Genomic DNA, 57,671 nt, shown 5'->3' with positions numbered 1-57,671 from the left:
GTCATTGGTGTGGGCACCCGTGCTGAGATCTGGGATCAGGATTCCTGGACTGCCTACTTGGAGAGCAAGGAGCAGGGCTACGCCGATATCGCTGACGATGTTCTTCCGGCGGTGGATTGCTGATGGAGACCCTCATGGAAAATCGCAATCCACCCGACCAGGAAGCTGTGGACAGAGGCATGGTCCACCGTCCCGTTCTGCTGGAGCGTTGCCTTGCACTGGCCCGGCCTGCCTTGGAGCACCCGGGGGCGGTGGCTGTGGATTGCACGCTGGGTTTGGCTGGTCATGCCACCGCCTTCCTCAGGTCCTGCCCTGAGGCCCGTCTTATCGGCATTGACAGGGATCGTCAGGCTTTGGGTCTAGCCACTGGCCGGATGTGCGACGAGGGTCTTGCCGATCGCTTCACGCCGGTGCACGCCCCCTTTGACCAGCTGGACCAGCAGCTGGATGAGCTGGGAGTAGGCCAGGTGGATTTGGTCTTCATGGATCTGGGACTCTCCTCCCTGCAGATTGACCAGCGCGACAGGGGATTCACCTACCGGCAGGACGCTCCGCTGGACATGCGCATGGATACCAGCCAGGAGCTGACGGCCGCACAGGTTCTGGCTGAGTATGACCAGGAACACTTGGCCGACATCTTCTCCCGGTATGGGGAGGAGCGCTATGCAGGACGCATCGCACGGGCCATCATCGAGGCCAGGCAGGAACAGCCGCTGACCACCTCGGCCCAGCTGGACCGTCTGGTCGACAGGGTTGTGCCGCGTGGCCACCGTCCCCCGGGCAATCCGGCCAAGAGGGTTTTCCAGGCGCTGCGCATCGAGGTCAACGGGGAGCTGGACCGTCTGAGGCGCACCTTGCCCCAGGCCATTCTGCGACTGGCGCAGGGAGGTCGTTTGGTCGTGGAGTCCTATCACTCCCTGGAGGACCGCATGGTCAAGCGCTTCATGGCGCCCGGGCTGCATGTGGACCTGCCGGCAGGCATGCCGGTGGTGCCCGATCAGGCCCGCCCCTATCTGTCAGATCTGACTCATGGGGCCATCAAGGCCGATCCTGCCGAGCGGGAACGCAACCCCCGGTCCGCCTCAGTGCGCCTGCGGGCCGTGGAGATGATCGGATCCATTCCCGAGGAGCGTCGTCGTCGGCTTCAGGCCGAGGCCCGAGGTGAGGTTTCAGATGGTCGCCACCGCCATGTTGGCCATGGTTCGGAATCGAGGCGCCGGTCATGAGCATGCCAGCACGTTCAGTCCGTTCCAAGGCATCCCCGGACAAAGGGCATCCCCGCATCCAAGAGATGCCCACCAGGCCTGAGCTCAGTCTGATCAAGGGCACAGGCAAGGCAGGCAAGGCGCGCCAGCCGGAACGAGGTCCAGTGGCTGAGGGAGCCCGGCGTCTGATCGGCTGGACGCGAACCCGCGGCAATCCTCTGCTGCGCATCATGACCTCGGTGGTTTTTCTGGCGGCCTGCATGTTCGGTTCCCTGATGCTGCGCACCCAGATGGTCCAGGACTCCTTCGAGGCCACCCGGGTCCAGCATGAGATCAGTAATCTCAACCAGGATGTCCAGGATGACCAGAACAAGCTCGACCAGCTCCAGGCCTCCCTGCCGGACAAGGCCCAGGAGTTGGGCATGCAGCCCCAGCAGGGTCTGAACTCCATCGATCTGCAGGGCTACAAGCCCCCTCAGAACACCCAGGGCAAGGCAGGGCAACCATGAGCCGCAAGGGAACCAAGGGTTCTTGGCACATCTCCTTCTGCAAGCGTTCGTTGTCTGTAGGCCTGATCCTGATCGTGGTGGCTGCATTGGCCCTGGGCAAGCTGGCCTACATCCAGCTCTTCGATGGAAGGTCCATAGCCCAGGCCGCTGCGGCGAGTCGCACCGTGCCGCACACCATCAAGGCCCAGCGCGGCCGCATTCTGGATGTCAATGGCCGGGTGCTGGCCCAGAGCCTGGAGCGTTACAACATCATCGGTGACCCCGAGGCGGCGGCTTCCTTCATACCTATCAACTGCACCAAGCGCACAGGCAGCGACTGCCACAGCATCAAGGGTCATCCAGTGGGCGCCGACGGTGCTGCCGGCGTGGCCCGCCTCCTGGCGCCGGCCCTGGGGATGAACGCCATGGAGCTGGGTGGCAAGCTCAGCGTCCCTGGAAGGTATGTGGTCCTGGCCAAGCGGGTGACTCCCGAGGCCAAGCGCGCTATCGACAAGCTCGGGTTGCAGGGGATCATCACGGCCGAGCTGAGCAGTGAACGCACCTATCCGCATGCGGATCTGATGGGGGCCTTGATCGGGGGCATCGACGACAGCGGCAAGGGCGTGGCCGGGATCGAGCAGATGGAAAATCGGCGGCTGACCGGCACTGACGGCTATACGGTCTATCAGCAGGGAATGCTGGGCCAGGAGATCCCGGGAACCGTGACCCGTCAGCGCAATCCGGTCAACGGCAAGGACGTGACCCTGACCATTGATCAGGACGTGCTCTGGTACGTCCGTCAGGCCCTCAAGTCAGGATGCCAGCGCTACCATGCGGACTGGGGCCTGGCGGTGGTTCAGGACACCCGCACCAACGAGATCGTGGCCCTGGCCGACACCGATGATTACCAGGCGGGCAGCGACCAAGCCAAGGTCAACTCCTCACGGGCGGTTGCGGAGACCTTCGAGCCCGGCTCCATAGGCAAGACCATCTCTGCTGCAGGCATGCTTCAGGAGCAGCTCCACTCCATGGGCGACCGCTTCACCGTGCCCGACCACATCACCGTGGACAACCAGCAGTACAAGGACGCCTTCTACCATCCCGCTGAGCACTGGACTCTTGCCGGCATTCTGCAGAACTCCTCTAACGTGGGCATGATCATGGCCGCGGATCGCTATTCTGATCAGAAGCGTTACGACTATCTGACCCGTTTCGGCATCGGCCAGGCCTCGGCCCTGGGCCTGCCAGGGGAGTCCAAGGGCCTGCTGACCACGCCTCAGACCTGGGACCGCCGCACCCGTAACACGGTTCTGTTCGGCCAAGGCTATGCCACCAACGCCGTTCAGTTGACCAATGCTGTCGCCACCCTGGCCAACAAGGGGGTCCGGTCCGACCAGACCATCATCCGCGGGCAGGGCGAGGTCAAGGCCAATCAAGTCAGGGTCGTGGATGAGAAGGTTGCGGCTGCGGTCATGAACGGCATGGAGTCGGTGGCCGAGAAGTACGAGAACACAGCCAAGGTGGAAGGCTATCGGGTGGCTTCCAAGACCGGGACCGCCGAGGTGGCTGACAGCTCGGGTCACCTGGGCGGCATCATCAGCGACTGGGTGGGAATCCTGCCCGCCGACGACCCCCATTTTGTGGTCACTGTGGCGCTGAAGAACCCTCACAGCAGCGATGGGGTTTTCGGCAGCATGACCGCCGGACCCATCTTTGCCCAGATCGGTGAATTCCTTATGCAGAAATACCAGGTACCCGCGTCGCAGCCAAGGACCGATGCTATCCCGGTAACATGGTGATACCGGCAGGCATCATGGCGTTCCCGGACGAAGGAGAGATTGCAGCATGAGCGCGCTGAGTGAATCAATCTCCCGACGGTTGACCCTGGGGCAGCTTAAAGGGCGCTACGGGTTGACCCTGGTCCCTGACTTCGCTGAACCAGTCACGGTTACCTCATTGGTGGACGATCTGCCCTCAGTGCGCCCCGGCAGCCTGTACGTGCCTGCAGACCAGCAGGTGGACCAGGGCATGATCGAGGAGGCCGAGCGCCGTGGGGCCTATGCAGCCCTGCTGCCGACTTCGGCTCGCCAAGAGGTGGGACAAGCCCGCATACCCCTGCTCTTCGGCACCATGCACCCCTGGCAGATGGGCCAGCTACTGGCCAATGCCGCAGGGGATCCTTCGGGAGCCCTGGCTGTCTTCGCCTTGGTCGGTTCCCAGGTGCAGGACCAGGTGGATCTCCTGGCCGACTTCCTGCACGTGCTGGGCAATCCCGTCGGTATTCTCAGCGCCAAGGGCTCGTATTCGCTGGATCGTCGGTTGGACCTCGAATATCCCCTGAGCATGTTTGATGTGCAGCGCAGTCTGTCCATTACGCTGGAGGACGGGGCGGCCGCTGTAGTCATCTCCGTGGATGAACAGACCCTGGCCAAGGATGCCCTGCAGGCGGTGGACCTGGATGTGGTGGCCCTGGGCGCCCAGGAGGGCTCCACCCGCGATATGCGACATTTGCGGCTGATTTCCAAGGCCCGTCGATATGGGTTCAACCTGGGCGGGCACACCATCGTGGCCCGGCGCAACGAGGAATCAGACGGACTGGCTCGCCAGTCCCTGCCCGCAGATGCAGAAAGCGACGACCTGTCCCTGTGCATTGCCATGACCATGGCCGCCGGCGTCAAACGCAACAACATCAGGAGCGCCCTGCGCGTCTCCCGTGAAATGTCCTGAGAGGTGAGGATGAGTCAGTCTGTAGGGGCCGGGTCCATGCCCATGACCCTGGAAGAGGTCGTCGAATATGTGCACGGTCGGCTGGTCGAGGCCGGTCCTGGTCGCGAACCCGATCGCAGATCTGTGCGCATGCGGGTGGTGACGGACTCCCGGCAGGTGGAAGCCGATGGGCTCTTCATAGCCATCAAGGGCGAGCACGTGGACGGGCATGACTATGTTCCCGGACTGGGGGCCAAGGGCTGCCGCGCGGCCTTGGTCGATCACCTCGTTCTGGGCGCTGACCTGCCGCAGATTCTTGTGGACGATACGGTTGCTGCCCTGGGGCTGCTGGCACGGGCCAACATAGACCGTCGGCGCAAGGACTCAGGCCCCTTCACGGTCATCGGCATCACCGGTTCTGTCGGCAAGACCACGACCAAGGATCTGCTGGCTTCCCTGCTGGCCCTGTTGGGTTCTGTGGTGGCCCCGGTCGGGTCTTTCAACAATGAGATCGGTCTTCCTCTGACTGCCTTGGAGGTCGGGCCGGACACCCGCTACCTTGTGGCGGAGATGGGTGCCAGCCACGTGGGCGAGATAGCAAGCCTTACCAGGATTGTTCCTCCGGACATGGCCCTGGTTCTCAAGGTGGGGGTGGCCCACTTGGGCGAATTCGGCTCCGTGGAGCGCATCGCCCAAGCCAAGAGCGAGATCGTGCAAGGTTTGATGCCGGGTGGGACCGCCGTGCTCAATGCAGACGATTCCCGGGTGGCAGCCATGGCCGATCTGGCCCCTGGGCCTGTTCTACGATTTGGCTTGGCCACTGAGGACGGCGGGCAGGACCGCGACCTGGACGGTTCGGCTCGCTACTTGGACAGTGACAGCCTGGACAGGCCGGCCTTCGAGCTGCGCCTGCGTGGCCAGCAGCCAGTTCGGCTGCGTCTGGGCATCCCGGGACGGCACAATGTCATGAACGCCCTGGCTGCCGCCACGGTGGCCCATGCCCTGGATCTGGACGCAGAGCGCATCGCCGATGAGCTCGTTCGACAGCAGCGGATCAGCCCGCATCGGATGGCCGTGTCTTCGGTCCAGCTGCCGGGTGCCTCCTTCACTCTGATCGATGATTCCTTCAACGCCAATCCCGACTCCGTGCGGGCAGGTCTAGATGCCCTGGCTGCCTGGAGGGGATTCGATGGCCCGGTCTATCGGATAGCGGTCCTAGGGGTCATGCTTGAGCTCGGCGATCGAGGGGAGCAGCTGCACCAGGAGATCGGTGCCTACTGCCGTCGTCAGGACATTGATGCATTGGTCGCAGTGGGTTGCCGGAATCAGCAGATGGACGGTCTGGTCCAGGCCCTGGTCCGTGGTGCCGGCGGCCCATCTGATCCGAGCGATGATCAGCCAGGGGCCATGCGGGTACTCTTTGCTCAGGACGCTGACCAGGCTGACCAGATGGTCCGCCGTCTGTGCGCCAAGCATTCGGACCGGAAGAATCTTGTTCTGCTCAAGGGCTCGCACATGTCCGGCCTGTCCGCTCTGGCCGACCGGTGGCAGGGCTGAGCTATGAATCCACCGGTATCCCCGCAGCGGGGTCTAATGTTCAAGGACAGAATCCAAGAGTTGGAGTACACACTGTGATTGCCCTCATCATCGGAATCCTGGTCGCCCTAGTGGTGACGCTGGCGGGGACCCCCCTGCTGATACGACTGGTCCATCGACTGCACTACGGCCAGTACATCCGCCAGGACGGGCCCAAGTCCCACCTGGTCAAGCGTGGCACGCCGACCATGGGCGGGCTGGTCATCAACCTGGCCATCCTGCTGGGCTGGGCAGCCTCGGCGCTTTACCGCTACCTGTCACGGGGGGAATCCGTGTCCCTGTCGGCCATGCTGGTTCTGTTCGCCATGCTCTCCATGGGCTTACTGGGCTTCATTGACGACTTCGCCAAGGTGCGCAAGAAGCAGAACCTGGGCCTGTCGGTCAGGGCCAAGTTCACCGGCCAGTTTATTCTGGCCACCATATACGCGGTGCTGGCCCTGAAACTGCCCACCAAAAATGGCTACCCCAGCGCACAGGCGGGCATATCCTTCGTGGAGCAGCCCATCATCGACTTCCGAATGGCGGGCAGTGTCCTGTCCGTGGTGCTATTTATCATCTGGGTCAATCTGCTGATGACGGCCTGGAGCAATGCGGTCAACCTGACTGACGGCCTGGACGGGCTGGCGTCGGGCTCCTCCATGATCGCCTTCGTGGGTTACACGATCATCGCCTTCTGGGAGAGCTACCACTTGAAGGGCGGCGGCCATCCAGGCCATGCCTACGCTGTCTCGGACCCCCTGGACCTGGCCATCATCGCCTGCTGCGCGGCTGTGGCCTGCTTCGGCTTCCTCTGGTACAACACCAATCCGGCCTCCATCTTCATGGGAGACACGGGATCCCTGGCTCTGGGCGGGCTCTTCGCAGCCCTGTCCATCGCTACCCATACCGAACTGCTGGCGGTCATCCTGGGTGGGCTTTTTGTGGGAGAGGCCGCCTCCGATGTCATCCAGGTGGGCTACTTCAAACTCACCCACAAGCGGGTCTTCAAGATGGCGCCCATCCACCACCACTTCGAGCTGATGGGCTGGCAGGAGTCCAAGGTGGTTGTCCGGTTCTGGATGGTGGACCTGATCTTCGTACTGTTGGCCTTGGTCTGCTTCTATGCAGACTGGGTGGTCCGTTCCGGGCTGCCCATCTGAGTGCGTCCATTCACGGTACCGGACTTTCGGCAGCCGGTATCATGCCAAGCAGATGCCGGAGCTAGCGGAATGAGGTGTTCATGGATATGGACTTGAGCCAGAAGCGCGTACTGGTCGCCGGACTGGGCATTTCCGGACGGAGCGTAGCCGCAGCCCTGCGAGATCGGGCGGCCGGAGTGACCACTGTGGACCAGCGCGCCCCGCAGGCCGATCTTCGTGACTTTGACCAGGTGGACTGGAGTCGGGTGGATCTGGTCATGGCTTCGCCAGTCTTCAATCCGCGCACCCCATTTATCCTTGAGGCGCAGCGTCGGGGCATCCCCGTGGTTAGCGAGGTGGAGATGGCTTGGCTGCTACGGGTACCCTCAGCCCGGACAGGACAGCCGGCACCCTGGATCGGGATCACCGGCACCAACGGCAAGACCTCGACCACCAGGATGGTCTCCGCCATGATGCAGGCCAGCGGGTTCACGGCCCCTGCGGTGGGCAATATCGGCAAGGCCGTCTCCACAGCCGTCCTGGATCCCGACAATGACATGCTCTGCGTGGAGCTGAGCTCCTTCCAGCTGCATTTCACCTTCTCGCCGGCCCTGGAGTGCGCGGCCATCACCAATCTGGCCGACGACCACCTGGATTGGCACGGGGGCTTCGAGGCCTACGCGGCCGACAAGGCGCGCATCTACCGGGGCGTGCGCAAGGCCCTGGTCTACAACGTCGATGACTCCCGGGTCTCCAACCTGGCCAGACAGGCGCAGCCAGCCCCAGGTTGCCGACGGGTGGGCTTCACACTGGGCCGGCCTGAGTCTGGGCAACTGGGCGTGGAGGACGGCTGGGTCATGGACCGCAGCGGAATGACCGGTCAGGACCGTGATGAGGGCGTCAGGCTGGTCCGGGTGGCCGACCTTACGGATCTGTGTGAGCCTGACGGCACGGTCTACCCTCACCTGCTGGCCGACGCTCTCTGTGCCCTGGCTCTGGCACTGGGTGCTGGAGCCAAGGTCGATGCGGCGATCGAGGCCATGCGCGCTTTCACGCCCGGCGACCACAGGATCAGCACCGTGGCATCCCTGGGCCAGGGTGCGCAGGCCATCCGCTTTGTAGACGATTCCAAGGCCACTAACGCCCATGCAGCCGAGGCTTCCCTGGCCAGCTACCATGACGGCCAGGTGGTCTGGCTGGCCGGCGGACTGGCCAAGGGCGCCCGCTTCGACGATCTGGTCCGGTCCCGCAGGTCCAAGCTGGCCGCAGCCGTGGTCATCGGTCAGGACCAGCAGCCCATGGTCCAAGCCATCAAGGACCAGGCGCCCGATCTGCCGGTTACCCTGATCGATCCTGGTGCTGGAGATCAGGTCATGGCCCGGGCTGTTCGTGCGGCTGGCTCCTATGCTCAGCCCGGCCAGGTGGTTCTGCTGGCACCTGCCTGCGCCTCTATGGATCAGTTCGCCTCCTATGCTGACCGGGGCGACCAGTTTGCCCAACAGGCCAAACAGTGGGTCCACGAGCATGAAACGCGACACTGATCCGAGCAAGGCCCACTCACGAGGGTCTGGCGGCAAGGGAGACTACCGGGGCTGGCGGGCCATTCTCAACCCGCTCTGGTGCTACTACGGCTTTCTGGCCACAGTCGTCGCCACCACGGTCTTCGGCCTGATGATGGTATTCTCCTCTTCGGCTGTGGATCTGGTGGCCCAAGGCAGCTCACCCTGGAGTCAGGTCATTCGCCAGACCATATACGCAGTGTTGGGGCTCTTGCTGGCCCTTCTGGCCGTGAGGATCAGCATTGATCACTACCGGAACTGGAGCACCTGGTTTCTGATTGCCAGCCAGGGCATCCAGCTGTTGACTCGTACCCCGCTCGGGCGCTCCGCCAACGGCAACGAGGGATGGATCTCGATAGGGGGCATCTCCATGCAGCCGGCCGAGCTGCTCAAGCTGGCCCTGTGTCTGTGGCTGCCCCAGGCACTGATCGAAGCCCAGCGGCAAGTCGGCAAGGATTCCGATCTGAAGAGCCTGGCCAAGGCCTATGCCAAGCCGGCTTTCGGCTTTCTGATCAGCTTTATGTTCATCATGCTGGGCAAGGATCTGGGGACCGCCATGATCATCGTCATCATCGGCTTCGTGGCCTTCCTGGTCTCGGGCTTCCCCCTGCGATGGCTGCTCAGCCTGGCGGTTCTGGGGATGGCTGCGGTCATCGGCTTTTCGGTCTACGGCAACAGCAACCGAACCCAGCGGATCATGGCCGCCTATGGCAAGTGCTCGGCGGATGACATCCAGGGAGTCTGCTACCAGTCCATCCATGGGCTCTACGCCATGGCCTCGGGAGGATTGACCGGGGTCGGTCTGGGCAACTCCAGGGAGAAGTGGAACTACCTGCCCGAGGCGCACAATGACTTCATCTTCGCTGTCATTGGCGAGGAGCTGGGTTTTGTCGGGGCGGCTATGCTTATTCTGGTCTTCGTGGTCATGGGCTGGTGCATGCTGAGAATCGCCCTGACTACCAGGAACCGGTATGCGGGTATGGTGCTGATTTGCCTGGATGTGTGGCTGGTGGGCCAAGCCCTGATCAACATCTGTGTGGTTCTGGGCCTGCTGCCGGTCATTGGGCTACCCCTACCCTTCGTGTCGGCTGGAGGGACCGCTTTGATTTCCTGCCTGGCTTCGGCCGGGGTGGCTCTGAAGATGATTCGGACCCAACCAGACGTGATGGCGGCCACAGACGGGTCCTGAGATGCGGAATGGACATGGCGGAAAGGAAGCGGATTCGCGGATGACGACAGCGACGAGGACCGAGAAAGGGATGCCTGGGGATGCCCAGGAGCATTCCGGGAAAGGTGCTGGTCCCCATCTGGTGCTGGCCGGGGGAGGGACGGCAGGGCATGTCAACCCCCTACTCAGTGTGGCTGAGGCTATTAAGGGGCGCTGCCCGCAGGCTTTTGTCAGCGTAATTGGCACTGCTGTCGGGCTGGAGCACGACCTGGTGCCGGCCGCCGGACTTCCCCTTGACCTTATTGAGAAGGTGCCCTTCCCTCGTCGTCCTGGCAAGGCCGCACTGGACTTCCCCCGGCGTTGGCGGCGTGAGGTGCAGCGAGTCCGAGGGTATTTGCAGGATCGGTCAGCCGATCTGGTGGTCGGCTTTGGCGGTTATGCCTCGGCGCCGGCATACAGGGCCGCACGGAACCTGGGTCTGCCCATCGTCGTCCACGAGCAGAACGCCCGGGCGGGCATGGCCAACAAGCTGGGTGCCCGCTGGGCTGATTTCGTAGGTACGGCCTATGAGAATACAGGCATACGGGCCCGGTCCGGAGTACCAGTGCGCCGCGTGGGTCTGCCTTTGCGGCCGACCATCGCCCGACTGGCCAAGCAGATGGAGGTTGACCCTGCAGGAGCCCGCCGGGAGTCTGCGCATTCTCTGGGGTTGGATCCCGATAAGCCCATCTTGCTGGTGACTGGAGGATCCTTGGGAGCGCTCAGCCTGAACAAGGCGGTGGCTGGCGCAGCCCGGCAGCTGCTGGATCGAACACAGGTCATCCATCTGACGGGCCGTGGCAAGGCCGACCAGGTCAGGGAGCAGGTGACGGCTGACCTGGGCGATGCGGCTGTCAACGATCTGGACCCGGCTCACCGGGGCCAGGGGGACTACCACATGGCTGAATACCTGGAGCGGATCGATTTGGCCTTCGCCTGCGCTGATCTGGTGGTCTGCAGGGCTGGCGCAGGTTCTGTCAGCGAGCTGGCGGCCCTGGGCGTGCCTGCCGTCTACGTGCCCCTGCCCATCGGCAATGGTGAGCAGCGGTTCAATGCCCAGCCGGTCGTTGATGCCGGGGGAGGGCTCATGGTCGATGATGCGGCCTTGGATGCTAAATGGATAGCAGACCACGTTCCTGCCCTTATGGCCAACGGGGATAGGCTGGCTGACATGTGCCGCCGGGCCTGGCGGTACGGGATTCGCGATGCCGCTCAGGTGATGGCCGAGCAGATTCTGACCATGGCCGACCAACACCTTGCCCGCAAGGACTCTGGGAGGGACTAATCGGGCATAATGGAGGCAGAAGACGGGCGGCCGTCCTGAATGGTCCTGAACTGTTGGAGGAGATGCAACTACTGTGCCCAAGCATGAATTGAATACAGTGCCCGGTCGGCAGGACGGCGGTGACAGGTCCCTGCCGGTCCTGGATCCCTGCCTGCCTGCTCTTGCCCAGGCCGGAGTGTGCGACCCAAAGGATCTGGGGCCCACACACTTCATCGGCATCGGCGGGGCCGGAATGAGCGTGCTGGCCGAGATGCTCCACCAGGAGGGGGTGCAGGTCTCTGGATCCGACCGTGCTGAGGGGGACAAGACCCGACGCCTGCGTCAGCTAGGAATCCGGGTCGTCATCGGTCAACAAGCCAGCAATGTGGCCGGGGCCCGCACGGTGGTCTGGTCCAGTGCCATCAAACCTGACAATCCCGAGATTCTGGCAGCTCGTGACGCGGGCGCCCGGCTGGTCCATCGCAGCGACATTCTGGCCCTGCTCATGGCCTCTAGGATTTCGGTCACCGTGGCCGGAGCCCACGGCAAGACCACCACCAGCGCACTCTTGGCCCACCTGCTGACCAAAGGCGGCCGAGGGGATCTGGCTGATCCCAGCTACGCCATCGGGGGCAGCCTCCAGAGCAGCCAGGGGCCTATGGACGGCGGGCACGTGGGAGCCGGACGGGTTCTAGTGGCCGAAGCGGACGAGTCCGACGGCAGCTTTGGCAAGTACACTCCCGACATCGCCATCATCACCAACGTGGAGCCCGACCATCTGGACCACTACGGCACGGCTGATGCCTTCCACCAGGCCTTTGTGGAACATGCCCGGCATGCCCGACGTTTCCTGGTGGTTTGCGGGGACGACCAGGGGGCCCTGGAGGTGTTGCGGCGGCTGCAAGGGGATTGCCGCGCCAAGATCATCGTCTATGCATCAGATCCCCAGCTGAGCATTGACTCCCTGCCTGGGGTTCTGGGCTTGGTCCGCATCGGGTCCGAGTCCGAGAGCAGCGGCAGCGGCCGTGAACATTGCCGTCTGGCTCTCCCCGTGCAGATGCTTCAGGCGGCAGGGTTGGATGCCAGCAAGCCGCTCGATCTGCAGGTGGATTTGGCGATTCCCGGCATCCACAACGCCCGCAATGCAGCAGCAGCCGTCATCGCCGCCGTCCTGCTGGGGATGGATCCTGATACGGCCGCCGCTTCCGCCGCCGACTTCCGTGGTGCCTCTCGACGCTTCGAGGTCCGCGGATGCCAGCATGGGGTCACCGTAGTGGACGATTACGCCCATCATCCCACGGAGATCGCCGCCCTGCTTACCGCCGCCAGGCGACGCTATCCGGGCCGGACCATCAGGGTGCTCTTCCAGCCTCACCTGTATTCGCGCACCGCCATATTCGCCGACCGGTTCGCTGCCGCTCTGTCCCTGGCGGACGATGTGACGGTAACTGACATCTTCCCCGCCCGTGAGCTGGCCAGCGATTTTCCGGGCGTGGATGCCGGCACCATCCCTGCCGCCGCCCGCAAGGCATCGGACCACAAGCCCCAGAACTCAGGGCATAAGTCGACTGAGACCGTCTTCCGGGCCTGTTCGGACATGCGTCAGGCCGCTCTGGATCTGGCCGAACGAGCGGAGCCTGGGGATGTGATCCTGACCGTGGGCGCCGGCGATGTCACGGCCATGGGGCCGGTCATTCTCGACAAGCTGGCTGAACGGGTTGAGCAGTGAAGAACGGCAAGAGTCGCAGGGCCTCCAGTCGAGCCTCGTCCAGAACCAGGGCAGTCCGGGCCGCAAAGGCCGCACGGACTGCCCGGTCTGGGCGCACCAGGCCTTCGGAAGAGGAGCAGCGGACCGGTAGAACCGCCAGATCGGGCAAGCCGGCCGCCTCCGATGCTTCGGCACAGGCCAGCCGGTCCAAGGTGGAAAAAACAGGTGGTGAGGGCAGGCACCTTAAGCGGTCCAAGCGTTTCAAAGGTTCGAAGCGTTTCAGGGGTCGTCCGAGTCGTTCCAAGAATACAAGCGGTTCACGTACTCGTAGCGCCAGATCTGCCTCATCATCCTCCCGCGCTCTGATAAAAGGCAGTAGCGTATCAGTCTCCAAGTCTGCGGCATCCAAGTCCGCGACCTCACGCTCGACAAGTTCGGCCGGAGGATTCGTCGATGCCCGGGCCATACCGCCGGACCGACCCGTCTCAGGCAGAATAGGCACTGATCAGGAAGATCAGGGGCTGGGGATTTTTGTTCGGCCCAAGGTTCTGGATTTTCAGGCTCGGGTGCGCGAGAAGAAGAAGGTCAGCCGTAGGCTGGTCCTGATCCGGACGGGTGTCGTCGTCGTGGTCATGGCTCTGATAGCAGGACTGGCATGGTTGCTCTTTCTCTCGCCGGTCTTCCGCCTGCAGACCGACAAGATCGATGTCAGCGGCGGCAATGCTTGGGTGTCCAACGATCGAGTGGTCTCAATCGTGGCCAATCAGGGTGATCGCTCTCTGCTGCTGATTTCCACCAATGGCGTCGAGCAGGATATCAGCGGCATGGCCGGGGTGACCGATGCCAAGGTCCGTAAGAGTTTTCCGCACGGTCTGGAGGTGACCTTCGATGCCCAGGAGCCTACTGCGGTCTTCAAGGATGCGCAGCACAAACTGACGGCTGTAGACAGGCAGGGCAGGGTGCTCAATACTGTGTCCAAGCCGGTGGAGGGGGTGCCGGTCATCCAGGTTGCCACTGTCAAGCGTGCCCAGCAGGATCAGGCGGTCAGGCAGACCCTGCGGATTCTGTCAACCATGCCGGAGGCCATGCGCCATTCGGTGACCAAGGTGACTGCGAAAACTCAAGACTCCATCACCACCGAGCTGGACCAGGGCAAACATGTCATCATCTGGGGCGACGGCTCCGATCTGAAGCTCAAGCAGGCCGTGGTCGACAAGATCATCAACGATCCGTCCAAGATTGGCGATAAGCATCAGCTGGATGTCTCGGCGCCCCTTAGGCCCATTGTCAAATAGTCGTTGAAGGAGCTGCCGGCTTCATCAATCTGTCGGTGTCCAGCAGGATGGTCACCGGTCCGTCGTTGACCAGATCCACTCGCATGTGGGCGCCGAAGCGTCCGGCGGCAACCGGCACACCGGTTGCCGTCAGGGCCCGGTTCAGATCCTGCCAGACGCTTTGGGCGTGTTGGGGCTCTCCCGCAGCCATGAAGCTGGGACGGTTGCCGCGACGAAGGTCCGCGTAGAGAGTGAACTGGGAGATGGAAAGGATGGAGCCGCCACAGTCCAGGATCGACCGGTTCATCCGGCCCTCCTCGTCGGCGAAGATGCGCATCCGGGTCAGCTTGCGGACGGCATAGTCCACCTGCTCAACCCCGTCTCCATCCTGGACGGCTACCAGGAGCAAGAGCCCCGTGCCAATGCTCTGAGCTTTAAAATCGGAATCCGGCCGCCCCTGCTCATCGACCACATCGACCCGGGCACGGCTGACCCGCTGTATGACGATTCTCATGGTTCCAGTCTAAGGACTTCAGGCGTTGTTGTAGTGTCGCTGGGAAAAGCTGGATCGGTATCTGGTTGGGGTCAGGCCGGAGAACCGTTTGAAGACGCGCATGAAATATTTGGGGTCGTCATATCCGCAGGCTTCGGCTATCTGTCTGATGCCCATGGAGGTCGACAGGAGCAGCTCCTGAGCTCGTTCGATGCGGATCCGCCTGATCTGTCCGGTGATACCGATGCCGAACCGCCGCTTATAGATGGTCGACAGGTACGAGGGCGAATAGTTGAAGTTTTCTGCTACGCTGGCAACACTGATCCGGTCGCAGGCGTTGATACGGATCCAATCTTGGACCTTCTGGAGGGTGCTGTCCTCGTCGTCAGCTTCTTGACGGTCCTTGGGCGCGGGCCTTCCCATGGAGATTTCCATGAGCAGGCAGGTCATGAAATAGCTGCAGTAGGGGCTGGGATCCGGGTAGGTGCGCTGGTAGATGTCCAGCAGCTGGTTGAACATGACGGTCAGCCGATTGTTGTCTGCCAAACGAAAATCCAGGGGCAGCACCACGCGTGCCGCGCCCTGGTCATTTCCATCCCTCTGTTCGTCAGGCAGGCCTTGAACCCTTTGCCAGTCAGGCAAGGTGAAGTGGGCCCAGTAGAAGGTCAGAGGTTCCTGTCCCAGACGTCGACTGCCCTCATGAGGGGTGCCGGGCGGGATCAGCAGCAGGCCGCCTGCCTTCAGATCATGATGCCGTCCGGCTACGGTCAGCGGGAGGAGGCCCTCTTCAACCAGAATCAGCTCAAAGCTGTCGACGATGCGGCGCTCGTGGATCCATCCGGGGGTGCCGATGAAGCGCCCTGCGGATTTGAAGACCGCCGCATCGTTGGGGAAACTGGTAATGATTGCCTGATCCGTGCTGACCGTCCTCCCTGTAGCTGAAACCTTGGCCTTAGGACGCGGTCAGTGGCTGGCCACTTCGACGTAGGCATGATATGGCTGGTTTTCGTCAATGGTCCAGAGGGGGACGAATTCCAGGCCGCTGTCCCGGTGACGGAAGACCAGCTTCTCGCCCTGGCGCTCGAAGGCGGACCCAGGATCCTTCCGGTCGATGTCAAGGCTCTGCATATCGGTGCTGGGGCTCAAGGCGGCAAGCACGTAGGGCCCCCAGGCCACGGCGGCCAGGGAAGGCCGGTCCGGGGTGTCGATCAGCCGGATGGTCGGGTCGAATGTCAGCGTAATGGTGGTTGCTGACCAGGAATTCAGACCGCAGGCGCTCGCATCAAGGACCGCCACAGCCGGGTCGGTGCCCATGAGAGCCTGGGACACCGGGGTTCCGTCGATGTCGATGTGGACCCTGCCGCGGGTCCAGGCGGGAATGCGAAGGGCCAGGCGCGGTCTGTCCAGGGCCTCTATGGTGATGGTCACCTTCTCGGGGTGGCGGTCGTCCACGCCCACGCTCAGGGCCATCTTCTGATCGATGTCGTTCAGGTTGCAGGGCAGATACTGCTCAATCCACAGGGTCGTCTCGTCCGTGTAGAAGGCTCCGTCGGCGTAGTAGAAGTGCGATTCCAGGCCGGTGCCGTGGCAGCAGCTGTTCTCCTCATCAAACTCCTTGCGGCCGCCCGGCTGGGTGGGGAAGAAGTAGAGACTGCCGCCCTGGGGCACATGGTCGGTGCTGGCGGCGATGTGGTTGAGTGTGGTCAGCTCGGTGTAGTCTGCATACTCCTGATCCGGATCGAAGGAGAACAGGAGCGCCGACAGCTTGAGCAGGTTATAGGAGGCGCAGGACTCGGCGGTGTTGTCCTTGAGCAGGGCACCGATCACGTCGGGCTGCTGGAACATCTCACCCTGCCCGGTGCCGCCCATGGCGTAGATATGATGGCCCATGACCGACTTGAGGAAGAATTCCGCCTGCTGCAGGTAGTAGGGCAGACCGGTCTGGCGGAAGAGTTCCACCGAACCGATGACCTGGGGGATGTGCTGGTTGCCATGCAGCCCGCCCAGGGCATCCACCTTCTGGCGCATGGGGACCATGAGACGGTCGTTGTCGAAGAGGCGGGCGGCATCCAGATGCTCCTTACGGCCGGTGATGGCATACAGATGGGCCAGGGACTCGTTCATGCCACCGAACTCGCCGGCGATGTACATGCTCCACATGTTCTGGAGCTGCTCGTGGGGGAGCCGGTGGACGCGGTCATAGACCCAGTCGCCTAAGTCCGAGGCCACGTGCAGAGCCGTTTCATTGCCCGCGAAATGGTAGGCATCGATCAGCCCGGCCAGAATCTTGTGCAAGGTGTAGTAAGGCGCCCAGATGGTGGGGTAGGGCGCGTATTGCTCCAGCTTGTCGAACTGGCTCTCGTCGTAGGCCGACAGGAAGCCCGGCTTGGTGTTCCCGCTCTTTGCAAAGGCGGCCTGGACCTCAGCCAGCCCGTCGACCAGATAGGTCAGCTTTGTCCGAATGTCCTCGTCGCCGGTGGCGGCATACCCCAGGGCATATGCGGACAGGACATGCCCGGTGGTGTGGCCGCGCAGGTTGGAGTCCGGAGCGTCCCAGCCGATCATGGGCTTGGCGCCCTTGGTGTCCAGGTGGGCGGCCCGGCGGAACTCCACCAGGAGCTGATCGTCGTCCAGGGTCTTCAGGAAGGCTATCCGTCGGCGCTGGTTGCCTGCCAGCATGCCATCACCGGTCAGCCGCACCCGGGAGATGGGCACGCGGCGAACCTTGGGGCTGGAATCCACTGGCTGTTCGGGATCTTCGTCAATCACCTGAACCTTGCATTGCACACGGATGTCGCTGCCGTCGATGGATCCCTGGAAGTCGTGCTCGCCGGTCTGCTCGTCCCGTTGCTCAACGCCTTCGTCCCAGTTGACCCGCTGGGAGACTTTCTGGCCGTCCTTGGTCAGCACGGCCGTGAACATGGGCAGATAGTAGGTGGCGCCCTTGCGCGCCTTGATCTCGATGGGATAGACCTTGCGCACTTCGATCTTGTTGGGCATCTGCAGCACGGTCACATCGAAGTTGCGCTGCGCCTTGGCACCGCCCTTGGTGACGGTCGCGGTCAGGGTCACGTTCCGGTCGCCCCGACCGTATTCAGGCTGATTGACCTTGCCTGTGGGACTGACCCATCGATCGTCGCTGCTGGCCCATTCGATTGTGGTTCCCTCTGCCCCCTCGGTCGGCAGCTTCAGGTCGAAGTCCACGGTGCCCGTGTTGCCGATGTAGATCTGACGGGCCGCCTCGTCAACACAGTCCTGATCAGTGTGCATGGATGATGTCATGATGAATTACCTACTTCCTCCGCTGACAGGCGGATTCTGGCCGGTCATGGTTTCCGTCGGGTCGTCTCCGATCCGTCGGCGCCGCTCTGCCCCGACGCCTTCGTGCGCCTTACCTCATCAGTCTATGGACGGAAGCCCGATCAGGAAGGTGGGGGAAATCGTCGAATGGGTGGACAATCTTGTGTCTTTGGCTTAGAGTTGTTCTGGCTGGCTTCTATTTCTTCCTAATCCTTGCAATGGCAAGCTTTCTGAGCAAGGAACTACCTGACTGGGAAGCCTTGTCGAGTAGTGGCCACATAGCATTACCGAGAAATATCCACCTTTTTCCGTTCTCTTTGCACCTACGTTCGACGGGCTGAGGATTTACCGTCAAAGTGGAACAGCCTGTGGTTCCACGCAGAGCAAAAGGGTGTCCGTACAACGAGGGTAGGCACCAGTGAGAAGCGAGGAGAAACGTATGGCAACACCAACGAAAAATGGCGGCGAGCAACCGGATATTGTGGTCGATGAATCCGGCCTCAAGGTTGACCGACGACAGGAGGAGGAGCTGAACCAGCTGAGGGCGGACCGCTCCTTCTTCGGCTATCCCAAGGGCATCGGCGCTCTGGCAGGCGGCAATTTCTTCAATTCGATCTGTTGGGCCTCTTATGGGGCCGTGATGATCTACTACCTCTATAAGCCGTGGACCCAGGGTCTGGGATTCAGCCAGGGGGAGGCGGCGCAGCTTATAGCCATCGTGGGGGCTATCAATTCGATGTTCGGCATCGTGGGCAGCTGGCTGGCGGATCGGGTGTTCGGGGCGCGCAAGGCCTTGGTCATCGGCAACATTGTCAAGGGGCTGTCCTGCGGGCTGCTGGCCATACCGGCCTTCTCCATCAGCCAAGGTCGAGCCATGGCCATTACGGGCATGATCCTTATGAACCTGCCCATCATGGGGGCTTCGAACGCCTCGCTGACCGGCATGCTCTTCCACCGCAAGGACAACCGTCGTGACGGCGCTTTCGCCATTCACGCCATTGCCAACAACATCGCCGGATTCATCACCCCAATCATCTCTGCTCAGCTCGGGCTGCTCAACTATCATTACGGATTTGCCATCGGAGCAGTGGCCGCGCTTATTTACGCCGCCATCATCGGCGTGCCGGGTAATCGTTTCTTCGGTTCGCTGGGCTCAAAGCCCTCACGCCCGCTCAACAGCCAGGAGCGTAAACGCTACGGATGGGGTGCCTTGGGCGTGCTGTTGGTGATTGGTCTGTTCATCGCCGTCCTTCTTGTCACCAACAAGATCAGCGTCAACGCGCTGGCCAGTACGGTCAGCTCCTGCACCTTTGTGGTGGCCATTGCCTTCTTCTTGGTCATCTGGCGTTCCAAGAGGATCGCTGGTGTGGAGCGTCGCCGGCTCAAGGCCTTCGTGCCCATCGTGATCATGCAGATTGTTGCAGGGGTGGATTACGCCATTCAGGGCACCACCCTGCTCATGTTCCTGGACCAGCGGATCAACAGAAAGTTCGGCAGTATTGAAATCGCGCCGGGATCCTTCAACACTCTCGTGGGCATCATCGCCATGCTGGCCGGCATCTTCTTCAGCTGGTTCTGGCTGACCGACAAGGGCAAGCGGTGGAAGTCCACCAACCGCCTCTGGTTCGGATTCGGTTTCTTCGGCATCTCTAATTTACTGCTGATCGTTCCCACTGTGGTGCTCAATCCTCATACGGCCAGGTATTCCGTGCTCTGGCTGCTGCTCTACTATGTGGTCTCCAACTTCGGCGGCTTCCCCTACGGTGTTGCGGCCAACTCGACCGTGGCGGCTATCGCGCCCAAGTCCTATGAGACTCAGATGCAGACCGCTTTCACCCTGTCGGCTGCTATCGGTACAGCCATCATGCTGCTGGTTTATGGCAAACTGACCACCCTGGACCAGCAGCTGCCGTTGATGCTGATCATCGGCATCATTGAAATTGTCGTGGCTGTGGCGGTCATGCTCTTCCGCGGCAAGATAGATACTACGGTCATGTCGGATTGAGCAACTGGTTCCCTGCCGGAGGATCGATCTTCTGCGGGGGAACCGTGATACAGGACTGTCGTGTATGAATGACTTGCGCGTCTGGTGCTCGGGTCAGGGCTGGATGCTCTGATTCGGGTGTCAGACGTGCAAGTTTGTGTTTGGGGTTGATGATTCCGGGTATCGCCGATTTCTGCGTCGGCACCCGCTGCCTGGTGTTTGCTTAGAGGTAGCCATCAATTGACCACTGTGGTCATAATCCAGTCGGTCTGAATGTTATCTCCCAAGGTGAATGTGTGTTCGCCGGTCCGTTTGAAACCCATGGCTTGATGGAAACCTCGCGCGGGCTCATTGTGTTCCCATACGCATACGTCCAGCCACATTCTGCTCAGGATCCTGAGACTTGACCGGGGCGGTGGTCAGTACAATACGCGAGGACATGGTTCCCTTTCCAGCCCGTTTTGTGGCTGTTCAGGAATCTGAACCAGATTCTGGGTATCGGACGATGGACTGAGCAGGGGAGAGGTCGACGGTTCATTGTGAGAAAGAATCAAGGTTGATTCAGGGTCGCTTCAGGGGTTTACCGGATGTGGTCTTCAGCGCCGATCGGCTATTTATGCAATAGAGGGACGTGGCAGGTGAATAAACATGACTTGGGCCTTGCGTGATCTGAAAACCAATAGTGGCATCTGGACTGGCGTCTTTATCGTTCTTGTGGTTACCCAAACCCTGCTTTGTGTCATGAGCGTGAGCATGGGGGTCAACAGCTATTACCAGGGTTTGTCGGTCAAGACTAGGGATTCTGTTAAAAGCTTGGCTCCGGCCCTGAGCTTGGTCTTCCTCACAGTCATTGTGCTCGGATGCCTGGTGATCAAGCAGACCCTGCAGGCATCAATTCGGCAACGTCGAAAGGGGTTGGCCCTTCTCTCGCTGCTGGGAGCTACGCCTAAGCAGATCCGGGCGGTTATGAGTGCTGTCGGAAGTGGACCGCTTTTCGCTATTCTCTTGCTGTTGATAGCCTTGGCTCGCGCTGGTGGCAGGTATAGGCTGGGTCACTGAACTCTGGACTGCTCTGGTGCCGTCATCATCTGCCGTTTGGCGGATAGCGCGTTCATAGGCTGTGGTCAGGAGTCGAGACACCACATTCGGCTCAACAGTCATAGCTCTGACTGCCTGCATGTTTCTGGTCGGCGGTCTGTCGACTGCCGGAGGCACCAGTACCGTCGCTATGAACAAAGCACCGGGAATAGAGAATGCCGCATCGGGCGGAACCTTGGAGTTGCTCTGTGGTTTCTGGGCAGCACTGCTTGTCGTCCTGGTCGGCGTGATCGCGGGTTTGCCATTGCCGCTCGGAATCGTGACCTCGATCCGGTGCTCCTGTCAATCGCTGGTGCAAACCCGCAGCAGCTGACCGCCATATCCGTATTAGACGGCACCTTCGTGATGACTGCAGGTATTATCATCGCAGCGGGTTGTACCGGACTGGTCGGACTGGGCACAGCTATGGTCTCTTGGCCACTCGTCCACAGTCTGTCCACGGCCTTTCAGTGGCAGCTCTTCCTTATATGCGGGCTGTCGATCATCGTCGTCGGCTCGTTGGCGACCATGCTGACGGCACGACCCGCATTGGGGCGCTCGCCCATAGCCATTCTGCAAGATGCCATGGGCGAATGATCCGTAGTAAGCTTTAATTGATGGGTCTGCGATGTGCAATTGAGCGGTCTCGCCAGCATTGACATATTTATCAAAGGGCAGTTCCTTGTCGTATTGACCAGCACTGGTCAATACGACAAATACATGCTGAATGCCCAAAGACGGGTATCTTCTTTATGGCAAGTCAATCTCTAGGCGGGTCCAGCGCACGATCATCCATGAAATGGATAGGATTGTGAACAAATCAGCAGTTTGATTGCAGTGATTCGAGTCAGTCAGAACCAGCTTCGATTGCCGAGATTTTCGATTGCATCATAGTGTTTGGTCATGGCTGCCAGTGGTCATCAAAGTGAGAATCATTCGATTCTTATCGGGCTTATACACCAGGAGCCAGTCTGCGTCGACATGTAGCTCCTCAAATTTTGATCAGCGGCCTTTCAGCCGGTGGTTTCGATGTTTGCGCTTAAGAAGGGCTGAATTCTGGTCAGCCAAGTCGTCGAGCATCTGATCGAGCTTGCTTAAATCGAAATGCTTCTTCTTGATTTTTTGGCATCGCGCAAAACTTTTGTGCATATGCGAACTCATACATGATGGATGGTGTCTTTCATATTCTCTACATCACCCGAGTGAGTGACCGGTGAAGCCTCAGCTTCCTCTATTTCTCTGTCTAAGTTGGAAAGTCGAGAGCGGAATGGAAGTCCTCCTTCACGCAGTGGCTGAGAGAGAAACATGTTAATTGCCGTGCCGAGATCTAGGCCCAATTCTTCGAAAAGCTGTGAGGTTCGACGCTTCATATCCTCGCTGGTGCGAATTTAAATTCTCGCTGTCTGTTTCATTGCTCTCTCGCTTCCGTTGATTTATTAGACATCATTAGATCCAAATTTATATCACTACAACTCCAAATGGAGTTGTAGCGGAGTCATTTTAACTTTGCAAGCAAAGAAACGAGATTGATTAGAGATTCATGAATAAGGTTGTTGACAATGCGACGCAATAAGTAATCCGGGAAAGCGGATTCCTGAACCGTAAAACGGTATGAAAAGGGCCAGCCAAGTTGCCCGGGCTGACCCTTATCTTGTGGAGCTGCGGGGAATTGAACCCCGGTCCGGTGACCGCACCCTCAGTCTTCTACGTGCGTAGTCTGCTGGCCTTTGTGGCTATCTGTCTGCCCCCACCTGTGTCGCAGACAACCGGTGGCGGGCATAGCCGCAGAAAAAGTCCCCGAACCGCCCTGTGGCGCGGCAGTCCAGGCAAGTCTTCTTAATGACGCTCAGCATCCCCCCGAAGGCGAAGGGGAGTGAACGGAGCAGCTGCTCACTGGTTAATCCTGGCGCGAAGCTCAGGCAGCGAGAGCGAACTCAGTGCGGTTAGATTTAGCACTTGTTGTTTGCGGGAGGACATTAACGAGCGGACCCCCGCGTTCTCGGCACGCTTCCCTGCGACGAACAGGTCACCGTCGAAACCGATCAGCCCCAATCTTGAATTATCAAGCTCTGCTGGTGCCATTGCGGACCAGCTTCGTCAGTATACAACAGATGGACGCTGTGGATATTCCCGCTTCTCCCTGGGCATTGTCTTGGATCCTAATCAAGTCGCAGAGTCCTGTCGACGCGTGGCAGCTCATCGGCATCCGGTAAATTCCCAATTCCGTAGATATAAGTTTGGTCCCGTCCTGTCGGCATTGACGGCTCGACCTGGCGGGACCACAATCATGCTCAAGGACAGGGACTCATTGGCCCTGCTGGCCTAAATAGTCGGGGATATGCTCAGGATATTCGGGCCAGGCGCCCTGCTGGGTGCAGACGAAGGCGGCAGTGTTGACTGCAGCCCGGTGGGCCTGAGTCAGGGAGGCCCCCAATAGGCGGTTGATTGCGAAGGTGCCGGAGAAGGCATCGCCGGCCCCGACCGTGTCAGCCACGGTGATTTTAGGCGTAGGCAGGTGTGAGGACTGCCCGTCCGCCAGGTAGATTGTACTGTAGTCGCTGCCGGCGGTCAGCACGATGGTGTCCAGATGCCACTGGTCCATGAACCAGCTGCAGAGCTCGTCGTCGGTGGCTCCAGGAATGTGGAACATGTCGCGCAGAGTGACCAGTTCCTCGTCGTTGAGCTTGAAAACCGTGGCCATGTCCAGCAGTTCCTGGATCAGATCCTTGCTGTAAAAGGTGCCGCGCAGGTTGATGTCGAAGAAGCGCATGGCATGGCTCTTAGTGTGGCGCAGGACCTGCAGGCAGGTTTCGCGGGACCCACTGCTGCGCATGCTCAACGTGCCGTAGCAGACGGCGTCGGCCTTGCTGGCCAGCCCGGCCAGGTCATCCGTGTATTCCAGATGATCCCAGGCCACATCAGGCTTGAAGACGTACTGGGGGATGCCCTCGGTCAGCTGGACCTCGACGGTGCTGGTGGGGTGGTCGTTGTGCTGTAGGAAGGCATCGACGCCGGCCTTCTGGACCGCCTCCTCAAGCTCCCGACCCAGGTCGTCCCGGCCCACGGCGCTGAAGGCATAGCCTTCCGCCCCGTTCTTTGCGGCATGATAACTGAAGTTGACCGGTGCTCCACCGGCCCGCTTGCCTGTTGGCAGGACGTCCCAGAGGATCTCGCCGATGCTGAGGACCATGGGTCTACTGGTCATGGTGTTCCTTTCCTGACGACGGGCGATGTGCCCGCCTTGTGTTTGCTGATTTCACAGTTGTGCGGCCCATGCTGGCCGGGTGCTCCAAAAATTGGCTGGCCGCCACCGCAGCGGCTCCGGTCAGTGTGGCATCGGCTGGAAGACGGGAGAGCAGAATCTGCGTGTGCTCGCGCAAGCCGGGCAGGGCGCGTTTGGATACTATGGTTCGAACTCGTTCCAGTAGGTGGGAACCAGCGGCGGCCACCATGTCTCCGATGACGATTTGAGCAGGGTTGTAGGCGTTTACGATGGTCACGCAGCCATAGCCCACGTAGTCGGCTATTAGATCCACTAAGGTCTGGGCGACCTGCTGGCCTGAGCGGGCCTGATCGAACAGACTTGTGCAGGCCTTGGTGTGGGTCATGGCTTCGATTCCAGGGAAGTGATCCCGCATATCCGGCTGGCACATGCGACGGTGGATGGCTACCGCCGAGCAATAGCATTCCAGGCAGCCGCGGTTGCCGCACTCGCAGGGCAGGCCATTCAGATCGATGCTGACATGGCCGATTTCGGTGGCCGCTCCCTGGTTGCCGTCCACCAGGGCACCTCTGTCTATGACTCCTAATCCCACGCCTTCACCCACCAGGAAGTAGGCCATGCTGGAAGCGCTCACGCGGGGGTCGAAGAGGCTCTGGGCCAGTGCACCGGCTCGGGCATCCTGCTCGATGAAGGTGGGTACGCGGAAAGCCTGGCCGAATTCATGTATAAAGTCCACGCCACGCCAGCCGGGCATGCTGGTAACCAGGGCGATGCGGCCGGTCTCTCGCAGGTAGGGGCCCGGCACAGCCATGCCCACGGCCACGATGGTGGGGGTTGTCTCCAGACGTTTTCTCACTCGTGTTCTGACTTCAGTTACTGTGCCGGGGATGTCATCGGGATCGACGGGGGGCAGCTCCTCCGAGTCCAGGAGATGACCGCTGATGTCGAAGAGTCCGATGCTGACCAAACTGCGGGCGAACTTGACTCCGATGACCTGGTAGCGGTCGGCGTTCAGGGCCAGGCCGATGGATCGACGGCCGCCCTCTGAGTCCATGCTCCCGGTCTCGCTGATTAGGCCCAAGCTGATTAGGCGGGCCACCAGCTTGCCTACGGCCGCCGGCGTCAGGTTGAGGTCCCGTGCCATCTGGGCTCGTGAACTGGTGCCGTGCTGATGCAGATATTGGACGATGCGTGACTGATTGAGTTCGGAGAGGGCCTTTGGTGTGCTGGCGTATGGACTGCCGCGCATGTCGACCTCCTCCTTGAGTAGTACAGTCTCACGATCTTCGTGCACTTTATGAACAACGTTTATATATTAACACTGTTTATTATCCTTGCACAAACTTTCAAAGTTGTTCAAGGTTTCTCGACAAGACAATCCCGTCGTTGGCCGCTTCATCGCAGCCAAGAAGTTCATCAGCCTCTGCTTCTTCACCAGTGCGATGGATAGCAGGTTCTTGTAGGCTCGCAGTCCTAAGCGAGCTGCTTGTGCGGTGGATATCTGGCTCTGCCGGTGCCCGTTCGCCCTAAACACCGGAATCTTTTCTCGTCTCCGGCGTATGGGTAGACTGATGAAGTGGCCATCGCTGGCCATGGCTGGAGCATGTCAAGGACGCGGTCGTCAGTGGCATCAGCCTGTTACAGGAAAGGTATGGATCATGAGTCTTGATAATGGTATCGACGCCGTCGTCGATCCGTCGATGGAGCGACCGTTGGCCTTGATTCCTCGGCCGCTTCACATGCAAAGGGATCGGGGTCAGCTGCTGTTGCCAGTGGCGGGCAGAATTGTCTGCGGTTCATCAGTTGACCAGGAGCTGGGTTCAGTTCTCAGTGACCAGTTGGCAGGTACCATAAAGCAGGCTACGGGAATGGTCTGGGATCATTCGCGAGGGGGGGCTTGGACTGGCGCAATCAGTCTGGACCTGGACCAAAAACTTGGTCCTCAAGAGTATCTTCTGTGCATCGCCGATCAGGGGGAGCGCCGCCCGATTGTGGATGTCCGCGGCGGCGACAGTCAGGGACTGCGATGGGGGGTACAGACCCTCCGCCAGGTCATCATGCAATGCGGTCCGGTGCTTCCCGCCTTGCACATTCAGGACCGCCCCGCCTATCCAACGCGCATCTACAGTCTGGATGTGACCCGCGGTCGGGTGCCCACCATGGAATGGCTGCGGCACTGGGCGGACATATTGGCCCTGTATAAGTTCAATCAGCTGCAGCTCTACATTGAGCACACGATGGCTTTCCCGGGCATGAGCGAGGCCTGGAGGGGCACAAGCCCTCTGGAGCCCGGGCAGATCACCGACTTCGATGACTATTGCGCCCGCCTGGGCATCGAGTTGGTGCCTTCGATTTCCACCTTCGGCCACCATTACACCAGCCTTCGCACTCGCGGATTCAGGGATCTGGGCGAGTTTCCCGAGCAGGCGGACCGGCCCTACTCTTTTATAGAGCGCCAGGAGCATCACACCATCAATGTCAACCATCCACAGGCCCTGGCATTCTCCACTGGGCTGATTGACGCCTATGCGCCGCTTATGCGTACGCGTAACTTCAATATCGGCGGAGACGAGACCTTCGATCTGGGCAAGGGGCGTTCGCGGCAGGATGGTTCCAGTAAGGATCCTGCTGACATGTATGCCGATTATCTGATCAGCCTGTGCGATCACCTGCATGCGCAGGGCCGCCATCCCATGTTCTGGGGCGATGTCGCCGTGTCCATGCCCAAAGTCTTGGACAGGCTGCCCGAGGACTGCACGCTGCTCAACTGGCTCTATGATCCGCAGGTAGGGCCGGACAAGGTTGCCCTTGTAGCCTCGACGGGGGCCCGACAGGTAGTCTGCTCGGCCGTTCATGCCTGGAATCTTCTCCTTCCTGGAATCGACAATGCCTGGAAGAACATCAGCCGTCTGAGTCAATATGGGATCCAGTACGGTGCCGTTGGAGCCATGGTCACCGACTGGGGTGATTACGGGCACATCAACGATCCGCGCATGAGCTTGCCTGGCATGGCCTACGCCGCGCAGTGCTTCTGGAACCCCAATGACGATGATCGAGACCGGGTGGACAGGGATCTGGGCCTGTTGGTCTATGGGGATGCGGCGGGGGACTATCTGCCGGCACTGATCCAAGCTGGCTCCAGTGCGGTCTTCGGCTGGGACGATATGGTGCGTTACTGGGAGCTTGATGACGGACATGGGGGCCTCAACCAGGATGTGGCCTCTACATTGCCGGGCGCAGGCGTGCCTGCGCTGGATTCGTCTGCCGATCTCGACGAAGCTCGCCGGAGCCTGCTTAAGGCTTTGCGCATTCGTCTTGAGCAGGTGGATCAGCGTGACGCTCTGCTGGTCGACGCGGCTGTACGCATGGGCAGGGCGGCCGCCGGATGCCGGGCTGATGCGCGCAGAACTTTGCAGGCTCAGTTGATAGCTGTCCATGGTCAACGCCTCTTTAACGCACTGGGTCGTAGTCTGGCCGTTCGCTATGGCGTTCTGCCTGGAGCTCCGGATGCAGAAGGCGATCGGGGCCTGGCCGATGCTTTTGAGATCTGGTTTGAGTCTTACGCTACGGTCTGGCGTCAGGTCAGTCGGGAATCGGAGTTGGGAAGGATCGCCTCTGTGATTTGGGGCTTCGCCGACATTCTTCGGAAGGGAGCGAACTCCTGATCGGATCGATTGCGAGTTCATATCGAAAGGCGGGAAGAGCGCGAGAATGATCATCAATGAGTAGAGCATGGCTCTGCGGCTTTTTGGACGTTTCTTGCACGAAGTCTTAGGATTGCATAAATCTCGAGCCAGGAAAATGGTCTGTGCCTCGTCTGCCGGTTTCAAGCTTTGGCCGGTTTTTTATGCCAAAGCTTGAAACCGGCAGGATAATTGTCGTACCAAGACACGTTCGGCTTTCATCGTTGGGTACTTGTTGAGCACTGGGTCTTATACGGCGAAGGAGCTTCTCGAAATCAGCTGAGTAGTACCAGGGGTAGTGATGCCGATTCTATATAATTCAACGAATTGACAAAATCGATTCATCCCTCTACTCTTGTTGCTCAGGAGGCAGGAATTGGTTTCCTCCCCTGTGAACGCTGTAAAGGCAAATGCAATAGGCAAAGGAGCATTTCGGATGGGTTTGTGGGACGTTGACAAAATCGAATACGTGGGTCGCCAGGGCGTCAAGGAAGGCCTGGGCTTCCGCTACTACGACAAGAACAAGGTGGTGGCCGGCAAGCCCATGAAGGACTGGCTGCGTTTCGCCGTGGCCTGGTGGCACACCTTCAACCAGGGTCTGGTGGATCCCTTTGGCGATCCCACCGCTCAGAGGCCCTACTACCGCTACACCGATCCCATGGATCAGGCGCTGGCCAAGGTGGATTACGCTTTCGAGCTCTTCGCCAAGCTGGGGGTCGAGTTCTTCTGCTTCCACGACCGTGACCTGGCTCCCGAGGGCGACACCCTGCGCGAGACCGATGCCAATTTGGACAAGGTGATCGACCGTATCGAGGCCGCCATGAAGGACACGGGCGTCAAGCTACTATGGAACACCTCGTCGCTTTTCACCAACCCTCGTTTTGAGGCCGGTGCCGGCACCTCGCCTTTCGCTGATATCTATGCATATTCGGCAGGCCAGCTCAAGCACAGCCTGGAGATCGGCAAGCGGCTCGGTGCTGAGAACTACGTCTTCTGGGGTGGTCGTGAGGGCTACGAATCCCTTTGGAACACCCGAATGAAGGAAGAGCAGGACCATATGGCCGCCCTCTTCCATATGTGCGTGGACTACGCCAAGGAGATCGGCTTCGACGCGCAGTTCCTGATCGAGCCCAAGCCCAAGGAGCCCACCCTCCACCAGTACGATTACGACGCGGCCACCACCATCAACTTCCTGCGCACCTACGACCTGCAGGATAACTTCAAGCTCAACATCGAGGGCAACCACGCCAACCTGGCCATGCACACCTATCAGCATGAGGTCCGCGTGGCCCGAGAGGCTGGATTCCTGGGATCCCTGGATGCCAACCAGGGCGACAAGCTGATCGGCTGGGACATGGATGAATTTCCCTCGGACCTCTACGATGCCACCGCCGTCATGTGGGAGGTGCTGGCCAATGGGAGCATCGGGCCCCGCGGAGGCTTGAACTTCGATGCCAAGCCGCGCCGTTCCTCCTTCCTGCCTGAGGACCTCTTCAGGACCCACATCGTGGGCATGGACACCTATGCCGCCGGTCTACTGGTCGCTGCCAAGATGCATGAGGATGGCTATATCGAGCAGTTGCAGCAGGAGCGCTACTCCTCCTTCGAATCCGGCATCGGCGCCACTGTTGAGGACGGCACGGCCACGTTGGCCTCCCTGGAGGAGTACAGCCTTGACAAGCCACAGGCCGAACTGATCGCCGCCGACAAGTCCGACCATCTTGAAGTGGTCAAGGCCACCATCAACAACTATATTGTCGAGGCTCTGGCCCAGGCCTGATGATAAGAACATTCTGTTTTCGTCCCCATGCGGTGCTGCTGGCACCGCATGGGGACGAATCATTTATTAAGACCGTGCGCCTGCAGGTTGTCGATGAGCCAGGACCAGTCGTAGGGGCCTTCATAGCGTTGGATAAATTCGAGAATAGCGGGAATGTCGGGTGCGCTAAGGGCGCCTCCAGGGGTCTGCACTGAGTAGGCGGATGCCGCGGTCGCCAACTCCATGCAATGGCGCAATGGCCATGACCGTGTAAAGGCTGTCATTAAAGCGGCTGCAAAAATGTCACCGGCGCCAGTCGGATCCTTTGCTTCCACGGAAGGGGCCGGAACTTCGATGAAGCCGGTCGGGTCAGAGGCAGAAGATCCCAGACCGCCGCGCGTGATGACAGCCGTTGATACAAATTCACGCAGCATCTTCAGAGCACTTGCTGTCGTTTTCTGACCAGTGAAGTGTCTTGCTTCGGTTTCATTCATCAGCAGGACATCGACTCCTCTGGCGGATTCGAGGATCTGTCTAGGCCAGCGGCCGGAGGAATCCCAGCCGACGCCGCCGAATATGATCGTGCCCTGGTCTCGTAGGGGCTGTGACCAGGTGGGCAATCCTTCAGAGAGGCTGACGAAGAGCGTTCTGGTCAGTTTGCCGGCAGGCCAATCCAGGACAAGTGCTGAATGGTCATAGGTGACAAATGCGCGATCATTGCCAGTGCTGATAGCCACTGAGACCGGATTGCGGTATGCCGCGCTGGTGGTGCACAGATCAAGATTGAGATGGTCAACCTTTTGGAGAGTTTTGAACAATAAAGTCGATAATTGATCGTGTCCGCGGTTGGTGAGCAGACCTGCTTCGGATCCAAGTCTTGCGGCAGCCACGGCTCTGTTGGCCGCTCCTCCCGGAGAGATAGTCAGGTTGCCGGCCAGTACTTCGGTTCCAGGCTGTGGGAAATCAACATCCGAAAAAACCAGATCCAGGTAAGTTTTCCCGGCAATCACTACGTCGAAGATTTTCGGACTGGCCTTATAGGTCATCGTCTCATTGTTGATTCTGCTCATGTTTGCTCATTCTAGATAGAAACACTCAAAATGAGCAAACTTTGTCAAATCCTGTCATTTCATGTATGGTGAAGTCATGCTTTTGGATGAACGCCGTCAACGGATTCTCGATCAGCTGGCCGAGCATGGACAGTCAGTTAAGGACTTGTCACATGGTCTTGGGGTCAGTGAATCCACTATCAGAAGGGACCTCACATTCCTGGAGCAGGATGGCCGCCTCAAGCGCAAATATGGTGGTGCGATGCTGACCCAGGGCAATAGGGCCGACATCACTGACTCTGGCAAGCAGGACCGCGTCGTCGATGCGACTGATGCGCAGATGCAACTTTGGGAACGCATGGCCAAGGCTGCTGCTGACATGGTTCAGGACGGCTCGGTCATCATCTTGGATGTAGCCCCTGAAGCGGCTTTGATTGCACGCAATCTGCGCGGACACAAGGTGACCATCATCACATCGAATCTGGCCGTACTTGATCAGGTTCGTGATGATGAAGCAGTTGATCTGGTGCTCATAGGCGGTGCGGTGCGGCATCATCATAACAGTTTGGTTGGCCCGCTGGCTGAACGGATGATCTCCGATGTTTCAGCTGACTTGATGTTTCTTTGTTGTACCGGTGTGCGGGGGAATGCCGTGGTGGACAACATGGCCGTCGAAGCCCCGATACGTCAGGGTTTCATAAAGGCGTCCCAGCAAACAGTCCTGCTTGCGGATGAATCCAAATTCCCTGGAACCGGAAGTTTCAAACTGTGCTCATTGGCTGATTTGGATGCTCTCGTCACGACTTCGGGGTCCGGGAAGGGAATACAAGACAGCTTTGCCAAGGAAGGCAAGAAGGTGGTGGTCGTATGAAATTAACGATTCTTGGTGGTGGAGGCTTCCGTACGCCGTTCATCTGGCAGGCATTGATCAGGGATCAAGGCGAACCGCGCGTGGATGAGCTGGCTCTGTATGACACAAGCCAGTCGCGTATGGATACGATGGTGAACATTATGCGTGTCCAGGCCCAGGGCTTCGGTCACAAGCCTAGAATCCGCACATACACGGAGCTTGAGCCGGCCCTGAGCGGTGCCGATTTTATTTTTGCTGCGATTCGTGAGGGAGGTCTCCAGGCCAGATGCTGCGATGAACATGTGGCTTTGGATCTGGGCCTGCTTGGTCAGGAAACCACTGGGCCCGGCGGGCTCGCATACGCCATGCGTACTGTGCCGGTTATGCTGCGGATGGCCCGTATGGCTGCCAGGGTCTGCCCTGACGCATACTTTTTGAACTTCACCAACCCAGCTGGCATCATTACCGAGGCATTACAAAGCGTATTGGGTGATCGTGTGGTCGGCATATGTGACACGCCATCCGGATTGGGCAGAAGAATAGCTGCGGCTTTGGGCCATGATCCAGAGGATGTCAGCATGGATTATGTCGGCCTCAACCATCTGGGTTGGATGCGAAGAGTGCTGGTCGGCGATCATGATCTGCTGCCGGACCTGCTTGCCGATGAGGAGAAGCTGTCGGGGCTGGAGGAGGCCAAGGTCTTCGATCCGGACTGGTTGCGGCAGATGGGGATGATTCCCAATGAGTATCTCTTCTACTACTACTGCGATAGAGATGCCGTCCGTCGTATCATGGAGTCTCCCATGACCCGCGGCGACTTTCTACTCAAGACCCAGACGCGTTTCTACAAACAAGCAGCCACGGCCGGGAACGAAGCCGACCGTATCTGGACCGATGCCTTGCAGGAACGTGGAGCCAGTTATATGGCTGAGGCTCTGGGAGGTGTACAAGGTGCCCCCACCAGCAACCGCAAGGAGGAGTTCGATCCTGCCCATTTGGGTTATGCAGGAGTGGCTCTGGGCGTTATGAATGCAATCAGTCGACATGAGCGTCGGGTCATGATTCTCAATGTGCGCAACAGGGGAACAATAGCTAGCCTACCCAATGATGCCGTTGTCGAGGTTCCCTCGCTTGTGGACTCTCACGGAATCCATCCTCTGAATGTGGGAGAGCAGCCCACAATGGACCAGATCGGCCTTATGCAACAGGTGCGTCAGTCGGAAAGGCATGCGGTTCGGGCTGGGATCGAGGGATCCTCCCATGAGGCTTTGCTGGCTTTCGCCTTGCATCCTCTCGTGCAGTCCGTTCCGTTGGCCAGAAAGCTGCTGGCCGGATATCGTCGTGAAATTCCTGAGATCAATGCCCTTTTCGAGAAATGAGGATAAAAATGACCAACCAGTCTTCGGCCCGGGGCTAAGCGGGTCGGTACGCGGACGAGGATTTTTGCATCCCTCATGTGACATATCGCAAGAGTTCACAGTGCCAGGTAAAGCAATCAAAGCGGATTGTATTGTAATGGAAAGGTGCTCGGTTTATGCAAATCAAGGTTGATCGAGAGCTGAACAAGTGTAGGCGCTTCCTCAGAGATCGCATACGTCCTTTTATCGAAGAGGAACTTTCATCATGCACTGTCGCCGCTTATGTCAACTCAGGGGAACCTGAACCTCCCAAAAACTTTATTCGTCGTGCAGAGGCCGGTTTGATTCGATTCCACCCTGTTGATCGTGGAGATGCGTGGGGGACGAACTGGGGCACGACCTGGTTTCGCGTTGATGGCAGGTTGCCTATGTCGGAGTCCGGTCACGAGACGGAGATTGATCTGATTGTTGACCTAGGCTGGAATTCCAGCGTTTCCGGGGGGCAGTGCGAGGGATTGGTCTTCGCCAAGGATGGAAGAGCGATCAAGGGCGTTCAGCCAATGAATGCTTGGGTCCGCTTGCAAGGCAAGGGTGCTATGGCGGGTCTGTGTGACGACAATGGCGCCTTCCGCCTGTATGTTGAGGCCGGGTGCAATCCCATGCTGTTGAATATTCCACAGCGTTCCACGGATTTGGGCGAAGAGGCCGATGGGCGTGTGTGTGCACAGTATGCCTTCCATGGCATCAGTCTGTGCCGGTTTGATCGTGAACTTTGGGAGTATGCCAGGGATCTGGAGGTCGTTACGGGCCTGCTTGATGTCATTGACAAGAACTCAGTGCGATATTGGCAGGTGATGAAGGCCCTGCAGACCTCGCTCAATCATTATGATGATGATCACCGTGCTGAAACACTTGGCCAGGCCCGACATGCATTGGCTGGGGTGCTGAGCAAAACCAACGGCCCGACGATTTTCCATGATCATGCGGTCGGTCACGCACATATAGACACCGCCTATCTGTGGCCGAAGCGCGAGACAAGGCGAAAAATCGGCAGGACTGTTGCCAATGTCCTGGCCCTGATGGATCAGGACGACGAATTTGTTTTTGCAATGAGCTCGGCTCAGCAGTTTGCATGGCTGGAGGAGGATTATCCTGATCTCTTCAGACGCGTAAAGGAACGGATAGACCAGGGTCGATTCATTCCTGTGGGCGGAATGTGGGTGGAAGCAGATGCCATGATGCCTTCAGGTGAGTCTCTTGTCAGGCAGATTACCAACGGCCGTCGGTATTTCAAAGACCATCTTGGCATCAGTCCAAAAGGCATCTGGTTGCCCGATAGCTTTGGGTATACAGGTGCTTTCCCGCAGATTGCCAGAAGGGCTGGATACAGCTGGTTCCTCTCACAGAAATTGTCCTGGAATGACACAACCAAGTTTCCCCATCATTCCTTCATCTGGGAGGGAATCGACGGCAGCCCGATACTGACTCATTTTCCTCCTACTGATACTTATGCCGCTGAAATCACTCCCGGTGAATTGCGTTACTCGGAGATGAATGCAGCAGACAAGGAATGGATCGACCAGGGTCTGCTGCTTTATGGATACGGTGACGGTGGCGGCGGTCCCACCAGGGAGATGCTGGGCAGGCTCTCCAGGTTGCGCGATCTTGAGGGCGTGCCCACCTGTACTTCCGCGTCGCCTGACGATTTCTTCCAGACGCTTGCGGATCAGATGAATCGTTGTGATGGCTTTGAGAGGCCGCGTTGGCACGGTGAGCTATATCTGCAGCTGCATCGAGCCACGCTCACGGCGCAGCAGGACATGAAGGCTGACTGCCGTCGCGAGGAAGGGATGCTCAGAACCATGGAATATCTGGGTTGCCTAGCCAGCTTGTGTCATGCGGAATATCGTTACCCCGGCGATCGGCTTCAATTCATCTGGCACCGTCTTCTGCTCAACCAGTTTCACGACATTCTCCCAGGTTCTTCGATTTCTTGGGTGCACCGTGAAGCTCGTCAGGAGTATGAGCAGGATATGTCCGAGCTGAGCAGGTTGATTCAGTCGGCTGCCGATACTGTGGCCGAGGCTGATCCTGATCTTCCCGTGCTTCAAAAAGGGTATATTGCGCAAAAGGATTGGCTGGTGCATCCAAGTCTCCCAGACGACTGCGCTGTGGATGACGGTTGTCTTTCCTGCAATGATTCCGCTCCTCAGGTCCATGCTGAAAAAGATGGATTCGTCATGGAGAATGCTTCGATAAGGGTTGTCATCAACAACGAAGGGCTGATCGTATCCTTACGTGACCTTAAGGCTGGACGCGAACTGGTGGCTTCAGATCACGCTCTAGGCTCCTATCGCCTGTTGATCGACAAGCCATGCGAACGTGATGCATGGGAATTGGACCGAGATGCCTTCCTGGGTCCCATTGATGGAGGCAAGGTCGTCAAGGTTGAACCTGTTTGCTCATCCGTTTCGGCCGGCGTGGAGATCACCACGGCTATAGGCGCCGGAACAACTATCAGGACTCAGGTTCTTCTGGATGGTCAAAACAGAAGTCTTAGGTTCCATGCCTACGTTGACTGGCAGGAGCGGGATCGCTTTCTCAAGGTGGATTTCCCTTTGAATGTCCAGACATCCATGGCTACTTACGAGTGTCAATACGGTACAGTCGATCGTCCAGTCTGTAGGGATGATGCAGACACGGAGGCGGCCTTTGAGTGTTGCACCCATAGATTCGTACACCTTCACGAGGGTGGATATGGAGTTGGGCTGGTCAACGAATCCACATATGGCTCCAGTGTCTTCCCGGTGGAGTCCGACGGGGATAACGGTGGCAGAACAGGGACCCTTTTGGAGTTGTCGCTGCTTTCCGCGCCCACATTCCCTGACCCCAATACGGATGTCGGCCGGAGCCACGAATTCACCTGGGAGGTCCTTCCGGGTGCCAATGTGGCGGATACGGTCAAGGAGGCGGGTGCTATCAACGCACCGACGATTGCTCATCTGCCGCAGGTCAGGCCGCTGATTCAATTGCGTCAGGGGAAAGGCACGGTGATTCTGGATTGGGTCAAGCCGGCCGATGATGGGTCGAAGGACATCATTGTTCGTTTGTATGAACCTGTCGGGGAATCCGCAACTGCGGACATTCTTGCGGATGATCTGATCGCCGAGGCAACCGTATGCGAAACGGATCTGCTGGAAGTAGCCGGGGCGACCCACGGCATGCCATCCGCCCTGGAAGGCGCTTGGATTCCTCTGCAAGGTGCGCACCTTAACCTGCGCCCGTACCAATTAACGACGTTACGGATTCGACCATGATGGGCTCGGCGCCCAGGCCATGGCCAATGAGGACTGCCGGGGCGCTTATGTACACAACAACATCAAAAGAAAGCAGGGCGATATGACTACGATGTCAGAATCTCCCACATCCCTGTCATCACCAAAACCCAGGGATGTAAATCCATCCAATCGATGGAAAAAAAGGATACAAAGCAAAAGCAGGTGGGCCGGCTTAGGATTTGTCCTGCCGTTCCTGCTGGTCTTTTTTGTAGCTACCATACTACCTATCATTTATGCTCTGTACCTGAGCCTCTTCCGGGATCAGCTCATAGGCGGCAGCCATTTCGTTGGATTGGCCAACTACATATCGCTGCTCAAAAGCGGTACTTTCTGGGACGGGGTATGGCGTGTGATCCGGGTGTTCCTGATCCAGGTGCCGATCATGTTGGGCCTGGCTCTCCTGGCGGCTCTGTGCATCGACTCCGGGCGACTCAGAGGGCACGGGTTTTTCCGAATCATCCTTTTCCTGCCGTATGCAGTTCCAGGCGTTGTCGCAGTACTGATATGGGAATTCCTGTACGGCGATCAATTCGGGTTGACTGCCAGCATCAACAGCTGGTTCAACATAGCCATGCATCCATTGTCCAAAAACGTCATCCTGTGGTCCATAGGCAACATCATGACCTGGTCGTTCCTGGGATACAACATGCTGATTCTGTACTCCGGACTGAAAACAATTCCTACCGAGCTGTATGAAGCCGCCCGCTTGGACGGAGCCAGCGAATGGAAAATCGCTCGTTACATCAAGGTGCCGGCAATAAGGGGGCAGTTGCTGATCACATGGATGTTCTCCATTATCGGTACCTTCCAGCTTTTCAGTGAGCCACAGCTGCTGAAGACGCCCGCACCCAACGCAATATCAAGCAACTATACGCCCAACCTTTGGGCATACAACCTGTCTCTTAACGGAAGCCAATACAACAATGCAGCTGCTCTGGCAATTCTTATGGGACTGATCACAGGGGTGATCACCTATATCACCCAGGAGCGGGGATCGCGAAGCGGCGATAAGAAGAAGCCCAAGGCATCCCGAGCTACAAAAAGGAGGGCTGATCGATGAGTATCGTCAAACATTTCGGATCAAACAGGTCTACCGGCGCCCACAGTCTTGTCCGACACTCGCCGGCCATGCTCATCTTTATGCTGCTGCTAGCGTCGTATTCCTTGATTCCATTGTTGTGGCTGTTGATCAATGCCACCAAGACCCAGGCTGACGTTATGTCAACGTTCGGTCTGTGGTTCGGACACGGCTTCAACCTGATAGACAACATCAAGGAGACCTTTTCTTATAAGAATGGGATTTTCGCCAAATGGCTTCTCAATACCTTCTTATACGTGCTGATTGGAGCCGGCGGTGCGACTTTTTTGGCGACCATGGCGGGATATGCGCTGGCGATCTTTGACTTTCCGGGCAAGAAAGGCATTCTTGCCACGGTTATCGGAGGCATAGCCATCCCGGGAACAGCGCTGGTCGTTCCTACATTCCTGCTTTTTGCCAAGCTGGGATTGACCAATACACCATGGGCTGTCATTCTTCCGTCGCTGGTGAGTCCCTTCGGCCTTTATCTAGTCATGAGTTATTCGAGGACCGGCCTGCCAGTCAGCGTCATTGAGTCGGCACGCATGGATGGTGCGGGGGAATTCAGAATCTTTGCACAGATTGTGGTGCCTCTTCTGTCGCCCAGCATCATTACGGTGCTTTTGTTCGCTATCGTACAGACCTGGAATAACTATTTCCTGCCGTTGATCATGCTCAACGATCCGCGGTGGTATCCGCTGACTGTAGGTCTGAATGAATGGAATGACCAAGCTACGGGTTCGTCGACGCCAGAACCCATTTACAACCTGGTGATCACTGGTTCCTTGCTTACGGTCATACCGATTATTGTCATTTTCCTAATGTTGCAACGCTACTGGGAATCCGGCCTGACGGCTGGAAGCGTCAAGCAGTGATCCATCGATGTGACAAGGAGGTCATGGAGAAAGTCCCTCGTCTTGGAGGTTGCAGAAGAGACGGGGATAAGTAGGCATCGTCGATTCGTCGGCATGTAAATCAAAGGAGATTGGTGATGAAACACAGCAGAATGACGAAATTCGCCACTGTCGCCACGGTGGCGGCTTTTGCGACAACTTTGTTGAGCGCTTGCGGAGGTAGCTCTTCAACAACCCAGAGCGGTCATGCAAATGACGTGGAACAGGCGCTTGAGAAAGGAGGCGATCTGGTCTATTGGACCTGGACATCGTCCGCTGATACCCAGGTCAAGGCCTTCGAGAAGCATTACCCCAAGGTTCATGTCAAGGTCGTCAACCCTGGCAGCGGTGCAGCGGCATATACCAAGATGATGAACGCCATAAAGTCGGGGTCCAATGTACCCGACATCATGCAGATCGAGTATCAGGCCCTGTCTCAGTTCTATACTCCGGGTAACCTGTTGGATCTGGCACCTTATGGCTTTGCCTCGCTCAAGAATCAATACGCGGCGTCCGCATGGAGCTCGGTGAGCGTTGGAGGCAAGGTCTACGGACTTCCTCAGGATACCGGTCCGATGGTTCTCTATTACAACAAGAAGGTCTTTGACTCGTTCGGCATCAGTGAGCCGCCAAAAACCTGGGATGAGTTCGTCAAGGACGGCGAGATCATGCAACAGAAGGATCCAACCGTCCATATCACGAGCGACTCGGGTCAAGGCAATTTGGTGGCCTCTCTGCTTTGGCAGGCCGGCAGCCATGCCTTCAAGGTCTCTGGATCGAATGTAACCATCAATTTGAGTGACCCCGGCGCCCAGCGGTGGGCTGCCGTCTGGGACAAGCTGATTGGAGAGCATCTGATCACCACAGTGGCCAATCAGGGCACGGAATGGTACCAGGCTGCAAACAAGGGGAAGATGGCATCCATCATTTCAGCCTCGTGGCTTCGCAACACCCTGCAGACCTCGGTAAAGGAAAGTGCCGGGGACTGGAGAGTGGCTCCCATGCCTACATATGACGGGAAACCGGCCTCGGCCAATTATGGCGGTTCGTCGCAGGCCGTATATGCCAAGACGAAGAATCCCGCATTGGCTGCTGGTTTCGTCAAGTGGTTGAACAACTCGCGAGAATCCATTGAGCTGGCCACGGCTTCAGGAGGCTTCCCCAGCACAGTCAAGGATTTGAATGCTCAGGACTTCCTGGAGGAGAAAGCCGACTACTTCGGCGGCCAACAGGTCAACAAGGTCTTTAATCAGAGCTCCAAGGATATTCGGTCTGGCTGGCAGTTCCTGCCCTATCAGGTCTACGCCAATTCGATCGTGAATGATTCGATTGGTAAGGCCTATGAGGGCTCGGTCCGTTTCGAGGATGCGTTGAAGACCTTCCAGAAGGACCTGGTTAAGTATGGCAATGAACAGGGTTACACGGTAAAAGGTCTGTAGATCGATTCATGTGATTGACCCACCCCCATACCCCCATCTTGAAGACGGCGCGCAATGACAGCGTGATCGGAGTCAAGATGGGGGTATTTAATTTTGGCGAAGCTGTCATTGGGAAGATGCTTTCCCGATTGTCTGTTTTCTTTTGCATTTGTGGTTCCTTTGCCAATTTGTGTTATCTGATTTTGCGCACGGCCATGGGGCTACAAGAGGCGTATAGCAGCTGATGTCGGATTTTCTGCCAGGTTTGCCGTTTGATGACGACGCGTTTGGGCACACTGACTCATGATGGCCAGAACATCTTTACAACTGATGTTGGTCATTGGATAAAAAAGAGATATAATATTACTAAACCGCTTTAGTTTTGAAACGGAATCTGCACAAACAAGGAGGTTTACGGGATGCAGCTGAAGGTGGAGCGTGAACTCGACAGGTGCGATCGAGTCATAAGGCAACGGGTGCTGCCCTATGTCGATAGAACGGTCGGCCATTGTGCAGTCAGGGTCTACCGGATTCCTGGCGAGCCCATTTCCTCCCAGGACTTCTTCCGCCGCCTGAACAATGGGGGCATTCCTTTTGAGCCTTTGAATCTTGGCGAATCCTGGGGGACTACTTGGGGAACAACCTGGATGGAGATCAAGGGAAGCATTGATCAGAGCCATCGAGATGAGGCTCCGCTTGAACTGATTGTGGACCTTGGATGGCAGCCCGACTCTCCCGGTGGCCATTACGAGGCAGAGGCCTACCGCCCCGACGGCTCCATTATCAAGGCGGTCAACCCGAAGAATCAGTGGATTCCCCTGGATGGCAGAGACTGGAAAGGGTCAGCTATTGATGAAGAACCTTCGCTTATCAGGTCCGATGGCACTTTTACCCTCTATCTGGAGGCAGCCTGCAACCCGCTCATTCTCGGGGTTCCTCCATTCGTTAAGACTCGTTTGGGTGAAGGCACCACGGGCCGACCCGACGAGCCTAACGCTCTGAATCAACTGGATGTCTGTCATTTCGATTATGAGATGTGGAACTATGCCATGGATCTGGAAGCGGTCAGCCAGATCATCCGGGAGTGCGACCCCAAGCAGCCACGCTATTGGAGGCTGGGTAAGGCCCTGCAGACTTCCTTGAACAGCTATCGGGAGGGTGATGCAGCTAGTCTGCAGCAGGCCCGTACGGCCCTGACCGAAGAACTCAGCCTGCCGGCTGTGTCGAGCAGTTTGGATCATGCAGTGGTAGGTCATTCACACATTGATTCGGCCTGGCTTTGGCCCAAGCGTGAAACTCGCCGAAAGGTAGCCCGTACAGTCTCTAATATGCTGGCGCTGATGGAGCGAGATCCCGATTTTATCTATGTAATGAGTTCCCCACAACAGTATGCCTGGCTTGAGGCTGATCATCCAGATCTGTTTGCTCGCCTTTTGCGTCGCGTCAAAGAGGGACGCTTCATTCCTGTGGGTGGCATGTGGGTCGAATCTGATGGGATGTTGCCAGCGGGCGAATCATTGACACGCCAGTTCAGCTATGGAAAACGCTACTATCGTGAGCATCTAGGCGTAGATACCGATGTAGTCTGGGAGCCTGACAGTTTCGGCTATACAGGTCAGTTCCCTCAAATTGCCCGGCGTGCTGGCATGCGTTACTTCCTTTCGCAAAAGATCTCATGGAATGACACTACAAAGTTCCCTCATCATACTTTTGACTGGCAGGGTATCGATGGCACGCCTATATTCACTCACTTTCCACCGATGGATACCTACTCCTCAAGCATGACTGCCCGGGAGCTTAATCATTCTGAAGAAAACTACCAAGACAAGGACTTCTCCGATAGAGCCATAGTCCTGTGCGGCTATGGTGATGGAGGCGGCGGCACTACACGCGAAATGCTGGGTCGGTTTGACCGTCTGCGTGATGTGGAAGGTGTTGCAAAGGCACGTTATGAGACTCCAGATGATTTCTTCCGTGAGTCCTGTCAACAGATTCATCAGCGCGCTGGTCGAGAGATGCCGGTCTGGAAAGGCGAACTCTACCTGGAGCTCCATCGTAAGACACTGACTTCTCAGCAGGATATGAAGCGTGGCTGCCGGCAGGAAGAAGCCATGCTGCGTACTGTGGAGTACCTGTGCGCTTATGCTTCCCTGGCTGATGCGAATTATGACTATCCTCACGCTGAGCTGGATCAAATCTGGCGAACTTTGCTGCTGAACCAATTCCACGACATTCTGCCCGGTTCAGCCATCTCTTGGGTTCATCGACTCGCTCGCGAGGATTATCAGCGTGACATTGATCGCCTGCGAGAAATCGGTCAAGAGGCCGCTAGTGTAATCGCCAGAGTACAGAGGGGGATTCAACGTGTGCCTGCTGCTCTAATAAACCCAATGGATACTGACGGGGACGACGCTTGGCGGGCTGTACCGTCAGTGCCCAAGACAGGCGGTCCAACGTCTATGGTCCAAGTTTCTGCTAACGAGCAGGGATATATTCTGGACAATGGCCTTATCAAGGCGGTTGTGGGGACTGATGGCACAGTCCACTCCTTGCTGGATGTCGTTTCCGGACGAGAGCTGATTCCCAGGGGTTCAACAATGGGTGGCTACGAACTGCTCAAGGATGAGCCCACTATGTGGGATGCGTGGGATTTGGAACGTGACGCCCTTCTTACCGCCATGCCGGTGGATGACCCTGTTCAGATCACTGCAAAGAAGTCCGGGGTGGACGTGGTTCGAAACCACGGTGACACGCGGATCACTACTGGCATCAGCCTGTCGCCTGGGGCCAGGAGGCTGGACTTCACCGCTTCCGTGGATTGGCATCAGGATGAGCAGTTGCTGAAAGTGGATCTTCCCTTGGCTATCCAAGCACGTTATGCCCAGTTTGAATGTCAATACGGATTCATTGACCGGCCTATACAGAAGAACAATGCGGCCGAAGAGGCGCAATTCGAAAGTTGCACCCACAGGTTTGTGCGGGTTAGGGATGACGACCTAGCCGTTGGCGTGGTAAATGCCTCGACCTATGGCGGCGATACCACACCTATTCCAGCTGATCCGGCTCATGGTAAGGAGGCAGGAACCTTAGTTCGCCTGACACTGCTTTCTGCACCTGTTTTCCCTGATCCGGATACTGACCGGGGTCATCATGAGTTTGCCTGGTCCGTGGTTCCTAACGAAGACCAAAACGCTGTTCTAGCCCAAGCTTATCGGCTTAATGCTCCTATCTTCCTAGATGGTCTGCCTGACGCAGAGCCTCTGGTGAGTTTGGACACCATCTCTGGAAGGCTAGTCATTGACTGGATGAAGATGGCTGACGATGGCAGCGGTGATCTGGTGATTCGTGTGTATGACCCTGATTCCTCTCCTGCCCGTGGTCGTCTGAAACTGGGGCCGTTGCTGAAGGGAGCTACGGTACGAGAGACCGATTCCTTGGAGGAGTCGCCCTTGCCTGACGATTTGCGTCATGGATTGGTAGATAAAGGTGAGGTGAATGCTGAAGGTGCCTCTCTGGAGTTTATGCCTTTCCAATTCACCACCCTCAGACTGCATCAATCACAAATTACCGGCAAATAAGATCGAAAGAACAATGAAGGGTCATTGATTATGTTGCTTAAAGTACAGCGTGAGGTTGATCGCTGCAAGCGGGTCATGAATGAGCGGGTACGCCCTCATATCCACCATGTGCTCGCCCAGTGCGATGTACAGGCTGTTTGTTATACGGGGGAACCGGTGAATCCGTCAACGTTCCTTGATGAAGCACGGCATGGCGGTGTGGCATTCACCCCTCTTGCCGTCGGTGAGCCATGGGGCACCACATGGGGGACGACGTGGATGAAAGTGACTGGACAATTGCCTCGGAGCTCGGGCAATGGACACCCGATTGAACTGCTTTTTAACCTGGGTTGGCTGGATTGGCCAGTTGGCGGACACATCGAAGGAATGGTGTATCGGCCTGATGGCTCGGTGATCAAGGCCATCCATCCACGTAACTACTGGATTCCATTGGTTGATGATCAAGGCAAAGCGGACCAAGTCGTTGATCATGACGGAGCCTTCACTGTCTACGTTGAAGCGGCATACAATCCTAACGTCCCGTCTTTCACGGTTACGAGTCTCGGTGATGCCCCCACGGGCAAGGCGGATGAGCGTTACGTCTTTGAATCGGTGCAAATCGCCGAATATGATCACGAAGTCCACGAATACTGGATAGACCTCGACATCGTCAGCGGCGCTGTAGAACAGTTGGATGCCGGTTCGCCACGGTATTGGAAGCTGGCCAAGGCGCTGCAGCGTTCCATGAACATCTTTGATGGAGCTGATGAAGAGACTGTGAGAGCCACCCTGCCTGCTGCGCGTGAAGCGCTGGAAGCGGTGATGAATAAACCCTCCGCACCTTCTGCTTTGCAGCTATCCGCCATGGGGCATGCTCACATCGATTCAGCTTGGCTTTGGCCTGTGCGTGAGACCAAACGCAAGGTAGGACGGACAATAGCCAATGTGCTGACCCTCCTGGATAACGATCCAAAGTTCTGCTACGTCATGAGTTCTGCCCAGCAGTATGCCTGGCTCGAGGAACGGCACCCGGATTTGTTCAAACGTGTGCAGCGCTACGTACAGGAGGGAAGGTTTATACCTGTAGGAGGCATGTGGGTTGAATCGGATGGAATGGTTCCCTCAGGCGAGTCGCTGATTCGTCAGCTTTCTTATGGGCAACGGTATTTTAAGCAAAAGTTCGGCGTCGAAACCCATGGGGTTTGGCTGCCGGACAGTTTTGGATATTCAGGTTCATGGCCCCAAATCGCTCGCCGATCGGGAGCACGTTGGTTCCTGACGCAAAAACTCTGTTGGAACGATACAACACGATTGCCGCATCATTCGTTTATGTGGGAAGGGATTGACGGTTCCAGGATCTTCACCCATTTCCCTCCGGCAGATAAGTACGATTCTGACATGTCCCCCAAGGACCTGCACTATGCGGAACAGAATTTTAAGGATAAGGATCTGTCGGATCACGGGATTCTGCTGTTCGGCTATGGAGACGGCGGTGGTGGACCGACGAGAGAGATGACCATGAGGGCTGAGCGGCTTCGTAGCTTCGAAGGTCTTCCTCGAGTGGAATATGACAATCCAGATCATTTCTTTGACGTGGCTTATCACGATATGGCTGACCAGGCTGGCAGTGAGATGCCCACTTGGAAAGGCGAGTTGTATCTCGAGCTCCATCGCAAGACGTTGACCTCCCAGCAGGACATGAAACGTGGTTGTCGCAAAGAGGAATCATGGCTGCGCATGGCGGAATATTGTTGTGCCTATGCCGAATTGGTCAATGAGGAATATGTTTATCCGCGAGAAGAGCTTGACAGAATTTGGAAGACCTTGTTGCTCAATCAGTTCCATGACATTTTGCCTGGATCCGGTATCGCATGGATATACCGAGTGGCTCGCAAGGAGTATGCAGAAGATATAGTCCGGCTGCGGGAGTTGACCGCCGAAGCCTTGCGTGCGGTCGAAGCATCTACTAAGACCAGAATTCGGCCTGAGGCACGAATCATGCAGGTCGGACGAGCTGAATCAGGACAGGCATCCTGGAGTCCGGTTAATGCAAAGGGAATAGTCAGGAATGCTTCAGCCGTCGCTGTATCTCATAATGCAAACAGCGAGTTGATTCTGGACAACAGCCTTTTGCGCGTTGTCATTGCTCAATCTGGAGCAGTGACATCCATATGCGATCTGACAACCGGCAGAGAAATGGTGGCACCTGGCCAATCCTGTGGGCTTTATCAGGTACTCAAAGATGAGCCCGGCGTCTTTGATGCTTGGGATGTAGAGCGCGATGCATTCTTGGCTGTCTCTGATTTGGATCAAGGCCAAATCGAAGATGTGAAGACTGACGAGGACGGTACTGTTCACGTCCATGTGATCAATAAGTACCGCGCCAGCACTATTCGGACCAGCATCAGTTTGCGTCCCGGTTTGAGGCAGCTTGATTTTCATGCTGACGTTGATTGGCTCGTTCCGGAAAAGCTGCTCAAGGTTGCTCTTCCACTTGCTGTCAGAGCAGACCGTGCCCAGTATGAAACACAATTCGGCCTTATCGAACGTCCTATCGTGAAGAATACCGAGGGTGATGAGGCACGTTTCGAGAGTTGCACGCATCGTTTCGTCCGCATAGCTAATGAAGAATTTGGCGTTGGCATCGTCAATGGATCGACTTATGGATCCGATGTGTCCGCTATATATGGACCAGAGAATGGTCCGGAAGTCGGCACTCAGGTACGCCTGACCTTGGTAGGTGCTCCTAAAGCACCAGACCCCCATGCAGATCTGGGCCACCATGAGTTTGATTGGGCTCTGGTGCCTGGTCATGATCTGGATTCGACCTTGGCTGCAGCTGCGGAAATCAACGCACCAGTGTTGAAGGATGTGCCTGATATGGAGCCCTTAATTGGTCTGCAAAATGTGAAGGGCTTGCCTGTCGTCGATTGGATCAAGATGGCTGACGATGGCTCAGGTGATTTGATAGTGCGTATCTACGAGGCCAACGGCCAACCGGCATCTGCATCGCTGGCAGTGAATGGCCCCATGGTGGGGGCACAGGTCTATGAGACCGACTTGCTGGAGCGGGACCGCCACTATCAGGGTGAGCCTGATGCTCTCAAACAGCCTGGGGCTGCTGAGGGGGCTCGGCTTGATCTGGGACCTTTCCAGATTGCTACTCTTCGGCTTTCTCAAGCCGGAATTCAAGGATGAATTAGTAAAGGAGAAATCACAATGAACAAAACTATAAAAACGGCGCTGTCGTTGCTGTGCTCAGCAGCGGCAGTCGTGAGCTTCGGAGGATGCGGGGGAAGCACATCCTCCGGGTCTGGTCCTATCGAACTGAAGTTCCAGACATGGAACCTCAAAAACGACAAGTTCACAGGATACTTCCAGGATCTGATCAAGCAGTTTGAAAAGGAGAACAAAGGCGTCCACATTAAGTGGGTTGATCAGCCGGCTGACAACTATGAGGACAAGCTCTCAACCGATGCCGCTGCAAATTCCCTGCCCGATGTAATTGATATGGGGCCTGAGGCTGCGTATACCTTGGCTGGTGCTGGTGCGTTGCTCAACATTGCCAAGGAGGAGCCAAACGCCAAGGATCAATATCTTGATGCTGCATGGCAATCAGCCACTTTCAAAGGCCCCCATCTGGAGGAGGGCACCTATGGGTTGCCTTGGTACCTGAACACAGGCCCTACCCTCTATAACAAGGCCTTGCTCGATGAGTGCGGGCTTGACTCAAGCAAAGTGCCGAAGACTCAGGATGAAATGTTTGCCAATGCTGAAATCTTCGGGCCGAAGTGTGGTGGCAAGTATGCTATGACCACTGGCCTTCCCAGCATCCAGGATTTCGGTATGTACGGCGTTCCCCTGATGAATAAGGATCACACCAAGTTCACCTTTAATGACCCTAAGGGAGTGGCCTTTGTCCAGCATTATGTGGACATGTATAAGGCCAAGGCCTTTACTGACGAGATGCTGAACACCTCCAATAGCGGCGAGTCAAAGAGCTTCAACTCAGGCTCACAGGTTTTCCTCAATGGCAGCCTGTACAGCATTGACGATATGAAAAAGAATGCCCCCAAGGTTTATGAGCATATGGGCATTACCAGCATGGTCGCCAACACTCATCCGAACATGATGATGGAAATGATGACTGTCAATGCCAATTCCAAGCATAAGGATATGGCGCTGAAGCTGGCCAAATTCGTGACCAACTCCAAGAACCAGCTGGCCTTCGATAAGAAAGCCAATGTCTTCCCATCCTCTAAGGGCACCATTGATGATCCATTCTTCAACCCATCTGGTGACGATATGAATGCTGTAGGCATGAGAATGGTCGCCAAGCAGGTGCGTGAAGGACGTATATGGGGTCCTCCGCAGTTTACTGCAGTAGACGGCACCAGACTTCAAGAACAAATCGCCCAGGCCCTGCAGGGCAAGGTGACTCCCAAGCAGGCACTGGACAATGTTGTTGAGTACGCCAACGGCAGGTTGAAGTAATGGTCCAGTCGTCTCATAGACAGCATAAGGGCGTCGGTTCCGCCGGCGCCCGGCGCCTTAACCCTGACGGCACCTATGTGCACCCTTTGGGAGCCAACAGGAGCGGTCGTGTCGCTCCATGGCTCTTCGTGACTATCCCGATTTTGTGGATTCTGGTCTTTTCCTTGTTGCCGTTCCTGAACACAATCCGCTTGTCCTTCACGGATTCGACCTTGTTGCGTCCTGGAAAATTCATCGGATTCCAGAATTTCATCGATATGTTCCATGATCCACATTTCAGAACGGCAATGACAAACTCATCTCTGTATGTCGTCTGCGTTGTGCCCTTCATGATTATCCTGCCGTTGATTCTTGCGGCGTTGGTGGCCGAAAAAACCAGAATAATGGGATTCTTTAGAACATCGTTCTATGTCCCGGTAATCATGTCCAGTGTGGTGGTCGGATTGATTTGGACCAACCTGCTGGATTCCAAGGGTCTGGTCAACGGTCTGTTCCGTGCCTTGCACTGGATAAGCAAGCCCATTCCATTTCTCACTGATCGTTGGTTGCTCTTGTTCAGCGCCATGACTATTACCATTTGGACCGGCCTGGGCTACTACATGATTATCTATTTGACGACTATCGCCAATATTGACCCGGTCTTGTATGAGGCTGCACAAATTGACGGAGCAGGCGCAGTTCGTCAATTCATCCATGTAACCCTACCTGGATGCACCTGGACTATGATTCTGATCTCCCTGCTGTCTTCTATGTCAGCTTTCAGAGTCTTTGGTGAAATTTACATGTTGACTAATGGCAGCGGTGGAGTCGGCGGGGCCGACATAACGATGACAATGCTAATCAAGAACGAAGGCACTGGCATCAATGCCCGAACCGGATATGCCGGGGCATTGGGTCTGGTTATGTTCTTTGTGCTCGGTGCTCTGATTCTCTTCGAATGGTTCTTGGAATCGAGGTCCTCTGATGACGAGTAAGCATATAACAGTGGGCAAGGTCGTGAAGTATGCCGTCTTGGTCCTGCTCTTCCTTTTCCTTGCCTGCCCGTTGCTATGGCAGATATCCTTGGCTTTCAAGGGTCCTAAGGATGATATGTATGCAGTTCCGCCATACTTCTGGCCTCGCGACCCTACGGTCAGTAACTTCAGCGGAGTCTTCAGGCGTCTGCCTATAGTTGGCTATGCCTTAAACACACTGGTCGTGGCTGCTATCAATATTGTCGGCAATGTCATCAGCGGTACTATGGCCGGCTATGCCATTGCTTTGCTCAAGTTCAAAGGCAAGCGGATCGTAGTAGGAATTCTGTTCCTCTCCATGCTGATTCCTGGAGAAACAGTTATGATTACGCAGTTCCTGATCATCCGTTCTTTGAATTTACAGAACAACTTGATAGGTGTCGCCTTGCCCGGCATTGTAAGCGCGATGAACATTCTGCTGTTCGTTAATGCGTTTCGTGCGATACCTCGAGATCTGATTGAGGCTGCGGAAATGGATGGCGCTAGCGTTTGGCAAAGGTTCACCATGATTTGTGCGCCGCAGGTCAAGGGGACCATGGCTCTAGTGGCTATCTTCTCATTCATGGGTTCGTGGAATGACTTCCTCTGGCCTCTGATTGTTCTGACAGACGACAGTCACTACACATTGACGCTAGGGATGTCTCGTTTGCAGGGAACATTTGTCTCGGATCCCAGATTGGTAGCCGCAGGGACTGTCATTGCCCTGGTGCCTATTCTCATCTTCTTCTTCGTCTTCCAGCGCTATATTTTCCACGGACTGGAAGTCGGCGGGGTTAAGGAATAACGGAATACAGATACTCATGAAATACGGCGTTAATTACACACCATCCGCCGGTTGGTTCTATACATGGCTTCATCCTGATTGGGGACGTATCAGAGAAGATCTGGAACAGATAGCCTCGATTAGGGTGGACCATGTAAGGATCTTCCCTCTATGGCCTATTCTGCAACCGAACAGAAACTATATCAATCCTCAAGCGCTGGATGACTTACGGCATATGGGGGAACTGGCAGCGGAAGCAGGTTTGGATTGTTATGTAGATGTGCTTCAGGGGCACTTGTCCAGTTTTGATTTTCTTCCATCCTGGCTGCGCTCTTGGCATTCTCGCAATATGTTTGTCGATGCTCAAGCTGTACAGGCTCAGATCCAGCTGGTTATAGCCATCTATGACGCTATGGCTGATGTTCAAGGCTTTGCCGGATTGACTCTAGGCAATGAATGCAACCAGTTCGCGAGTATGACGCATCCTTCGCCAATGCCACTGACAAAGGCGCAGGCCGATGCCTGGCTTCGCGCTTTGCTGTTGCCTTTGCAGGAACGTGCCCACCACGATGGGAGAGTACTTCTGCACAGTGAGAATGATGAGGTCTGGTATGCCGACGGTCATCCATTTACTCCCGACCAGGCAGCGAATCTGGGAGACGTGACAGCTATCCATTCGTGGGTCTTCAACGGCACTGCCCAGCATTACGGTGCTCTGAGCGTCGAAAGTGTTGGTCATGCTGAATACCTTGTCGAATTGTCCAAAGCATTCGCACGTCATGATCATCGGCCGGTATGGGTCCAAGAGATTGGGGCTCCGAATAATGTGATAACTAGTAGTGAATCTGGGGTTTTCTGCAGTCGCTCAATCCAGAGGATGCTGCGTTGCAGCGATCTCTACGGTATTACATGGTGGTGTTCCCACGATGTCGATGGGCGTTTTGTTGACTTTCCGGAATTGGAGCATCACCTGGGCCTGTTCGATCTTAAAGGGAATCTAACGGATGTCGGCAAAGCCTTTTCTCAGATAGTGGCTGAGCCCTTGCCTATGGTTGTCAATAGACAGGTCGCTGTAATAGTCGATGTGGACGAGCAGGGATTGCCGCTGTCGCGGGGCTCCTTGGCTCCTGGAGGATCTGTGTTCGAAGCTTGGATGCAGTTGTCGCGCTCAGGAGAGCATCCTGCAGTGGTCACATCTGCCTGTGTGCATGACGAGCAGAGCCTGAATGCAAGGGGCATACATGAATGCCTGCCAGTTGAGCTTCGTACAGGGAATGTGTACAGCAATGTAGCCCGATCGGATTGAATCTAACTCGGAGCGCGACAGTGGGGATCCTTCGAGAACGAACGAAGGATCCCCACTTGAAGCAAGTAAACAAAGGGAGATACACGGATGGTTGATTCTCGATTGTTCTCGTTGGAGAGCATGGGGGCGCATCCTCGGATGTGCGAAGGTTCGGTTGTGCAGGGCGACCGATGGAGAATAGGCATTCTTACGGATGCGCTCATACGTTTCGAGTGGTCAGATACTGGGGTGTTTGTCGACGATGCCACGACTATGGCCATTAATCGGCGATTCGAGCCAGTTCCGGACTACACAGTCACGCGCAATGACGATGGTTCGTTGGAAATTGAAACTTCAGAGTTAAGAATATTCTACGACGGGCAGCCCTTCAGTCCTGAGGGACTGTACATCTATATGAAGCATTCAGGCGCTCAAGAGAGTACCTGGCATTATGAAGATGAGCAGAAAGGCAATTTGGGAGGAACCACCAGAACTCTCGATCAAATCGACGGCTCCACTGCATTGGATCCAGGCCTGATATCCAAATATGGCTGGGCAGTGATTGACGATAGCCGAACAAGCCTGATATGCAAAGCGGATCAGGTAGGAGGGAAGCCCAATCCTTTCGGTACCTGGGTATTTCCTAAGGAAGGGCCGAGCCAGGATTGGTATTTCTTTGGCTACAATCAGAAGATAACCGAGGCTGTAAAAGATTTTTATCATTTGAGCGGGCACACTCCGCTCTTGCCTAGATACGTCTTGGGTAACTGGTGGAGCCGATACCATCGGTACTCGCAGGATGAGTATGAACAGCTTATGGAACGGTTCAACCATGAAGGCATCCCATTCACCGTAGCCGTCATCGATATGGACTGGCATCTTGTCGACATTGATCCCAACTTAGGCTCAGGTTGGACGGGCTATACCTGGAACAAGGAGCTATTCCCCAATCCAAAAGACTTTCTGCATTGGTTGCACGATCATGGCATGCGAACCACGCTCAGCCTACATCCGCGTGATGGGGTTAGGTCGTTTGAAGAACCATATGAGCGTGTAGCCAGAGCCGCCGGAATCGATCCTGCATCGAAGAAAACAGTCGAATTTGATGTGACTTCGCCCGTAAGTATGAACGCTTATTTTGATGCCCTTTTGCACCCGATGGAAGAACAGGGTGTTGATTTTTGGTGGATTGATTGGCAACAGGGATCAGTTGCAAAGCAGAAGGATTTGGATCCGTTGTGGCTGCTGAATCATCTGCATTATTTGGATTCGGCTCATATGCCGGGGCGTAGACCACTGACTTTCTCCAGATATGCCGGTCCCGGCTCGCACCGTTATCCGGTAGGATTCTCTGGCGATACTGTTGTTAGTTGGAAATCACTCAGATTCCAGCCATACTTCACTGCCATGGCCAGCAATATCGGTTATGGGTGGTGGAGTCATGACATTGGCGGTCATATGTTTGGTTACCGTGATGAAGAGTTGGAAGCTCGGTGGTATCAGTTGGGGACCTTCAGCCCCATCAACCGATTGCACTCGAGTTCGTCGCCTTTCAATGGCAAGGAACCTTGGAACTTCCGCGTGGATGTTGCTCAGAGTATGGTCGGGGCCCTCAGACTGCGGCATGCGTTGATCCCATATTTGTATTCCATGAATAGACGTGCGGCATATGAGGATCTGCCATTGGTGGAACCGATGTACTGGCATTATTCCGGCGGCAATGTGCCCACTCAGTTCATGTTCGGCACCGAGTTAATTGTCTCTCCCATCCTGGAACCGGCTGATCGTGCCTTGCAGAAAGCCAAAGCACAAGTTTGGTTCCCACATGGTCTTTGGTTCGACTGGTTTGATGGCCGCCATTATGACGCAGAACGGAAGAATGGGCGCAACATGGAAGTCTGGCGTGGGCTGGACCGGATGCCGGTTTTTGCCAAGGCAGGAGGTATTGTTCCGCTTCAGAGTCACAATGACCACAAGGGACAAACTGATGACGATTACGATTACTCGTTGAACACAGTGGAAAACCCTCAAGGTCTAGACTTGCGTATTTTCCCTGGCGATGATGGGCATTTCACCCTTTGGGAGGATGACGGGGCGCCCCAGGGCAGGATTACATGGGTGCGGACTGATCTGGACTTGAACTGGAAAGAGGGAAAGTTCACTATCAGTCCGGCTCAAGTATGTCCGGAAGAGGGGGCAGCGGGGGTGTCCAATGACCCGGGGCTCGTAGTGCCAAAGCGCCGGGATTGGACACTGACTTTCCGTGGCCTAGCCCCAGTGGACGCATCGAGGATCACTGTACTGTCAGACGGTCAGGCGGTTCCTTTTTCCTGCACCTACGATGAGGAACGACTCAGCTTGATTGTATCCTTACGAAGTCTGCCGTGTACCTCACAAATTGATCTGGTCTTCAATGATCGACCACAAGTTGCGCACAACCCTATGAATCATGATGCTCTGCAATTGTTGCAAGGTGCACAAATGTTCTACTTCACTAAGGAGCAGGCCTGGGATCAAGTCAGGAATCTTGGCGTCAAAGCAGTGTCGGCACTTCATACTCTCGAAATGCCTCCTGGAGATTATGGTGAACCTTCCTGGTTCCAATCTCACATGCCGCAGGAGGTAATACGAGGTCTGGAGGAAATTTTCCTTAGGGATCAGTAAGTTATCTGAACGTTCAGGGTAAGGTGACGGTCAGTTGGCGATGGAGCGGGGGAAGGGTATGAGTCGAGTCAAAACAGATATGGAGCGACAGGATTCGTCTTCGGAACCACAGCGTGTCAGTCTGAAGGATATTGCTAAAGAGCTTGGCATATCCCAGACGGCTGTTTCGTTTGCGATCAATGACAAGCCTGGCGTATCCAGGCGCACCAAGCGACGGGTCAAGGATGCAGCGGCCAGGCTTGGTTGGAGTCCTGTGTATGCGGCCCAGGCCCTGGGCTCCTCTCGTACCATGACCATTGGGTTTGCTCCAGCGCGATCGATAGATGCTTTCCAGACAGAAACTTTCATGTTGCATTTCATGGCTGGAATTCATGCATCCCTCAGCGATCACGGGTATGGCCTTTTGTTTCGGCCCTGCCGTTCCTTGGAGGAGGAATTAACAACATACGAGGATTGGGCTCGACGCAAAAGAGTTGACGGGGTCATCCTCGTGGATTCGTTGATTGACGATCCGAGACCGGGCAGGCTCAAGGCTCTGGGAATGCCGGCCGTCTTGGCGGGTGGTCCCGATACCCATCATGAACTGCCTTCACTCTCGATTGATGATTCCAAAACCATGACCACTATTCTCAAACATCTGAGATCTCAAGGCCATAGGCGTATTGCTTACCTTTCCGGAGATCCAAAATTGGATTACAGCAGGGCTAGGGCCTCAGCATTCCATCATTTTGCGCAAGGTAATGGCCTGGATTCAGCTATAGTCAAATTCACGGATTTCGATCCGGATGAAGCCGTGAACCAGACCTTATCGTTGTTTTCGGGCACACACCCTTATACAGCGTTTATCTATGAGAATGAAATTCTGGCGGCTGCAAGCCTGCGATCCCTAAATATGCGTCGTTCGGATGACGCCGCTGTAGATCTTCCAGCTAGGACTGATGCGCTTCCGGGTATCGTCAGTTTCGAGGACAGCTTCATCTGTCAGTCCACCAGTCCATCGATAACCGCAGTACATCGTGATGCAGGGCTTTACGGTACAAAGGTCGCCAATCTGCTGCTAAAGGTCTTCGACGGCGGTGCAGTTAGTAGCAACCGCCGAATTCTGACCCCCAAGCTGGTCATCCGTGAGAGCACGGCACGTCCAGTGCGATGAAATCCGTGACAACCGCCGGTAAGTCTGTGCTATGGCACCGGTATCATGGTCGCATGTGAGCGTAAACAGTCATACCTGTGAAACGTCTGCTGCCAAGGCCACCGAGGAGGATGGAGTCGTCATGTTCATACCACGTTATTACGAGGATCCAGCCACACTGCATGTGGGAACCGAGCCCAACCGTGCCTACTTCGTGCCGGCCAGCGCCTCCATGGACACGCGTGGGGACCTGCGAAGGCGCTCTGATCGGTACCTGGATCTGGATGGAGACTGGGACTTTCGCTATTACGCCAGCATCGACCAGCTGGACGCCGAGGTTCAGTCCGCCAACGAGGCCAAGGATCCGGTCTTTTTCGAGGCCGACTACAGCCCTTCTCGGGATGCGGGCCAAGGGGTATATCAGCCCATCCATGTGCCAGGAGTCTGGCAGACCCAGGGCTATGACAACCCCCAGTACACCAACGTGCGTTATCCGTTCCCATACGATCCGCCCAGGGTGCCTGCCGACAATCCCTGTGGCATCTACCTGCGCGCTTTCGACTACGAGCCTGATTCCTCGGCGCCCCAGGCCTTGCTCAATTTTGAGGGAGTGGACTCCTGCTTCTATCTCTGGGTCAATGGTGATTTGATCGGCTACAGCCAGGTCTCCCACGCCACCAGCGAGTTCGATGTGACCGACCACCTGCGGCCGGGCCGCAACCAGCTGGCTGTTCTGGTGCTCAAGTGGTGCGATGGCAGCTATCTGGAGGATCAGGACAAGTTCCGGATGAGTGGCATCTTCCGCGATGTGTACATCCTGCGTCGGCCCAAGGCACGTTTGCGTGACTGGTTCGTCCACACCGACCTGGACGAGGACATGAGTCATGCCAAGGTGACCTTGGACTTGGATCCGACCGGCGTATCGGGCCAGAACGATGCTGCTGTGGATGTCCAGGCTCTGCTGGCCGACCCCGATGGGGTGGAGGTGGCCCGGGCCGAGCTGACAGGTTGCAAGGAGCCTGCGCAACTTGCCCTGAAAGTCAGCCATCCTCGCCTCTGGAATGCTGAGGATCCTGAACTCTACCGGCTGACGCTGTCGACTAGGTCCAGCGCATCTGACACCGGCGATTCTGCTGAGTCCATGCCGGGGGAGCATCCCGACGAGGTCATCACCGAGTACATCGGTCTTCGCACCATCAGTGTGGACGGCCAGGTGGTCAAGGTCAACGGCAGTCCCATCAAGATTCATGGGGTCAACCGCCATGACGGGGATCCACGCACCGGCTTTGCCATCAATCAGGAGCAGATCATGCGCGACCTGACTCTGATGAAAGAGCACAACGTCAACGCCATCCGCACCTCCCATTATCCCAACAGCCCCCAGTATTACGCCCTCTACGACCAGCTGGGCTTCTACCTGATCGCCGAGGCCGACCTGGAGACCCACGGCATCGAGACCCTCTACCATAGTCCGGACTGGAAGGAACCCGATTACTGGAATGGCTGCATCGCTGACGAGCCGCGCTTCACCAAGGCCATCGTCGATCGGGTCCAGCGCAGTGTGGAGCGGGACAAGAACCATCCTTCGATTCTGATCTGGTCCATGGGCAACGAAAGCGGATACGGCTGCGGCATCGAGGCGGCTCTGGCCTGGACCAAGTCTCGGGACCCCTCCCGTCTGACTCACTACGAGTCGGCCATCCACGGTTCGCCCCGGAAGGATCTGGACTATAGCAATCTGGACATCACCTCAAGGATGTATCCCAGCATCAAGCAAATCAAGGATTACTTCACGCCGGAGGGTCCTCACGGCATCAGCAGCCACGGGGATGACGGAGACGGAGGCCGTCGGCCTTACTTCCTCTGTGAATACTGCCATGCCATGGGACTGGGCCCAGGGGATTTGGAGGACTACTTCCGGGTCATTCAGGCCTATCCAGGGCTTCTGGGCGGCTGCATCTGGGAGTGGGCCGACCATGCCATCGATCAGGGCAGGGACCGCAAGGGCCGTCGGATCTATGCCTATGGTGGCGACCACGGTGAGTACCCCCATGATGACAACTTCTGCATGGACGGCCTGGTCTACCCCGACCGGCGGCCCCACACTGGCCTCAGGGAGTTCAAGAACGTTTTCCGCCCGGCCCGTCTGGTCGGCTACGATCCCCAGACCCGGCTGCTCACCCTGCACAACTATCTGGACTTCACCTTCTTGGATGAGTACCTGAGCCTGAAGTGGACCCTTCTGTGCGATGGGGAGCCGGTGGCCTCCGGAACGCCGGAGCTCGGCCGAGGGACCGGCCTGCACATCGCCCCCCATGCCGAGGGTACCGTGGGTCTGCCGACGATGGATCCGCCCGAGAAGGGCCGTCTGACCCTGCTGGTGGAGTACGCCCTGGCCAAGGCCGATCCAGTGCTTCCACAAGGGCATCTGCTCGGCTTCGATCAGCTTGAAGCTGCCGATATGGGAATGCCTGAACGTCCCAATGGCGTGGCCAGGGTCATCAGTGCCGACCCCGGCAGCGGAGCCCGGGGTGCCCACCGGCCGGTGGTCAGGCAGACTGATGCCCGCTTCGATGTGGAGGGGGCTGATTGGCGCTACATCTTCAACCGCCGTACCGGCATGGTGGAATCAATGAGCGTCGACAACCGTTCGCTCTTGACCGCTCCTATGGAGATCAACCTCTGGCGGGCGCCCACCGACAATGATGCCACCATCAAGCAGGAATGGCGCAAGGCCGAATACGACCGTGCTAGTACCAGGGCCCTATCCTGCCAGCTGCAGACTGATCAGGAACGGGGGTTGACCACAATTAAAGCTGAACTGTCCTTGGTGGCACCTTTCATTCAGCCCATGGGCAGCATCCTTGCCACCTGGACACTGAGCGACCAGGGTGGGCTGGATCTGAAGATGGAACTGCACCGTGATCCTGAGTTCCCCTATCTGCCCCGGTTCGGCCTGCGGCTCTTCCTGCCCAAGAGCCTGCAGCGGGTCACCTACTGCGGCTATGGGCCCTATGAAAGCTACCGGGACATGCACCGTGCCAGCCACTACGGCGTTTTCCGCAACACTGCGTCAGGCATGGTAGAGCACTACCTGCGTCCCCAGGAGAACGGCTCCCATTATGGCTGCGACTA

At 57.2% G+C, this 57,671-nt stretch carries 42 protein-coding genes, 1 other RNA gene and 1 pseudogene (2 of these 44 cut by a window edge); 33 read left to right on the top strand and 11 right to left on the bottom strand.

The genetic code is table 11. The features are described 5' to 3' along the window. The 12 genes from mraZ to CI603_RS08130 all read left to right on the top strand — a co-directional run. On the top strand, nucleotides 1–123 hold the 3' end of the coding sequence (mraZ, locus tag CI603_RS08185) for a division/cell wall cluster transcriptional repressor MraZ (RefSeq protein WP_121913728.1). The gene continues 360 nt to the left of window position 1, outside the view; the window shows 123 of its 483 coding nt (coding positions 361–483); the start codon falls outside the window, past its left edge; its stop codon occupies nucleotides 121–123. Nucleotides 124–134: 11 nt separating this feature from the next. Beyond that, nucleotides 135–1,226 carry a 16S rRNA (cytosine(1402)-N(4))-methyltransferase RsmH gene (gene rsmH, locus CI603_RS08180; protein ID WP_395947977.1) on the top strand — a complete coding sequence of 364 codons (1,092 nt, stop codon included), beginning with the start codon at nucleotides 135–137 and terminating at the stop codon, nucleotides 1,224–1,226. Beyond that, the gene (locus CI603_RS08175) at nucleotides 1,223–1,714 is read left to right on the top strand and encodes a hypothetical protein (RefSeq protein WP_121913727.1); all 492 of its coding nucleotides are present in this window, start codon (nucleotides 1,223–1,225) and stop codon (nucleotides 1,712–1,714) included. Before rsmH ends, CI603_RS08175 begins: the two co-directional genes overlap by 4 nt. After that, a complete protein-coding gene (locus CI603_RS08170) occupies nucleotides 1,711–3,492 on the top strand; it encodes a penicillin-binding protein 2 (RefSeq protein ID WP_121913726.1) in 1,782 nt (593 codons plus the stop codon). The genes CI603_RS08175 and CI603_RS08170 overlap by 4 nt, the downstream gene beginning before the upstream one ends. Before the next feature lie 46 nt (nucleotides 3,493–3,538). After that, on the top strand, nucleotides 3,539–4,420 hold the full coding sequence (locus CI603_RS08165; protein ID WP_121913725.1) for a UDP-N-acetylmuramyl peptide synthase: 882 nt from the start codon (nucleotides 3,539–3,541) through the stop codon (nucleotides 4,418–4,420). A 9-nt stretch (nucleotides 4,421–4,429) separates the two neighbouring features. Then, nucleotides 4,430–5,956 (top strand): UDP-N-acetylmuramoyl-tripeptide--D-alanyl-D-alanine ligase, encoded by a 1,527-nt coding sequence (murF, locus tag CI603_RS08160; RefSeq protein WP_121913762.1) that lies wholly within the window; start codon nucleotides 4,430–4,432, stop codon nucleotides 5,954–5,956. Between the two features lie 74 nt (nucleotides 5,957–6,030). Continuing rightward, nucleotides 6,031–7,134 carry a phospho-N-acetylmuramoyl-pentapeptide-transferase gene (gene mraY, locus CI603_RS08155; protein ID WP_110425045.1) on the top strand — a complete coding sequence of 368 codons (1,104 nt, stop codon included), beginning with the start codon at nucleotides 6,031–6,033 and terminating at the stop codon, nucleotides 7,132–7,134. An 80-nt stretch (nucleotides 7,135–7,214) separates the two neighbouring features. Further along, entirely contained in the window at nucleotides 7,215–8,654 is a 1,440-nt protein-coding gene (gene murD, locus CI603_RS08150; RefSeq protein WP_121913724.1) for a UDP-N-acetylmuramoyl-L-alanine--D-glutamate ligase, read from the top strand. Beyond that, on the top strand, nucleotides 8,638–9,861 hold the full coding sequence (locus CI603_RS08145; protein ID WP_121913723.1) for a putative peptidoglycan glycosyltransferase FtsW: 1,224 nt from the start codon (nucleotides 8,638–8,640) through the stop codon (nucleotides 9,859–9,861). Before murD ends, CI603_RS08145 begins: the two co-directional genes overlap by 17 nt. 70 nt (nucleotides 9,862–9,931) lie before the next feature. Continuing rightward, nucleotides 9,932–11,164 (top strand): glycosyltransferase, encoded by a 1,233-nt coding sequence (locus tag CI603_RS08140; RefSeq protein WP_183122295.1) that lies wholly within the window; start codon nucleotides 9,932–9,934, stop codon nucleotides 11,162–11,164. A gap of 97 nt (nucleotides 11,165–11,261) precedes the next feature. Next, nucleotides 11,262–12,872 (top strand): UDP-N-acetylmuramate--L-alanine ligase, encoded by a 1,611-nt coding sequence (murC, locus tag CI603_RS08135; RefSeq protein WP_395947982.1) that lies wholly within the window; start codon nucleotides 11,262–11,264, stop codon nucleotides 12,870–12,872. Continuing rightward, nucleotides 12,869–14,146 (top strand): cell division protein FtsQ/DivIB, encoded by a 1,278-nt coding sequence (locus CI603_RS08130; protein WP_259465520.1) that lies wholly within the window; start codon nucleotides 12,869–12,871, stop codon nucleotides 14,144–14,146. The genes murC and CI603_RS08130 overlap by 4 nt, the downstream gene beginning before the upstream one ends. Here the strand turns inward: CI603_RS08130 and dtd are convergent. The 4 genes and pseudogenes from dtd to CI603_RS08110 form a co-directional block, all read right to left on the bottom strand. Beyond that, nucleotides 14,139–14,639 carry a D-aminoacyl-tRNA deacylase gene (dtd, locus tag CI603_RS08125; protein WP_121913720.1) on the bottom strand — a complete coding sequence of 167 codons (501 nt, stop codon included), beginning with the start codon at nucleotides 14,637–14,639 and terminating at the stop codon, nucleotides 14,139–14,141. The genes CI603_RS08130 and dtd overlap by 8 nt on opposite strands. Before the next feature lie 18 nt (nucleotides 14,640–14,657). Then, complete coding sequence (locus CI603_RS08120) at nucleotides 14,658–15,164, bottom strand: helix-turn-helix domain-containing protein (RefSeq protein ID WP_147438301.1); 507 nt, start codon at nucleotides 15,162–15,164, stop codon at nucleotides 14,658–14,660. Nucleotides 15,165–15,170: 6 nt separating this feature from the next. Next, a pseudogene (locus CI603_RS09305) lies at nucleotides 15,171–15,419 on the bottom strand (AraC family ligand binding domain-containing protein); the annotation flags it as partial. Between the two features lie 162 nt (nucleotides 15,420–15,581). Next, nucleotides 15,582–17,900: a beta-L-arabinofuranosidase domain-containing protein gene (locus CI603_RS08110; RefSeq protein ID WP_220702270.1), complete on the bottom strand. Its 2,319-nt coding sequence runs from the start codon at nucleotides 17,898–17,900 to the stop codon at nucleotides 15,582–15,584. A gap of 457 nt (nucleotides 17,901–18,357) precedes the next feature. Here CI603_RS08110 and CI603_RS08105 point away from each other — a divergent pair, with 457 nt between their 5' ends. The 4 genes from CI603_RS08105 (at nucleotide 18,358) to CI603_RS08090 (ending at nucleotide 21,576) form a co-directional block, all read left to right on the top strand. After that, nucleotides 18,358–19,923 carry an oligopeptide:H+ symporter gene (locus CI603_RS08105; protein WP_121913717.1) on the top strand — a complete coding sequence of 522 codons (1,566 nt, stop codon included), beginning with the start codon at nucleotides 18,358–18,360 and terminating at the stop codon, nucleotides 19,921–19,923. Nucleotides 19,924–20,550: 627 nt separating this feature from the next. Then, nucleotides 20,551–20,961 carry an FtsX-like permease family protein gene (locus CI603_RS08095; RefSeq protein WP_121913715.1) on the top strand — a complete coding sequence of 137 codons (411 nt, stop codon included), beginning with the start codon at nucleotides 20,551–20,553 and terminating at the stop codon, nucleotides 20,959–20,961. A gap of 169 nt (nucleotides 20,962–21,130) precedes the next feature. Further along, complete coding sequence (locus CI603_RS08970) at nucleotides 21,131–21,313, top strand: hypothetical protein (RefSeq protein WP_147438299.1); 183 nt, start codon at nucleotides 21,131–21,133, stop codon at nucleotides 21,311–21,313. Between the two features lie 32 nt (nucleotides 21,314–21,345). Then, entirely contained in the window at nucleotides 21,346–21,576 is a 231-nt protein-coding gene (locus CI603_RS08090) for a hypothetical protein (protein WP_147438298.1), read from the top strand. A 291-nt stretch (nucleotides 21,577–21,867) separates the two neighbouring features. Here CI603_RS08090 and CI603_RS09300 read toward each other — a convergent pair whose 3' ends face one another. From CI603_RS09300 to CI603_RS08065, 5 genes are all read right to left on the bottom strand, one after another. Then, nucleotides 21,868–21,939: a hypothetical protein gene (locus CI603_RS09300; RefSeq protein ID WP_395947981.1), complete on the bottom strand. Its 72-nt coding sequence runs from the start codon at nucleotides 21,937–21,939 to the stop codon at nucleotides 21,868–21,870. 197 nt (nucleotides 21,940–22,136) lie between these two features. After that, nucleotides 22,137–22,367 carry a type II toxin-antitoxin system RelB/DinJ family antitoxin gene (locus CI603_RS09295; protein WP_395947980.1) on the bottom strand — a complete coding sequence of 77 codons (231 nt, stop codon included), beginning with the start codon at nucleotides 22,365–22,367 and terminating at the stop codon, nucleotides 22,137–22,139. 263 nt (nucleotides 22,368–22,630) lie between these two features. Continuing rightward, nucleotides 22,631–23,029, bottom strand: a transfer-messenger RNA (tmRNA) gene (gene ssrA, locus CI603_RS08075). 255 nt (nucleotides 23,030–23,284) lie between these two features. After that, entirely contained in the window at nucleotides 23,285–24,184 is a 900-nt protein-coding gene (locus CI603_RS08070) for a carbohydrate kinase (RefSeq protein WP_121913712.1), read from the bottom strand. Next, the gene (locus CI603_RS08065; protein WP_121913711.1) at nucleotides 24,174–25,451 is read right to left on the bottom strand and encodes an ROK family transcriptional regulator; all 1,278 of its coding nucleotides are present in this window, start codon (nucleotides 25,449–25,451) and stop codon (nucleotides 24,174–24,176) included. The genes CI603_RS08070 and CI603_RS08065 overlap by 11 nt, the downstream gene beginning before the upstream one ends. 409 nt (nucleotides 25,452–25,860) lie before the next feature. On the opposite strand from CI603_RS08065, the gene CI603_RS08055 reads away from it, so the two are divergent. Both CI603_RS08055 and xylA read left to right on the top strand, forming a co-directional pair. Beyond that, on the top strand, nucleotides 25,861–27,867 hold the full coding sequence (locus CI603_RS08055; protein ID WP_183122292.1) for a glycoside hydrolase family 20 zincin-like fold domain-containing protein: 2,007 nt from the start codon (nucleotides 25,861–25,863) through the stop codon (nucleotides 27,865–27,867). Nucleotides 27,868–28,321: 454 nt separating this feature from the next. Then, the gene (gene xylA, locus CI603_RS08050) at nucleotides 28,322–29,665 is read left to right on the top strand and encodes a xylose isomerase (RefSeq protein WP_121913708.1); all 1,344 of its coding nucleotides are present in this window, start codon (nucleotides 28,322–28,324) and stop codon (nucleotides 29,663–29,665) included. A gap of 59 nt (nucleotides 29,666–29,724) precedes the next feature. Here the strand turns inward: xylA and CI603_RS08045 are convergent, their stop codons facing one another. After that, nucleotides 29,725–30,714 (bottom strand): carbohydrate kinase family protein, encoded by a 990-nt coding sequence (locus tag CI603_RS08045; protein ID WP_121913707.1) that lies wholly within the window; start codon nucleotides 30,712–30,714, stop codon nucleotides 29,725–29,727. Nucleotides 30,715–30,790: 76 nt separating this feature from the next. On the opposite strand from CI603_RS08045, the gene CI603_RS08040 reads away from it, so the two are divergent. The 6 genes from CI603_RS08040 (at nucleotide 30,791) to CI603_RS08015 (ending at nucleotide 39,649) form a co-directional block, all read left to right on the top strand. Continuing rightward, the gene (locus CI603_RS08040) at nucleotides 30,791–31,564 is read left to right on the top strand and encodes a DeoR/GlpR family DNA-binding transcription regulator (protein ID WP_121913759.1); all 774 of its coding nucleotides are present in this window, start codon (nucleotides 30,791–30,793) and stop codon (nucleotides 31,562–31,564) included. Continuing rightward, entirely contained in the window at nucleotides 31,561–32,922 is a 1,362-nt protein-coding gene (locus tag CI603_RS08035) for a 6-phospho-beta-glucosidase (protein WP_121913706.1), read from the top strand. The genes CI603_RS08040 and CI603_RS08035 overlap by 4 nt, the downstream gene beginning before the upstream one ends. Before the next feature lie 155 nt (nucleotides 32,923–33,077). Continuing rightward, complete coding sequence (locus CI603_RS08030; RefSeq protein WP_121913705.1) at nucleotides 33,078–36,218, top strand: alpha-mannosidase; 3,141 nt, start codon at nucleotides 33,078–33,080, stop codon at nucleotides 36,216–36,218. 19 nt (nucleotides 36,219–36,237) lie between these two features. Next, the gene (locus tag CI603_RS08025; protein ID WP_310886183.1) at nucleotides 36,238–37,299 is read left to right on the top strand and encodes a sugar ABC transporter permease; all 1,062 of its coding nucleotides are present in this window, start codon (nucleotides 36,238–36,240) and stop codon (nucleotides 37,297–37,299) included. After that, the gene (locus CI603_RS08020) at nucleotides 37,296–38,192 is read left to right on the top strand and encodes a carbohydrate ABC transporter permease (RefSeq protein WP_183122291.1); all 897 of its coding nucleotides are present in this window, start codon (nucleotides 37,296–37,298) and stop codon (nucleotides 38,190–38,192) included. Before CI603_RS08025 ends, CI603_RS08020 begins: the two co-directional genes overlap by 4 nt. 116 nt (nucleotides 38,193–38,308) lie before the next feature. Further along, on the top strand, nucleotides 38,309–39,649 hold the full coding sequence (locus CI603_RS08015) for a sugar ABC transporter substrate-binding protein (RefSeq protein WP_121913704.1): 1,341 nt from the start codon (nucleotides 38,309–38,311) through the stop codon (nucleotides 39,647–39,649). Between the two features lie 200 nt (nucleotides 39,650–39,849). On the opposite strand, the gene CI603_RS09195 is transcribed toward CI603_RS08015, so the two are convergent. Next, the gene (locus CI603_RS09195; protein WP_259465525.1) at nucleotides 39,850–40,308 is read right to left on the bottom strand and encodes a hypothetical protein; all 459 of its coding nucleotides are present in this window, start codon (nucleotides 40,306–40,308) and stop codon (nucleotides 39,850–39,852) included. Between CI603_RS09195 and CI603_RS08010 the strand changes: the two genes are divergently transcribed. The 9 genes from CI603_RS08010 to CI603_RS07970 form a co-directional block, all read left to right on the top strand. Then, nucleotides 40,231–43,206, top strand: coding sequence for a glycoside hydrolase family 38 C-terminal domain-containing protein (locus CI603_RS08010; protein WP_259465523.1), 2,976 nt, complete (start codon nucleotides 40,231–40,233; stop codon nucleotides 43,204–43,206). The two genes, CI603_RS09195 and CI603_RS08010, sit on opposite strands and share 78 nt — an antisense overlap. Nucleotides 43,207–43,236: 30 nt before the next feature. Continuing rightward, nucleotides 43,237–46,383, top strand: coding sequence for a glycoside hydrolase family 38 C-terminal domain-containing protein (locus CI603_RS08005; RefSeq protein WP_121913702.1), 3,147 nt, complete (start codon nucleotides 43,237–43,239; stop codon nucleotides 46,381–46,383). Between the two features lie 21 nt (nucleotides 46,384–46,404). Continuing rightward, entirely contained in the window at nucleotides 46,405–47,679 is a 1,275-nt protein-coding gene (locus CI603_RS08000; protein ID WP_121913701.1) for a sugar ABC transporter substrate-binding protein, read from the top strand. A gap of 77 nt (nucleotides 47,680–47,756) precedes the next feature. Beyond that, complete coding sequence (locus tag CI603_RS07995; RefSeq protein ID WP_259465522.1) at nucleotides 47,757–48,653, top strand: carbohydrate ABC transporter permease; 897 nt, start codon at nucleotides 47,757–47,759, stop codon at nucleotides 48,651–48,653. Next, entirely contained in the window at nucleotides 48,643–49,476 is an 834-nt protein-coding gene (locus tag CI603_RS07990; protein WP_046322712.1) for a carbohydrate ABC transporter permease, read from the top strand. The genes CI603_RS07995 and CI603_RS07990 overlap by 11 nt, the downstream gene beginning before the upstream one ends. Nucleotides 49,477–49,492: 16 nt before the next feature. Beyond that, nucleotides 49,493–50,761, top strand: coding sequence for a glycosyl hydrolase (locus CI603_RS07985; protein ID WP_121913699.1), 1,269 nt, complete (start codon nucleotides 49,493–49,495; stop codon nucleotides 50,759–50,761). 87 nt (nucleotides 50,762–50,848) lie between these two features. Then, on the top strand, nucleotides 50,849–53,404 hold the full coding sequence (locus CI603_RS07980; RefSeq protein ID WP_121913698.1) for a glycoside hydrolase family 31 protein: 2,556 nt from the start codon (nucleotides 50,849–50,851) through the stop codon (nucleotides 53,402–53,404). A gap of 58 nt (nucleotides 53,405–53,462) precedes the next feature. Further along, nucleotides 53,463–54,557, top strand: coding sequence for a LacI family DNA-binding transcriptional regulator (locus tag CI603_RS07975; RefSeq protein ID WP_232346791.1), 1,095 nt, complete (start codon nucleotides 53,463–53,465; stop codon nucleotides 54,555–54,557). A gap of 121 nt (nucleotides 54,558–54,678) precedes the next feature. Beyond that, on the top strand, nucleotides 54,679–57,671 hold the 5' portion of the coding sequence (locus CI603_RS07970; protein ID WP_121913697.1) for a glycoside hydrolase family 2 TIM barrel-domain containing protein. Its footprint extends 265 nt past the window's final position; only the first 2,993 of its 3,258 coding nucleotides appear in the window; the start codon lies at nucleotides 54,679–54,681; its stop codon lies beyond the right edge, outside the window.

Source organism: Bifidobacterium sp. wkB338 (assembly GCF_003688325.1).
GTDB lineage: Bacteria > Actinomycetota > Actinomycetes > Actinomycetales > Bifidobacteriaceae > Bombiscardovia > Bombiscardovia polysaccharolytica.
Note: the sequence above shows the minus strand (reverse complement) of the source record. Positions and strands in the feature narration are given on the sequence as shown.

Excerpts from the sequence above, each read along its gene's own strand:
- rsmH (WP_395947977.1), top strand. The coding sequence starts at position 135 with ATGGAAAATCGCAATCCACCCGACCAGGAAGCTGTGGACAGAGGCATG.
- CI603_RS08175 (WP_121913727.1), top strand. The coding sequence starts at position 1,223 with ATGAGCATGCCAGCACGTTCAGTCCGTTCCAAGGCATCCCCGGACAAA.
- CI603_RS08170 (WP_121913726.1), top strand. The coding sequence starts at position 1,711 with ATGAGCCGCAAGGGAACCAAGGGTTCTTGGCACATCTCCTTCTGCAAG.
- CI603_RS08165 (WP_121913725.1), top strand. The coding sequence starts at position 3,539 with ATGAGCGCGCTGAGTGAATCAATCTCCCGACGGTTGACCCTGGGGCAG.
- murF (WP_121913762.1), top strand. The coding sequence starts at position 4,430 with ATGAGTCAGTCTGTAGGGGCCGGGTCCATGCCCATGACCCTGGAAGAG.
- murD (WP_121913724.1), top strand. The coding sequence starts at position 7,215 with ATGGATATGGACTTGAGCCAGAAGCGCGTACTGGTCGCCGGACTGGGC.
- CI603_RS08145 (WP_121913723.1), top strand. The coding sequence starts at position 8,638 with ATGAAACGCGACACTGATCCGAGCAAGGCCCACTCACGAGGGTCTGGC.
- CI603_RS08140 (WP_183122295.1), top strand. The coding sequence starts at position 9,932 with ATGCCTGGGGATGCCCAGGAGCATTCCGGGAAAGGTGCTGGTCCCCAT.
- dtd (WP_121913720.1), bottom strand. The coding sequence starts at position 14,639 with ATGAGAATCGTCATACAGCGGGTCAGCCGTGCCCGGGTCGATGTGGTC.
- CI603_RS08110 (WP_220702270.1), bottom strand. The coding sequence starts at position 17,900 with ATGACATCATCCATGCACACTGATCAGGACTGTGTTGACGAGGCGGCC.
- CI603_RS08105 (WP_121913717.1), top strand. The coding sequence starts at position 18,358 with ATGGCAACACCAACGAAAAATGGCGGCGAGCAACCGGATATTGTGGTC.
- CI603_RS08095 (WP_121913715.1), top strand. The coding sequence starts at position 20,551 with ATGACTTGGGCCTTGCGTGATCTGAAAACCAATAGTGGCATCTGGACT.
- CI603_RS08970 (WP_147438299.1), top strand. The coding sequence starts at position 21,131 with ATGAACAAAGCACCGGGAATAGAGAATGCCGCATCGGGCGGAACCTTG.
- CI603_RS08090 (WP_147438298.1), top strand. The coding sequence starts at position 21,346 with ATGACTGCAGGTATTATCATCGCAGCGGGTTGTACCGGACTGGTCGGA.
- CI603_RS08070 (WP_121913712.1), bottom strand. The coding sequence starts at position 24,184 with ATGACCAGTAGACCCATGGTCCTCAGCATCGGCGAGATCCTCTGGGAC.
- CI603_RS08065 (WP_121913711.1), bottom strand. The coding sequence starts at position 25,451 with ATGCGCGGCAGTCCATACGCCAGCACACCAAAGGCCCTCTCCGAACTC.
- CI603_RS08055 (WP_183122292.1), top strand. The coding sequence starts at position 25,861 with ATGAGTCTTGATAATGGTATCGACGCCGTCGTCGATCCGTCGATGGAG.
- xylA (WP_121913708.1), top strand. The coding sequence starts at position 28,322 with ATGGGTTTGTGGGACGTTGACAAAATCGAATACGTGGGTCGCCAGGGC.
- CI603_RS08045 (WP_121913707.1), bottom strand. The coding sequence starts at position 30,714 with ATGAGCAGAATCAACAATGAGACGATGACCTATAAGGCCAGTCCGAAA.
- CI603_RS08040 (WP_121913759.1), top strand. The coding sequence starts at position 30,791 with ATGCTTTTGGATGAACGCCGTCAACGGATTCTCGATCAGCTGGCCGAG.
- CI603_RS08035 (WP_121913706.1), top strand. The coding sequence starts at position 31,561 with ATGAAATTAACGATTCTTGGTGGTGGAGGCTTCCGTACGCCGTTCATC.
- CI603_RS08030 (WP_121913705.1), top strand. The coding sequence starts at position 33,078 with ATGCAAATCAAGGTTGATCGAGAGCTGAACAAGTGTAGGCGCTTCCTC.
- CI603_RS08025 (WP_310886183.1), top strand. The coding sequence starts at position 36,238 with ATGGCCAATGAGGACTGCCGGGGCGCTTATGTACACAACAACATCAAA.
- CI603_RS08020 (WP_183122291.1), top strand. The coding sequence starts at position 37,296 with ATGAGTATCGTCAAACATTTCGGATCAAACAGGTCTACCGGCGCCCAC.
- CI603_RS08015 (WP_121913704.1), top strand. The coding sequence starts at position 38,309 with ATGAAACACAGCAGAATGACGAAATTCGCCACTGTCGCCACGGTGGCG.
- CI603_RS09195 (WP_259465525.1), bottom strand. The coding sequence starts at position 40,308 with ATGGCTCTGATCAATGCTTCCCTTGATCTCCATCCAGGTTGTTCCCCA.
- CI603_RS08005 (WP_121913702.1), top strand. The coding sequence starts at position 43,237 with ATGTTGCTTAAAGTACAGCGTGAGGTTGATCGCTGCAAGCGGGTCATG.
- CI603_RS08000 (WP_121913701.1), top strand. The coding sequence starts at position 46,405 with ATGAACAAAACTATAAAAACGGCGCTGTCGTTGCTGTGCTCAGCAGCG.
- CI603_RS07990 (WP_046322712.1), top strand. The coding sequence starts at position 48,643 with ATGACGAGTAAGCATATAACAGTGGGCAAGGTCGTGAAGTATGCCGTC.
- CI603_RS07985 (WP_121913699.1), top strand. The coding sequence starts at position 49,493 with ATGAAATACGGCGTTAATTACACACCATCCGCCGGTTGGTTCTATACA.
- CI603_RS07980 (WP_121913698.1), top strand. The coding sequence starts at position 50,849 with ATGGTTGATTCTCGATTGTTCTCGTTGGAGAGCATGGGGGCGCATCCT.
- CI603_RS07975 (WP_232346791.1), top strand. The coding sequence starts at position 53,463 with ATGAGTCGAGTCAAAACAGATATGGAGCGACAGGATTCGTCTTCGGAA.